The 57,671-nt window shown below is 35.6% G+C and carries 55 protein-coding genes (1 of these 55 only partly in view); 43 read left to right on the top strand and 12 right to left on the bottom strand.

Translation table 11 applies throughout. From position 1 onward, the window contains the following. The first annotated feature begins 137 nt into the window (after nt 1–137). From GX311_05680 to GX311_05735, 12 genes are all read left to right on the top strand, one after another. Nucleotides 138–1,022, top strand: a complete 885-nt coding sequence (locus tag GX311_05680) for a DUF4249 domain-containing protein (protein NLK15871.1) — start codon at nt 138–140, stop codon at nt 1,020–1,022. 3 nt (nt 1,023–1,025) lie between these two features. Next, the gene (locus GX311_05685) at nt 1,026–3,446 is read left to right on the top strand and encodes a TonB-dependent receptor (protein NLK15872.1); all 2,421 of its coding nucleotides are present in this window, start codon (nt 1,026–1,028) and stop codon (nt 3,444–3,446) included. A gap of 32 nt (nt 3,447–3,478) precedes the next feature. Then, nucleotides 3,479–4,108 carry a hypothetical protein gene (locus tag GX311_05690; GenBank protein NLK15873.1) on the top strand — a complete coding sequence of 210 codons (630 nt, stop codon included), beginning with the start codon at nt 3,479–3,481 and terminating at the stop codon, nt 4,106–4,108. Between the two features lie 221 nt (nt 4,109–4,329). Next, nucleotides 4,330–4,599, top strand: a complete 270-nt coding sequence (locus GX311_05695; protein NLK15874.1) for a DUF2089 domain-containing protein — start codon at nt 4,330–4,332, stop codon at nt 4,597–4,599. Next, nucleotides 4,583–5,158 (top strand): hypothetical protein, encoded by a 576-nt coding sequence (locus tag GX311_05700; protein NLK15875.1) that lies wholly within the window; start codon nt 4,583–4,585, stop codon nt 5,156–5,158. Before GX311_05695 ends, GX311_05700 begins: the two co-directional genes overlap by 17 nt. Nucleotides 5,159–5,163: 5 nt before the next feature. Next, a complete protein-coding gene (locus GX311_05705) occupies nt 5,164–6,567 on the top strand; it encodes an alpha/beta hydrolase (protein NLK15876.1) in 1,404 nt (467 codons plus the stop codon). A 183-nt stretch (nt 6,568–6,750) separates the two neighbouring features. After that, nucleotides 6,751–8,709, top strand: coding sequence for a DNA topoisomerase (ATP-hydrolyzing) subunit B (gyrB, locus tag GX311_05710; GenBank protein ID NLK15877.1), 1,959 nt, complete (start codon nt 6,751–6,753; stop codon nt 8,707–8,709). Nucleotides 8,710–8,832: 123 nt separating this feature from the next. Then, the gene (locus GX311_05715; GenBank protein ID NLK15878.1) at nt 8,833–9,846 is read left to right on the top strand and encodes a DUF1848 domain-containing protein; all 1,014 of its coding nucleotides are present in this window, start codon (nt 8,833–8,835) and stop codon (nt 9,844–9,846) included. Between the two features lie 179 nt (nt 9,847–10,025). Beyond that, the gene (locus GX311_05720; protein NLK15879.1) at nt 10,026–10,859 is read left to right on the top strand and encodes an ABC transporter ATP-binding protein; all 834 of its coding nucleotides are present in this window, start codon (nt 10,026–10,028) and stop codon (nt 10,857–10,859) included. A 63-nt stretch (nt 10,860–10,922) separates the two neighbouring features. Continuing rightward, complete coding sequence (locus GX311_05725; GenBank protein NLK15880.1) at nt 10,923–11,654, top strand: hypothetical protein; 732 nt, start codon at nt 10,923–10,925, stop codon at nt 11,652–11,654. Between the two features lie 3 nt (nt 11,655–11,657). Then, entirely contained in the window at nt 11,658–12,020 is a 363-nt protein-coding gene (locus GX311_05730) for a GntR family transcriptional regulator (GenBank protein NLK15881.1), read from the top strand. Nucleotides 12,021–12,066: 46 nt separating this feature from the next. Next, complete coding sequence (locus tag GX311_05735; protein ID NLK15882.1) at nt 12,067–12,798, top strand: DUF2807 domain-containing protein; 732 nt, start codon at nt 12,067–12,069, stop codon at nt 12,796–12,798. A gap of 99 nt (nt 12,799–12,897) precedes the next feature. Here the strand turns inward: GX311_05735 and GX311_05740 are convergent, their stop codons facing one another. Next, nucleotides 12,898–13,275, bottom strand: coding sequence for a DUF1987 domain-containing protein (locus tag GX311_05740; GenBank protein ID NLK15883.1), 378 nt, complete (start codon nt 13,273–13,275; stop codon nt 12,898–12,900). A gap of 16 nt (nt 13,276–13,291) precedes the next feature. After that, nucleotides 13,292–13,888, bottom strand: coding sequence for a hypothetical protein (locus GX311_05745; GenBank protein NLK15884.1), 597 nt, complete (start codon nt 13,886–13,888; stop codon nt 13,292–13,294). A gap of 323 nt (nt 13,889–14,211) precedes the next feature. Here GX311_05745 and GX311_05750 point away from each other — a divergent pair, with 323 nt between their 5' ends. The 4 genes from GX311_05750 to miaA are packed head-to-tail and all read left to right on the top strand — an operon-like array spanning nt 14,212 to nt 18,101. Continuing rightward, nucleotides 14,212–15,309, top strand: coding sequence for an AhpC/TSA family protein (locus GX311_05750; protein ID NLK15885.1), 1,098 nt, complete (start codon nt 14,212–14,214; stop codon nt 15,307–15,309). A gap of 52 nt (nt 15,310–15,361) precedes the next feature. Next, complete coding sequence (locus GX311_05755; protein NLK15886.1) at nt 15,362–16,066, top strand: SAM-dependent methyltransferase; 705 nt, start codon at nt 15,362–15,364, stop codon at nt 16,064–16,066. Nucleotides 16,067–16,080: 14 nt separating this feature from the next. Next, the gene (gene add, locus GX311_05760) at nt 16,081–17,142 is read left to right on the top strand and encodes an adenosine deaminase (GenBank protein ID NLK15887.1); all 1,062 of its coding nucleotides are present in this window, start codon (nt 16,081–16,083) and stop codon (nt 17,140–17,142) included. A gap of 50 nt (nt 17,143–17,192) precedes the next feature. Next, entirely contained in the window at nt 17,193–18,101 is a 909-nt protein-coding gene (gene miaA, locus GX311_05765; protein NLK15888.1) for a tRNA (adenosine(37)-N6)-dimethylallyltransferase MiaA, read from the top strand. A 68-nt stretch (nt 18,102–18,169) separates the two neighbouring features. Here the strand turns inward: miaA and GX311_05770 are convergent, their stop codons facing one another. From GX311_05770 to GX311_05785, 4 genes are all read right to left on the bottom strand, one after another. Beyond that, nucleotides 18,170–18,391: a hypothetical protein gene (locus tag GX311_05770; GenBank protein ID NLK15889.1), complete on the bottom strand. Its 222-nt coding sequence runs from the start codon at nt 18,389–18,391 to the stop codon at nt 18,170–18,172. Nucleotides 18,392–18,596: 205 nt separating this feature from the next. Then, entirely contained in the window at nt 18,597–20,294 is a 1,698-nt protein-coding gene (locus GX311_05775; GenBank protein ID NLK15890.1) for an FAD-dependent oxidoreductase, read from the bottom strand. Nucleotides 20,295–20,505: 211 nt separating this feature from the next. Further along, on the bottom strand, nt 20,506–21,435 hold the full coding sequence (locus GX311_05780) for a DUF4249 family protein (GenBank protein NLK15891.1): 930 nt from the start codon (nt 21,433–21,435) through the stop codon (nt 20,506–20,508). Nucleotides 21,436–21,618: 183 nt separating this feature from the next. Continuing rightward, a complete protein-coding gene (locus GX311_05785) occupies nt 21,619–24,018 on the bottom strand; it encodes a TonB-dependent receptor (GenBank protein NLK15892.1) in 2,400 nt (799 codons plus the stop codon). Nucleotides 24,019–24,493: 475 nt separating this feature from the next. On the opposite strand from GX311_05785, the gene GX311_05790 reads away from it, so the two are divergent. The 7 genes from GX311_05790 to GX311_05820 all read left to right on the top strand — a co-directional run bounded on the left by GX311_05790 (nt 24,494) and on the right by GX311_05820 (nt 30,867). Continuing rightward, entirely contained in the window at nt 24,494–25,465 is a 972-nt protein-coding gene (locus GX311_05790; protein NLK15893.1) for a transcription antitermination protein NusB, read from the top strand. A gap of 62 nt (nt 25,466–25,527) precedes the next feature. Continuing rightward, nucleotides 25,528–25,992, top strand: coding sequence for a DUF1573 domain-containing protein (locus GX311_05795; GenBank protein NLK15894.1), 465 nt, complete (start codon nt 25,528–25,530; stop codon nt 25,990–25,992). A gap of 13 nt (nt 25,993–26,005) precedes the next feature. After that, complete coding sequence (gene yajC / locus GX311_05800) at nt 26,006–26,320, top strand: preprotein translocase subunit YajC (protein NLK15895.1); 315 nt, start codon at nt 26,006–26,008, stop codon at nt 26,318–26,320. 102 nt (nt 26,321–26,422) lie between these two features. Next, entirely contained in the window at nt 26,423–27,436 is a 1,014-nt protein-coding gene (locus GX311_05805; GenBank protein ID NLK15896.1) for a hypothetical protein, read from the top strand. Continuing rightward, a complete protein-coding gene (locus tag GX311_05810) occupies nt 27,433–28,029 on the top strand; it encodes a dephospho-CoA kinase (protein NLK15897.1) in 597 nt (198 codons plus the stop codon). The genes GX311_05805 and GX311_05810 overlap by 4 nt, the downstream gene beginning before the upstream one ends. After that, entirely contained in the window at nt 28,005–28,730 is a 726-nt protein-coding gene (locus GX311_05815) for a DnaJ domain-containing protein (GenBank protein ID NLK15898.1), read from the top strand. The genes GX311_05810 and GX311_05815 overlap by 25 nt, the downstream gene beginning before the upstream one ends. 328 nt (nt 28,731–29,058) lie before the next feature. After that, entirely contained in the window at nt 29,059–30,867 is a 1,809-nt protein-coding gene (locus GX311_05820) for an Omp28-related outer membrane protein (protein NLK15899.1), read from the top strand. A gap of 209 nt (nt 30,868–31,076) precedes the next feature. On the opposite strand, the gene GX311_05825 is transcribed toward GX311_05820, so the two are convergent. Beyond that, nucleotides 31,077–31,730, bottom strand: a complete 654-nt coding sequence (locus GX311_05825) for a LysE family transporter (protein ID NLK15900.1) — start codon at nt 31,728–31,730, stop codon at nt 31,077–31,079. Nucleotides 31,731–31,800: 70 nt separating this feature from the next. Here GX311_05825 and GX311_05830 point away from each other — a divergent pair, with 70 nt between their 5' ends. From GX311_05830 to GX311_05880, 11 genes are all read left to right on the top strand, one after another. Next, the gene (locus GX311_05830) at nt 31,801–32,574 is read left to right on the top strand and encodes a TIGR02757 family protein (protein NLK15901.1); all 774 of its coding nucleotides are present in this window, start codon (nt 31,801–31,803) and stop codon (nt 32,572–32,574) included. 86 nt (nt 32,575–32,660) lie between these two features. After that, complete coding sequence (locus GX311_05835) at nt 32,661–33,233, top strand: manganese efflux pump (protein ID NLK15902.1); 573 nt, start codon at nt 32,661–32,663, stop codon at nt 33,231–33,233. 226 nt (nt 33,234–33,459) lie between these two features. Beyond that, nucleotides 33,460–35,238: a transcription termination factor Rho gene (locus tag GX311_05840; protein ID NLK15903.1), complete on the top strand. Its 1,779-nt coding sequence runs from the start codon at nt 33,460–33,462 to the stop codon at nt 35,236–35,238. A 220-nt stretch (nt 35,239–35,458) separates the two neighbouring features. After that, nucleotides 35,459–38,986: a pyruvate:ferredoxin (flavodoxin) oxidoreductase gene (nifJ, locus tag GX311_05845; GenBank protein ID NLK15904.1), complete on the top strand. Its 3,528-nt coding sequence runs from the start codon at nt 35,459–35,461 to the stop codon at nt 38,984–38,986. Nucleotides 38,987–39,101: 115 nt separating this feature from the next. Further along, nucleotides 39,102–39,554, top strand: coding sequence for a DUF5606 domain-containing protein (locus GX311_05850; GenBank protein NLK15905.1), 453 nt, complete (start codon nt 39,102–39,104; stop codon nt 39,552–39,554). A 312-nt stretch (nt 39,555–39,866) separates the two neighbouring features. Then, the gene (locus tag GX311_05855) at nt 39,867–40,295 is read left to right on the top strand and encodes a DUF2141 domain-containing protein (GenBank protein ID NLK15906.1); all 429 of its coding nucleotides are present in this window, start codon (nt 39,867–39,869) and stop codon (nt 40,293–40,295) included. Between the two features lie 183 nt (nt 40,296–40,478). After that, entirely contained in the window at nt 40,479–41,504 is a 1,026-nt protein-coding gene (gene aroB, locus GX311_05860) for a 3-dehydroquinate synthase (GenBank protein ID NLK15907.1), read from the top strand. A 14-nt stretch (nt 41,505–41,518) separates the two neighbouring features. Then, the gene (locus GX311_05865) at nt 41,519–42,166 is read left to right on the top strand and encodes a type I 3-dehydroquinate dehydratase (protein ID NLK15908.1); all 648 of its coding nucleotides are present in this window, start codon (nt 41,519–41,521) and stop codon (nt 42,164–42,166) included. Nucleotides 42,167–42,172: 6 nt separating this feature from the next. Continuing rightward, nucleotides 42,173–43,111 (top strand): NAD(P)-binding domain-containing protein, encoded by a 939-nt coding sequence (locus GX311_05870; protein NLK15909.1) that lies wholly within the window; start codon nt 42,173–42,175, stop codon nt 43,109–43,111. Next, entirely contained in the window at nt 43,080–44,318 is a 1,239-nt protein-coding gene (aroA, locus tag GX311_05875) for a 3-phosphoshikimate 1-carboxyvinyltransferase (protein ID NLK15910.1), read from the top strand. The genes GX311_05870 and aroA overlap by 32 nt, the downstream gene beginning before the upstream one ends. A gap of 10 nt (nt 44,319–44,328) precedes the next feature. After that, nucleotides 44,329–45,300: a chorismate synthase gene (locus tag GX311_05880; GenBank protein NLK15911.1), complete on the top strand. Its 972-nt coding sequence runs from the start codon at nt 44,329–44,331 to the stop codon at nt 45,298–45,300. A gap of 98 nt (nt 45,301–45,398) precedes the next feature. Here GX311_05880 and GX311_05885 read toward each other — a convergent pair whose 3' ends face one another. Continuing rightward, nucleotides 45,399–46,334 carry a DUF58 domain-containing protein gene (locus GX311_05885; protein NLK15912.1) on the bottom strand — a complete coding sequence of 312 codons (936 nt, stop codon included), beginning with the start codon at nt 46,332–46,334 and terminating at the stop codon, nt 45,399–45,401. 165 nt (nt 46,335–46,499) lie between these two features. Between GX311_05885 and GX311_05890 the strand changes: the two genes are divergently transcribed. From GX311_05890 to GX311_05925, 8 genes are all read left to right on the top strand, one after another. After that, the gene (locus GX311_05890) at nt 46,500–46,844 is read left to right on the top strand and encodes a PUR family DNA/RNA-binding protein (GenBank protein NLK15913.1); all 345 of its coding nucleotides are present in this window, start codon (nt 46,500–46,502) and stop codon (nt 46,842–46,844) included. A gap of 17 nt (nt 46,845–46,861) precedes the next feature. Then, nucleotides 46,862–47,710: a deoxyribonuclease IV gene (gene nfo, locus GX311_05895; GenBank protein ID NLK15914.1), complete on the top strand. Its 849-nt coding sequence runs from the start codon at nt 46,862–46,864 to the stop codon at nt 47,708–47,710. Between the two features lie 123 nt (nt 47,711–47,833). Next, nucleotides 47,834–48,637, top strand: a complete 804-nt coding sequence (locus GX311_05900; protein ID NLK15915.1) for an SDR family NAD(P)-dependent oxidoreductase — start codon at nt 47,834–47,836, stop codon at nt 48,635–48,637. A 37-nt stretch (nt 48,638–48,674) separates the two neighbouring features. Next, nucleotides 48,675–50,363: a sugar MFS transporter gene (locus GX311_05905; protein NLK15916.1), complete on the top strand. Its 1,689-nt coding sequence runs from the start codon at nt 48,675–48,677 to the stop codon at nt 50,361–50,363. Between the two features lie 178 nt (nt 50,364–50,541). After that, nucleotides 50,542–51,498: a DUF3078 domain-containing protein gene (locus GX311_05910; GenBank protein ID NLK15917.1), complete on the top strand. Its 957-nt coding sequence runs from the start codon at nt 50,542–50,544 to the stop codon at nt 51,496–51,498. 32 nt (nt 51,499–51,530) lie between these two features. After that, the gene (mscL, locus tag GX311_05915) at nt 51,531–51,944 is read left to right on the top strand and encodes a large-conductance mechanosensitive channel protein MscL (protein NLK15918.1); all 414 of its coding nucleotides are present in this window, start codon (nt 51,531–51,533) and stop codon (nt 51,942–51,944) included. Nucleotides 51,945–52,040: 96 nt separating this feature from the next. Then, the gene (locus GX311_05920; protein ID NLK15919.1) at nt 52,041–52,595 is read left to right on the top strand and encodes a hypothetical protein; all 555 of its coding nucleotides are present in this window, start codon (nt 52,041–52,043) and stop codon (nt 52,593–52,595) included. 30 nt (nt 52,596–52,625) lie between these two features. Next, on the top strand, nt 52,626–53,327 hold the full coding sequence (locus GX311_05925; protein ID NLK15920.1) for an HAD family hydrolase: 702 nt from the start codon (nt 52,626–52,628) through the stop codon (nt 53,325–53,327). A 152-nt stretch (nt 53,328–53,479) separates the two neighbouring features. On the opposite strand, the gene GX311_05930 is transcribed toward GX311_05925, so the two are convergent. From GX311_05930 to GX311_05940, 3 genes are all read right to left on the bottom strand, one after another. Then, nucleotides 53,480–54,181 (bottom strand): peroxiredoxin, encoded by a 702-nt coding sequence (locus GX311_05930; GenBank protein ID NLK15921.1) that lies wholly within the window; start codon nt 54,179–54,181, stop codon nt 53,480–53,482. Between the two features lie 43 nt (nt 54,182–54,224). After that, nucleotides 54,225–54,644, bottom strand: a complete 420-nt coding sequence (locus tag GX311_05935; GenBank protein NLK15922.1) for a transcriptional repressor — start codon at nt 54,642–54,644, stop codon at nt 54,225–54,227. A gap of 185 nt (nt 54,645–54,829) precedes the next feature. Next, nucleotides 54,830–55,363 carry a hypothetical protein gene (locus tag GX311_05940; protein ID NLK15923.1) on the bottom strand — a complete coding sequence of 178 codons (534 nt, stop codon included), beginning with the start codon at nt 55,361–55,363 and terminating at the stop codon, nt 54,830–54,832. A 266-nt stretch (nt 55,364–55,629) separates the two neighbouring features. On the opposite strand from GX311_05940, the gene GX311_05945 reads away from it, so the two are divergent. Next, on the top strand, nt 55,630–57,411 hold the full coding sequence (locus GX311_05945) for a hypothetical protein (GenBank protein ID NLK15924.1): 1,782 nt from the start codon (nt 55,630–55,632) through the stop codon (nt 57,409–57,411). 60 nt (nt 57,412–57,471) lie between these two features. Here GX311_05945 and GX311_05950 read toward each other — a convergent pair whose 3' ends face one another. Further along, nucleotides 57,472–57,671, bottom strand: partial view of a glycosyltransferase family 2 protein gene (locus GX311_05950; protein ID NLK15925.1) — the final stretch only. Its footprint extends 574 nt past the window's final position; only the last 200 of its 774 coding nucleotides appear in the window; its start codon lies beyond the right edge, outside the window; its stop codon occupies nt 57,472–57,474.

A 57,671-nucleotide genomic window follows, 5' to 3' on the forward strand; every position in this document is an offset into this window, starting at 1 on the left:
GCAATGCTTGCACTCGGTCGCTGGCTTGTCGAAGTGAACAATTAACAATAACGAATTGAGAATAGAATAAGCTTCACAAAACACTAATGGCACACGCAATATACGTCGTATAGTGCCGTTAAAATCAAAAATTTTATATGCAAAAATTATATTCTATTTCCCTGTTTCTAATTTGCATTGCATTTTTTTCGTGTCGCGAATTAGTTACAGACCAATTTCCTCACTACGACCAGAAGCCAGTTGTAAACGCTGTAATAGTTGCAAATGATACCATGCTTGTACACTTATCATATGCAAGTAGTATTGGAATCGAGCCTTTGGCTGTAATTGAAAATGCAATAGTCGAAATATCAGATAGTTCGGGATATGCAGAGGTGTTGGATTATAGAGGTGACGGCATTTACAAGTCGCAAACAACGGCAGTGGCTGGAGCGACATACTATATTACTGTTAAAGTAGATGGCTTTGAGACCGTTACAGCTCAATGCACTGTTCCCAACGCAGAACAAATTGTGGACATTGTACACGTTGATATTGCAGGGGTGAATGACGAGGGAGCAACCTACCCCTCGGTTTCAGTTACATTTACTAACAATCCCACCGAGACACAATATTTCGAGATTGTTCTAAGGTTGTTAGAGTACGACAGCGAAAGACATGCCGAGCTTATAAACGTAACCGACCCTATAATAATGAACGAGGGAATTAATTTGGCAATGTTTAGTAATAGTATGTGTGTCGATTCTGTACATACGGTTACTCTTAACTATACGACTAACCATTTTAATATGAGCACTATGGAGCTATTTCCGCTTATCGTTGAGTTCAGAACCATTGATTTGTCGTACTATCAATATTGCAGACAGCTATACTTGTATCAATTGGGTCGATACCCTGAAGCTTTCTCAGGGAATGTAAGTCCCACCGGGCTTTATAGCAACGTGAAAAATGGTCTTGGAATATTTGGGGCTTATTCGGCAGTTGTTGCAGATACTATATTTCCAACCCACGATATAAGATAGAGTATGAAGCGTTTAGCAATACTATTAACTGTTATTTTACTCAAAACGCTTTCAGTGCAAGCGCAGAGCTCTGTACGATTATCGGGGATTGTGAAAGATGCATCCACAGGCGAAACTATTATAGGTGCTTATGTATCAGATACTGTGTTTAAAAAAATTACTGTTACCGACAATAACGGATATTTTAATTTAAGTGTAAAAACATCGTCAGTTGTAAGGATATCGTTTATTGGTTTTGCTGACAGTTTTTTGTTACCGCCATTTTTGACAGATACCATTGTATCAATAGAGTTGACGCCGGGACAGGAGCTTGCCGAGGTTGTAGTTGTAGAGTCACGGTATACGCAGTCTAATGTTGCGTCTTTGGGTAGGAGGGAGCTAACACTAATTCCTGCAATTGGCGGAAAACCTGATATTGCCAAAGGATTGCAACTTTTGCCTGGCATAGCAAGTCAAAATGAGGGGTCGAGCCTTTTGCTTGTGCGTGGTGGAGATCCCGGACAGAACCTTTATCATTTCGACAATGTACCGGTATTGTATGTGAACCATTTAGGAGGATTTATGTCGGTCTTTAACCCCGAAATAATCAATAATATAGATGTTTACAAAGGCGGTTTTCCTGCGCGATACGGTGGCAGGCTCTCTTCGGTTGTTGATATAATTCAGCGCGAGGGCAGTAATGTCGGACATAAGGGATCGTTTGGGATAGGGATTACAGATTTAAACTTTTCAGTCGAGGGACCAGGATTTACAAAACGGACAAGCTATATTATCACAGGGCGAAAAACTATGATTGACCCGTTGATGTATGCGGCAAGTAGATTTTTTGAAAACGAATATCGAGTTATGTACGGATTTCACGATTTGAATGCCAAATATACGTGGAAGCCGACCGAAAAGACATCACTAAGTTTTAATTTTTATCAGGGTGATGACTATATCGTGTACTGGAGGAACAACGATTATTCCAGATACAAGGAAAAACACAACAACGTTAATGTTTGGGGAAATATTCTCACTTCGGCAAACCTAAAGCATGTTGCAACACCACGACTTTATGTCACTGCGGCAGCGCACTACAGTCGATATCGAATAAAAAATCGTACAAAGTATGAATTTAGTGGAGCAGAGGAGTCGCTGTCGATAGATAAAACGCAACTATCTAATGTACAAGACGTTGGCTTGCGTTTTTCTGCCGACTACAGTCTTACATCTTTTTGGAAAATTGAGGCAGGTAGCAATGTGTCGTATTTTAACCATTTGCCAAGTGCTCTTTATCAAGGAAGTAGAAGAAATTTGGTACAGTCGGGCAGTATAGAGTCGTTCGAAGCCGTATTATTTGCAAACAATAAGCTCTTTATACTTGAGAAAACTGAGCTAAATCTAGGACTCCGCCAGACAAACTATTTTGCTAAACGTTATAGCGATAATCAGTTTGAACCACGTCTTACAATTTCGTCCGAACTGTTTAAGAATAACAGACTTAACGCCAGCTATATGTGGGTTCATCAAAATGCACATTTAATGTTAACGTCTGGTAGCATAGCTAATAGCGAGATATGGATTCCTGGCACGTCCGCTACCCCGGGAGCTGAATCACAGCAATATACGGTTGGTTGGAACAGCATATTTTTGAAAAACAGATACAGTTTTGATATAACGCTGTATTACAAGACATTAAGCAATTTAGCAACCTACAAAGAGGGATACAGTAACTTTTGGGGCGATACGGATTGGCAATCGAAAATAGAATCTGGTGGCGTGGGAGAATCCAAAGGGGTTGAGGTACTTCTAAGAAAAAACAGCGGTACGCTGACAGGATTTTTATCCTACACCTATTCGCTGACAAATCGTAAATATCCTAACATAAACAACGGAAAACCATATATTTACGATTACGACCGTCCGCACTCGTTGTCAATTTCAGCAATCTATAAGTTTAACGAAAAATTGTCACTGTCGGCCACATGGGTCTATCAAACCGGATTGCCATATACGCCGGCAATTGGGCGACAAATTGTTATCGCGCCAAATGCGAATGGAGAAGGCGAACACCTATATTACGAAGCCCTGATTTTTGGAGAGCGAAACAGCGCACGAATGAGTGATTATCATCGTTTGGACGTAGCTCTAAACCTCAAAAAACAGTCAAAAAAGGGTCGTTTAGTTGAGTGGACATTCTCTGTTTACAATCTTTACAACAGACGAAACGCATTCTATTATTACTATAACGATAATGCAACAGGTGAAATTCATCGCCCCGATTTAGGAAACGAATTTAAGCCAATGGCTCTGTATAAAATGTCGCTTTTCCCGATAATGCCATCTTTTTCGTACAAAATTTATTTCGATGGTCAAAATAGAGATAAGCGAAAAACGCAACCATTTAAACAGAGATTTAAAAACTGGTTGGAGCACAAATAAAACGTAATACATAAACCTAAATAATTAAATTCATGAGAACAAAACTAACCCTCCTTCTTATTTGTTTTACGATATTGGGTATAGAAAAGGCTTCATCGCAAAATTCCTATATCAAGGATAGGTTAAACTTAAAAATCGGTTATTCGCGATATAATGAGGGATATTCTTCAACTTTAGACGGTCCTGGAAAAAGGACTTCTCATATCAGATTTGAGGGCAATTACGGATTTCATAATTTGTTGGAAGGTGGTATTTATGCAGGGCTTTCAAGGTTTAAAGTTTTTCATTTCGTACCGCCTGATACCATACACATCAATGATTCTGTCTTTATTGATTACTCAAATTCCGTTGTTAAAGATTGCATAGTACTTTTTTATGGAGTGGGTCTTAATTTTCATATCCTTCCTCTTTTCGTTAAAAGTGAGCAATTTAGGATAGATACGTATGCAACTGTAAAATTTGGAGATATGTTTTTCCCAACCGTGAGAGCAAGCGGTTTCAAAAGACATCAAATCGAATACGGCGCAGGTCTTGGGCTTGCGCTCTACACCTGGCAACGAGTAGGTTTCTTTGCCGAATATACGGCCGGGAAATATTATAATAATTCGAATACTAATTTACGTTTTGGCTTGAGTTTCAAGATTTACAAAGATAAAGAATAGTTATTAGGTTGAAAATCATAACACTGTAGAGACGTCACATCGTGGCGTCTCTTTTTCCCTTCTTAATCTCTCTTAATTCGTTAATGGTTTAAAACCAGTAACGCTCTAATTTATTACTTTGTTAATTTTATTCATAAATAGCTTAACAAAATTAAACAATAATTTAATTTTATTAAAAAATGTATTATCTTTGTAGCATTATTAATAAAAAAAATAAAATTATGTTACCTACATCTTGTCCGAGTTGTCAAGCACAGCTAAAAGTAATGGCTTTGAAATGCGAGAGTTGTCAGACAGAAGTTTCTGGACTGTACGAACTTCCGGTACTACTCCGTCTTTCAGAAGAGGAGTTGCAGTTTATTCTCCGCTTTGTGAAGAACAGCGGAAGTCTAAAAGATATGTCGGCGGAGCTCAAACTGAGTTATCCTACCGTGCGAAATATGTTAAATGAAATCATTCAAAAAATTCAAAATTATGAAGAAAAGAACTAACAATTGGAGCTTAATTTGGAACCCATTTACACGCATTGCTGGTTGGCAGGCTTTTGGCGTGGGAATAGTTATTGTAGTTATATCGGCGGTGCTGGCAAGCTACGGCAATCTGGTTTTTGATGGTGCTGTTGACGCTCATTTCGGAAGCAATGTCGGAGTTGCTAAATCGCTTATAATTACAGGCATAAGTCTGTTTTCTGTTGTGCTCACAATGTACGTTGTTGGGATAATTATTTCAAAAAACTTTAGGTTTGTTGATATTTTAGGCACAATGACGCTTGCTCGAGCACCATATCTATTGTTAGCGGTTTTAGCACCGTTTGCTACTTTACCTGATGTGGAGCAAATGCTTCAAAATCCAATGATTGTACTTGAATATCCCTCCATTATAATAATTGTAATAATTTCCGTACCGATTATTGTTTGGAGCATTGCGTTAATGTACAACGGGTTAAAAGTTTCTACAGGAACAAAAGGCATGAAGCTAACGGTTGGCTTTATTATTGGAGTCCTTGTGGCTGAAATTATTTCTAAACTATTTATTCACTTAATCTTATAATAATTATGACACGTTTAATATCAATATTCACACTTTTATTAATCGCACTTTCATCTTGTAGTAAATCTACTCAAGAAATTACCGGAAAATGGAGTGGTGCGTTAAATGTTCAGGGAATGCAATTAAGACTTGTTTTAAATATCGAAAAATCGGAAGCAGGCTACAAATCTACCATGGATAGTCCTAACCAAGGGGCTTATGGCATAGAGTGCAACGAAACAAGCTTTGCAAGTAATGTGCTGAAAGTTAAGATTAGTTCCATTGGAGCGAGTTATGAAGGCACACTAAAAAAAGATAGCATTATCGGTACTTTCACTCAAATGGGAATGAAATTTCCACTCAATTTGAGTCGCGATGAGATTGAAAAAGTGGAACAAAAACGCCCGCAAGAGCCAAAACCGCCATTTCCTTACTACATCGAAGATGTAAAGTTTGAAAACAAAAAAGATGGAAACACACTTGCAGGCACGCTGACCTTGCCAAGTGAGAATGGGGAATACCCTGTAGTAGTGCTTATCTCGGGTAGCGGACCGCAAAATCGCGATGAGGAGTTAATGGGACATAAACCCTTTTTGGTAATTGCCGACTATTTGACTCGAAACGGAATAGGAGTACTTCGCTACGACGACCGTGGAACAGCACAATCGACTGGAGATTTCAACAAAGCAACAACGCTCGATTTGGCAAACGATGCCGAAAGTGCTGTAAGCTATCTGCTTGGTAGAAAAGAGGTTGACAAAACGAAAATTGGTTTAATGGGACACAGTGAGGGAGGAATTATTGCCCCTATAGTAGCAGCGAGAAACGAAAATGTTTCATTCATAGTCCTGCTTGCAGGAACAGGCGTGCGTGGTGACCAACTGCTTTTAATGCAGCAACGAGCTATTTCTAAGGCTTCGGGCTTACCTGAAACGATGTTTTTAGAAAACGAAAAAATGAATATATCTCTGTATGAGCATATTATTAACACTTCTGACACAATAAACTTGCGAGCCGAGCTAACTGAAATAATGGAAAATAGTTTCAGTAATAGTACAGTATTAACGGCACAAATGACTACTGAGCAAAAGGACGGACTGGTAAAAGTAACTGTTAATCAACTTGTTTCGCCTTGGATGTACTATTTTATCAAGTATGACCCTTATCCTATGTTGAAAAAGGTTAAATGTTCTACATTGGCTCTCAATGGTACAAATGACTTGCAAGTTCCTGCAAACGAAAACCTTACTGCAATTAAAAAAGCATTTGCAGAGAGCGGAAATAACAATCTTACAGTCATAGAGTTAGAGGGATTAAACCATCTTTTTCAAGAGAGTAAAACAGGACTTCCTACCGAGTATGGCGAAATTGAGCAAACGTTCTCGCCTAAAGCGTTGGAGGAGATTTTGAAATGGATAAAAGAGAGATAACACGTATATTTAATACTCTTTTATATTGATATTAAGCACTATACATTGCAATTAAATTGTTTATAAAATGTGAACAAAACTCCCGTTTTTGTTGTGATTTTCTTCTGTAAAGTGGCTCTTTTTTTGTATCTTTGTTAGTTGCTAAAAAGCAGCTATAACAACATTTTTTTCAAATATATTTCTATGACAGATCAAGAAAAATTTAACAAATCAAAAGAGTATTCAGCTGACAGTATTCAGGTTTTAGAAGGATTAGAAGCAGTAAGAAAGCGCCCAGCAATGTATATTGGCGATACAGGAGTAAAAGGGCTACACCACTTAGTATATGAAGTAGTTGATAACTCCATTGACGAAGCACTCGCCGGATTTTGTACAAATATTGATGTTACTATAAATGAAGACAATAGCATAACTGTTGTAGATAACGGTCGAGGCATTCCAGTTGCTACGCTTGCCAAAGAAAACAGGTCGGCACTTGAAGTAGTTATGACTGTTTTACACGCAGGAGGAAAGTTTGATAAACAATCTTATAAAGTATCTGGAGGTCTTCACGGGGTGGGTGTTTCTTGCGTTAATGCACTCTCTTCATGGATGAAAGTTGAAGTGCATCGAGAAGGAAAATTATGGGTACAGGAGTATGAAAAAGGAAAACCAATGTACTCAGTAAAGCCCGTAGCAGATTCCAATAAAACAGGCACAATAGTAACTTTTATTCCCGATAACACAATTTTTGTTGTGAGTGAATATAATTACGAGATACTTCAGTCACGTTTACGCGAATTGTCATTCCTCAATGCAGGAATCAAACTCACTTTAACTGATAGACGCGAAAAAGACGATGATGGTAAATTTATTTCAGAAATCTTTTATTCAGAAAATGGTTTAGAAGAATTTGTCCGTTTTCTCGATGGAAATCGAGAATCATTAATAGAAAATGTGATTAATATTTCAACTGAAAAATCTTCTGTACCCGTAGAAATCGCACTGCTTTACAATAATACTTATACTGAGAACGTACACTCATACGTTAATAATATCAACACAATTGAGGGTGGAACCCACTTAACAGGTTTCAGACGCGGATTAACAAGAACCCTAAAAGCTTATGCCGAAAAATCCGGTCTGTTAGATAAAGTTAAGTTTGATATATCTGGTGATGATTTTCGTGAAGGTTTAACAGCCGTACTCTCTGTTAAAGTCGCAGAGCCACAGTTCGAGGGACAAACAAAAACAAAATTAGGAAATGGTGAAATTAGTACTCCAGTAGATCAGGCAGTTAGTGAAATGTTGACCTACTATTTAGAGGAACACCCCAGAGACGCTAAAAATATTGTAAACAAAGTTATATTGGCTGCATCGGCACGACACGCTGCACGGAAAGCTCGCGAGTTGGTTTTGCGCAAATCTCCACTTACAGGAGGAGGATTGCCCGGTAAATTAGCTGACTGTTCTGACCGCGATCCTGAAAAATGCGAATTATTTCTTGTCGAAGGTGATTCCGCAGGAGGAACAGCAAAACAAGGTCGCAACAGACAATTTCAGGCTATTCTTCCACTGCGCGGAAAAATTCTGAATGTCGAAAAAGCAATGCAGCATAAGATTTTCGATAGCGAAGAGATTAAAAATATTTTTACTGCACTTGGTGTACAATTAGGAACAGCCGAGGATTCTAAAGCTTTGGATCTTGAAAAACTGCGCTACCATAAAGTAATTATAATGTGTGATGCCGATGTTGATGGTTCGCATATTTCAACTTTAATTATGACTTTCTTTTTCCGTTACATGAACGAATTGATAAATCGAGGACACCTCTATATTGCTACACCTCCTTTATATCTGATGAAAAAAGGAAAAGTTGAACAGTATTGTTGGACTGAGGAGCAACGCGCTCGTTTTGTTCTTGAATATGGTGGAGGCAATGAAGGTTCAGTCTCTATCCAGCGTTACAAAGGTTTGGGAGAAATGAACGCCGATCAACTGTGGGAAACAACTATGAATCCTGAAAAACGCACATTGAGACAAGTTACTATCGAAAATGCAGCCGAAGCCGACCGTATTTTCAGCATGCTTATGGGTGATGATGTGCCTTTGCGCCGGGAATTTATTGAAAGACACGCTAAATATGCAAAAATAGACGCGTAATTGCAATTAGCAATTAGCAATGTGCAATTAATAATTAAAAAATTGGTAGTCAATATATTGTAGAGACGTCATATTATGACGTCTCTTTTTTGAAAGTCTTAAAAATTCGTGTAAATTCCGTTAATGCAAGTCAAACACCAAAAAGTAAGCATAATAACCGATGACGGCAAAAGCGTTGAAGCAACCGCACCAATAGTTATATCGGCAAGCAGACGAACGGATATTCCCGCCTTCTACTCAAAATGGTTTATAAACAGGCTTAGAAAAGGGTATTGTGTTTTGTACAATCCTTTCAATCAGAAGCCTTCGTATGTTTCGTTCAAGAAAACAAGAGTAGTCGTGTTTTGGACAAAAAATCCAAAACCGTTAATACCCTTTTTGTGTGAACTAGAAGATCGTAGTATTCATTATTATTTTCAGTTTACGCTGAATGACTACGAAAAAGAGAATTTTGAGCCCAATATTCCCAAAATTCAAGAACGAATAGAAACATTTAAACAGTTGTCAGAAAAGATTGGAAAAGAGAAAGTTATTTGGCGATTTGATCCACTTATACAAACCAAAGATGTTGGAATTGAAGAATTACTAAGAAGAGTAGAATACGTTGGGAATCAATTAAAAGGCTATACAGAAAAACTCGTGTTCAGCTTTGCTGATATTGAAAACTACAGAAAAGTAGCAGACAATTTAAGAAGGGAGAAGATTGACTATATAGATTTTAATGATCGTTCCATGTTTCAATTTGCTAAAGCACTTTTTGTTCTGAACAAAAACTGGAAACTTAAACTTGCTACTTGCGCAGAGAGTATAGATTTAGAACAACTTGAAATAGAACACAATAGCTGCATAGATGGTGAACTAATAAAACGCATTTTTTATGACGATAAAGATTTGCTTCACTTTCTTACTTTTGGCAAAACGACCACAAATGACACTCTATTTCCCTCAGATACTCCTGAAAAATCAATAAATTTAAAAGACCCAAACCAGCGCAAATACTGTGGCTGCACAATAAGTAAAGATATTGGTATATATAATACTTGTCTACATTTTTGCAAATATTGTTATGCCAATAGCTCTAAAGAGTTAGTTAGACAAAATTACAAATCACACTCTCAAAACAACGAAAGAATGTAGAGACGCCATATTATGACGTCTCTACTACAACACGTTAATTTTCAATATGTTAATTGCTTTCGTTAAATAAATAAGTAAAAAATATTTAATTTTTTTCACAAAAAATTTGGAAAGTCCAAACATAATGTATTATATTTGCAGTGTATTAGATAAGTAATACACTAAAACAACAAAATAGTATGATAGAAATTAAAAACATTACATTCGGTTATCGTAAAAAGTCAAAACTTTTTAACGATATGAGTTTAAGCTTTGAAGCCGGCAAAATTCACGGGCTTTTTGGCGTAAACGGAGCAGGAAAAACAACACTCCTACAGTTAATGTCAGGTTTGTTGAAACCATCTGAAGGGGAAATAGATATTTTAGGTAGAGATGTCGATAGTCTTAGTGCCGACGCATTATCCCAAATATTTTTAGTTCCTGAAGATTTTGTGCTTCCTTCAATCAGGATAAAAAAGTTTGTTGCTTTAAACAAACCATTCTATCCCAAGTTTGACAAGGATTTGTTCGCATCAATTATGCGTGAGTTTGAAATGCATGAAAATGAAAACCTATCGGAGATCTCTTATGGTCAAAAGAAAAAGTTTTTAATATCATTTGCTATGTCAACCCAAACTCCCATAATCCTTTTCGATGAGCCAACTAATGGGCTTGATATCATTTCAAAAAGTCAGTTTCGTCGTATCATGGCTCGCTTTGCATCAGACGACAGATGCTTCGTAATATCAACCCATCAGGTTCGTGACCTTTCATCAATTATTGATAATGTGTTAATAATTGATAATGGGAAAATAGCTTTTAATCAAAGTATATACGATATTTCTAAAACACTTGTTTTCAGGTATATAACAGAAGATGTTCCAGAAGACACTTTGTTTTCAGAAGATGCAGGTATGGGTAAAAATATTATTGTTAAAGCAATGGAAGACGAATCAGAAGTTGATTTGGAAACATTGTTCAACGCTGTTATAAAAGACAAAGAGATTATTAATAGTGCTTTTAAATCGAATTAATACTTGATGTATAAAGATATGATTATAAGCCATATATTATTTTAAACTAAAAAAATAAAAACAATGAAACAAATATCTTTAAATCGAATATCACTCCTAATTAAACGATATGTTTTTATGAATTTAAAAACCCATCTGATATATCTTGCTGGCGCGGCTGCAATATTACTGATGTTGTCTTTGCTAACAACCTGGGTGGCTAAGGGAGAATATGATTATTTATTATTTCAGAATCAAATGAAAGCTATAGCTATTTTTGGAGGATTTATTATCACTTCAAAAGTCTTTAAAGAGATAAGCTCGAAACACCGCGGTTGGTTTTATATGATGTTACCAGCAAATCCTATAGAAAAAGTTCTTGCTTATTGGCTTACAACTTCAATAGGTTATATAGTTATTGCATCAATTGCAATGGTTGTACTTTCAATTATTACATCACTCATAACATCAATATTCTTTAAAACAGCATTATATGTTTACAATCCGGTTGATAAAACTGGTTTGATGTTTATGGTACACTATTGCATATTACAAAGTGTCTTCTTTCTCGGTGCAATAAGTTTCAGAAAAAACAATTTTCTTAAAACAATTTTGGCAATGTTTGTTGTTATTGTTGTAGTTGCCATAATTTTAGGAATAATAAGCTATCTGTTGTATAATGATGCGAGTATTGATTCTACAGGTATGAATATTATAAATCCCAAAATTTACTATAGCTTAAATATTGTTTATTATGCACTTGTGATACCGTTTTTCCTTACAGTGAGTTATTTTAAATTTAAAGAGAGGAGGTAAACAATGCAATTTGAAGAACAACAACCCATCTATATTCAAATTGCCGACGAGTTTTGTAAGAATATTATTTTGGACAAATGGCAACCAAATGAGAGAATCCCTTCGGTGCGCGATGTTGCTGTAGCTTTGGAGGTTAACCCTAATACGGTTGCCCGAACGTTCGAGTTTATGCAAAGCAAAGATATAATATTTAACAAACGTGGTATCGGCTATTTTGTTAGTGAAGATGGTAAAGAAAAAGCCTTAGAATATCGGCGTGAGGAGTTTATGAGCAAGATTGCCCCAAACTTTTTCGACACTATGTATCTTCTTGGGATACCATACTCAGATTTGGAGAAGCGTTATAACGAAAAGGTAAGTAAATGATAAACAATTATAAAACAGTATTATAAATAATTAAAAAATAAATCCAATGAAAACAAGTAATAAAATTTTATTGATAGCATTTGTAGTAGTTATTGCTATTATAACCACAGTGCTTATTGTAGCGAAAAAAAATACAATAATAGGAGATCAGGAGCGGGGTCCAAAGTTTACGGAAGAAACATCGTTAGATCCTTTTAATAAAATTGAGGTTTTAGGAGGTTTTGAAATTGAATTTATAAAATCTTCTGATTCAAAAATTGAAGTTAATGCCGATTCTGTTGTACACCAGCATATTACAATTGATGTAAAGGATAGTATTTTAACCATAAAATCTGACGCATTTAGTTTCAGTCAAGTCAAATGTAAGTTATACTCTCCATCATTCAAGGGTATAGTGGCAGCAGGTGGCAGTATGTTTTATACTAATGATAGTCTGTTGTCCGATCCTGTTTCATTAAAAGCAACCTCTGGAAGTACAATCAAATTTAAAGGTTCGTGCGGTGATTTAGAATTAGAAGCAAAATCGGGAAGTTCAATTGAAATATTTGGTTTAGCAAATTCTGTTGTAATGTCAGCGTCGGCTGGAAGTGAAATAAATGCAAAAGAGTTCAAAACTGTTAATGCTGTTGTTAAGGCAAGCTCAGGTTCTGACATTTACCTAAACAGTGAAAATATTAGCGCAGAAGTATCCTCGGGAGCAACAATTTTTTATAATAAAGACGCCAATCTTAAAGCTCCAACTATTTCATCAGGAGGAGAGATTAGACCTTTCAATTAAAATTGTAAATTACTCTGGCATAGATACAAAAAACCGAGTTAAATTTATTTTTTAATAAGTTTAACTCGGTTGTGTTAACTAAAGATATGATTTTATTTGCTAATATTCAATTTCGCACATTTTGAAAGGTACCTTAATTATCGACTGATAATCTTCACCTGCTTCTAACATATCCTCGTCATCCTCTTCGTAGTGCCAATTAATAACTACTTCATTTCCTGCTTTGTAAATAGCTTCCAATTTCTTTAATACATCAAGAATACATTTTGAAGAACTTGTATTAAAGTACTCTAACTGAACATTAACGTTTGTTAACTTGGCAGGACTGGTTAAATATTGATCAAGCCAATCAATTAATGGTTTATAAAACTCAATTGAATTTTCCGGTATTGAACGACCTTTGATCTCAATTTTACCTGACGCCTCGAAATTAACAGTTGGAGTTTTTGGAGATCCTTCAATTTTAATTGGTTCCATATTGTAGTTTTTAAATTTAATTAATATTTATATATACTTGTAATTGAAAAAATACCATGTTGTTTTTGTGCGACTCAAAAACATACTTAAATTTTCCGTCCGTTTTCCTTGCCACATCTATCATTCCAAGACCCCCACCTCCCTTATCAGAAAAAACTTGATTTGTAAGTATGCGTTTATAATGATCTTTTAATTCTTCCTTGGTACAATTGTTTATAGTGTCAATACGGCGTGCAATTTCGCTAATTTTTTTCTCATTCACAAAATTTCCTGTTGTAATCGATAAAGAACTACCGTTTATTGCAACAACAAATGACGATAAACGTATTTCCTCATTTTTATTTCCGTTTAGATATACCGGGCATGAATGATGAAAAAGATTTTGAATAAGCTCAACAACAACGTAAAACACCCTTTTTTTAGTTTTAGCGTCTAAATTTATGATATTAAGCTTAATCTCTAACGAGTCTAATATATTGGTAATATTGTTTGAATTCATTTCTCCTTGAAATGAAAAAACAATTTCCCCCTCAATATCTTTAATGAACTGTGTATTAAGCTGCAGCTCCACATCTAAACAAAAATTTCGGCTAAGATATGAAAAATATTTCATGGAACAGCCATTTATTAAAAATTGTTGATAAAATTAAAATGTGATACACAAGAAAAATACTTTCAAATCCCGCGACAGGCAATATAGTATTTAATTTTTGAATCTACAATTTTTCAGAAAAATAATTTATCTTTGGTCGAAATAAATACATGTCACTAGGTTGTGTTGATCAATTACTTTAATAATTGCGTATTACCCAAGATTACTGCAAAAAAAAATATCACAACATATGCAAAGATTACAGTATTGTCATTAATATTACGAATTAAATATTTGACATTTTTAGATATATATTAATATAAATATAAGTAAATCAGATAATTATGAGAAGATGTGTTTTGGCACTTATAACTGTAGTCACAGTTTTTTCTTGTCAGCAACAGCCTAGCTACAAGGTTGAAATTAATTTTTCAGATAAACCTACAGGCATGTTATATCTAATGAAAGAAATTGACAAAAAGCCCACGGCTGTAGATTCAATTGATTTATCGAATGAAAATATTGTTTTCACAGGACAGGTAGAAACGCCAGAACTATATTATCTGAAACTTAACGATCAGAAAAAAATGTTAAGACTATTTTTAGAAAACTCTAAAATAGATATTCTTATGAATCCAGACTCAGTTGATAAAGCTGAAGTAACAGGATCAGTAACACACTATTTATACAAACAATTTGTTACAGAAGCAAACAAGTTTGATGTAAAGCATAGAGCTTTGTATAGTGATTACCAAAAAATGATAACCGCCAATGATGAAGCAGGTGTAAAGTTGTTGGAGGAAAAAATGGAAGAGGTTTATAATCAGCAACAAACATACATTAAATCTTTTGTCGATTCAAATCCCGAATCTGTTGTAAGCCTTTACATTGTAAGGTGGTATTTAATTTATGAGCTCGATTATCAAGGATTAAATGATATTTTAGCTAAAATTCCAACCCCTGTTGCTACCACAACAATATATAATGTTTTAAAAGAAAGATTGGCAATACTCGAAAAAGTTCAAGTAGGAAAGCAAGCAATAGATTTCTCAATGGAAGACCCCGACGGTAAGCAAGTTTCGCTGAATGATTTCAGAGGCAAATATCTACTAATTGACTTTTGGGCTTCTTGGTGTGCACCTTGTCGTATAGCAAATCACGATTTAGTAGAGACTTACAAGAAGTATAATGAGCTTGGATTTGAAATACTTGGAGTCTCTTTAGATAAAAACAGAGAGTACTGGTTAGAAGCAATACAAGCCGACAATCTTACATGGAAACATGTTTCCGATCTAAAAGGTTGGGAAAATGCTGTTGGTCAGCTATATGGCGTTAACTCAATACCTCATACTTTTCTTGTTGACAAAGAGGGAGTAATCATTGGAAATCGCTTGTCTCATGAAGAGTTAGAGGCAAAACTAAGCGAGATTTTTAACCAATAATAAATTGTAGAGACGGAGCATGCTCCGTCTCTACTTTCAACTTGTACCCACCATGACAGGAACTCTCTATTTAATTCCTACACCAATAAGCGAAGAGGCAGTAATCGACTCATTGACAGGAGATATTGTTCGAGTTTTGCACAAAACTCAACATTACGCAGTGGAAAATATAAGATCAGCGCGTCGATTTATAAAATCAGTTGACAGAAATATCAATATTGATGAACTTACCTTTTATGAAATTGGCAAAAACAGTTCTGACACTGAAAAGTCTAGCATTATTGATATATTAATATCGGGTAAAAATGTGGGAATAATGTCAGAAGCTGGAGCTCCTGGTGTAGCCGATCCTGGTTCTGATATAGTTTTGGCTGCACATAAAGCTAATATAAATGTTATGCCGTTAGTTGGAGCCTCTTCAATATTGTTAGCCTTGATGGGAAGTGGCTTAAACGGTCAAAAATTTGTTTTCCACGGGTATTTACCAATAAAACAGAATGAGAGACAAAAAGCAATCAGACAACTTGAAAAAGAATCACACAATTTTTCTCAATCTCAACTGTTTATAGAGACACCATATCGAAATAAAGCAATTTTTGACGACTTGATTAAAACGTGTTTACCTCAAACGCTGCTGACAGTTGCAGTAGATTTGACAGGTGAAGAACAATTTTTAGAAACAAAATCTATTCAAGCATGGAAAAGTAGTCAGGTAGTTTTTCCAAAAAAGCCTGCTATATTTGTCCTCTTAGCATAAAAACATTAATTTAGATGTCAGTAAAATTAACCTATGATTTTATAAAAAGCCTTCCCAAAGCTGAACTTCATTGTCATTTGGACGGTTCCCTGCGAGTTGACACAATCATCGAAATTGCAAAAAAATACGATGTTAAACTTCCTGTAGAAGGAAAGGAAAAGCTTACTAAGTACCTACAAGCAGGTGAAAATTGTAATTCACTAACAGATTACCTCAAAGTGTTCGAAGTTACTTGTTCTGTACTCCAGTGGGAAGATACATTAGAGAGAGCAACATACGAGCTTGCAGAAGATTGTGTTGAAGAGAACATCAGATACCTCGAAATACGATTTTCTCCCATACTGCATATAGAAAAAGGATTGAAAATGACTCAAGTTGTTGATGCAGTATTAGAAGGGAAAAAAAGAGCAGAAAAAGATTTTGATATAAAAATAGGGATTATTATTTGTGGACTTCGTCATATGAGCCCTGAAGTATCGTTGATACTCGCAGAGCTTTGCGTAGCGTATAAAAACAGAGGTGTTGTTGGATATGATTTGGCTGGCGATGAATATAATCATCCGGCTAAAAATCATAAAGAAGCTTTTTATCTGATTATAAATAATAATATTAACACTACAGTGCATGCCGGAGAAGCATCGGGACCCGAGAGTATTCACCAGGCTTTGCATTGGGTAAGAGCAAATAGGATTGGGCACGGAACGAGGCTAAGGGAAGATGGAGACCTGTTTAATTATGTTAATGACCATCGCATTCCTTTGGAAATGTGCATTACATCAAATGTTCAGACAAAGGCAGTGGAGTCGTTTGGAAAGCACCCGTTAAAGTTTTATTTTGATTATGGACTGAGGGTTACAATAAATACAGATAACCGCTTGGTTTCCAACACAACTCTTACCAAAGAGTATATGATAGCTGTTGAAAAATTTGGATTTTCACCAGACGAACTTAAGTATCTGATTATAAATGGATTTAAGTCTGCTTTTTTGCCCAATAACGAAAAAGTAAGGATTTTAAAAAGGGTAACTGCAGAATTGGAGCAACACGGATTGAAAATACGTAGAGATTATAACTAAATTTTAATTTTATTTATCGTTCGAGTTATTTGAGCAATCTGATTTTCTCCATGTCAAATAATTTATTAATCACAATTACAGGACCTACCGCTATCGGAAAAACAGATATAGCCGTTGAAATAGCCCAACAGCTTGATACAGAGATAATCTCTTGTGATTCGCGCCAAGTTTATAAAGAGATGCGGATTGGAACTGCAGTTCCTGAACAGAGTCAATTAGAGCAAGTTAAGCACAATTTTATTCAATACACTTCGGTTCAAAATCCGTTAAATGCAAATGACTTTGGTATTGCTGCAAACAGAAAACTATCTGAGCTTTTTAAAGTTAACAGAACAGTAGTTATGGTAGGAGGAAGCGGGCTATATATTGATGCTGTGCTAGGCGGAATTGATGATATCCCATCTCCAAAAAAAGAGATCAGAGAAGAGTTACAAAGAAAAATAGACAATGGAGAGCTGTTTCAGCTGCAAAAAGAGTTGCAAGAGGCTGATCCACAGTTTTATAGCACTATTGATATTAACAATCCCAGAAGGATATTGCGTGGGCTAGAGGTTTACAAAACAACAGGGAAGCCACTTTCTTCGTTTGTAGGGAAACAGGAGGGGCGATTGTATAAATCGGCAATAATTGTTCTTGAAATGGAGCGCGATACCCTGTACGACAGAGTAAATAGGAGGGTCGATATTATGATTGAGCATGGACTTGTAGACGAAGCAAAAAAGTTAATCCCATATAAAAGCTTAAGTTCACTGCAAACAGTTGGTTATCAAGAACTTTTTGAACATTTCGACGGCTCGGTATCACTTGAAAAAGCAATTGAAAAAATTAAAAGCAACACTCGTCAGTATGTTAGAAAACAAGAGAACTGGTTCAGGAGATATGATGGTGCTTTTAGGATTTGCGCAGAACAAAAAGTTTCAATTTGTAAATTAGTAGGCGAGCTAACAGCAAATTTATAAGCAACACTAACAATAAAAGATTAATCGTTCATGAGTTTAATCTTGTATGCTGCATAGAGCGAAGTTTCTTAAAATTGCTCAAGAGCAGCCAATTCGCGCGCACTCCACAATGTTGGATAATCAGTTTGAAACTTGTCAAAAACTTCTTTAAAAATTGTTTCACGCATCATGGCTGTTTGGTTTTTTATACCATATTTTGTGCAATAACGTTCTAAAGCAGCTAATTCACTATCATTTAATGAGATTGTTTTTCTGTGTCTTCTTTTATGAACGGTTCGCGTCACTCTCATGCCGGTTAATTAAAATGTTAATAACTTTATGTTGCTTTAGCACCACTAAAAATCAAATGTAGCCAAATACTACGGATTTTATGAACAATAAAGTAACAAGTAATAAACATGTTTTTAACAAAAAGTCATAAGTTGTTGACATCCAGATGTAAAAAAGCCCTGCGAAAATTGTATGGCAGGGCTTTTGTTTGCTTAGGGATCAGTTTTATTTCTCTCTTGAGAAGGGCCAGGAAACAATACCGCCCTCCATTACTTTTACGTTAGTATATCCGTTTGCCTTCAGTATTATAGAAGCCTCGTAACCGCGAAGAGAAATTTTACACCATGTTATAATTTCGGTGTTTTTATCTTCGGGCAGTTCATTAATTCTCTTTCTTAACTGACCAAGAGGAATAAGACGTTCGCCAATGCCGAGGCGCATTTGCTCGAACTCCACGGGATTCCTTACATCTAAGAAAACTGCTTTACCGTCATTGTTTTTTGCCTTTTCTTTTACCTCTTCTGCCGTTATAGTTTTGAATAATCCTCTGAGTTTGTTTTGCATAACGTGAGCGGTAGCAATACTATGATCTATGGCAAGTGAGAATGGAGGAGCGTATGGCAAATCGGCATTAGCCATATCGTTAACCGTAAGCTTTCCTTGAATTGCCATTGCCCATATTGCAAGTTGCTTGCTAACATCGCCCGGACCAACTACTTGGGCACCCAAAATTCTTTCGGTCGATTTGTCAACTATCAGTTTAGTAATTAAAAGATTACCATTCATAAATCCGGGTTTATCAAGGCTTGCGCTTATTACGGTTTCGATATTTGTAATTCCATTTTTCTTGGCATTTTGCTCCGATAATCCTGTCGTACCCGCTGCATAGTCAAAAATCTTACATACTCCTGTTTGAATAGTGCCATTAAATTTTGTAACGTTGCCTTTAATCAAATTATCGCCAACAACCCGACCTTGAAGATTAGCCAAGTCACCAAACGGAGCATGAACTTTATTATTTGTAATTAAATTTGGTATTTCAACGCAGTCGCCGATGGCGTATATATCAGGGTCTGACGTCTGCATATACTCATCGACAACGATCCCACCTGTTTGGCTTACGCTCAAACCCGCATCACGTGCCAATTTTGAATTTGGCATAACACCAATAGCTAAAACAGCTAAATCGCATGGTAATTCAGTGCCATCGTTAAGTTTAACGGCTTTAAGTTTACCGTTTTCGCCTAAAAATGCCGAAACTCCGTTTTGAAGAATTACATTAGCTTTTGTTTTTACATAGCGTTCAACCAATTGTGCTAAATGCAAGTCTAAAAATGTCAACAACTGTGGCAGAAGTTCAATTAATGTAACCTCGATTCCTGCAAGATGCAGTGCTTCGACAGTTTCTATACCTATAAGCCCGCCACCAATAACTACAGCCTTTTTTATTTTCCCCTCGTCTCTGACTTTTCGTAGGTAATCAGCATCAGGCATTGATAATAGTGTCGTAATTCCTTCAAGATCAATTCCGGAGATTGGAGGTTTACGAGGAACGGCTCCAGTTGCAATAACCAATTTATCGTACTCTAAGCTACCTGTCTCGCCTGATATTAGGTTTTTAAATTCAACTTTTTTGGCTTTTTTGTCAATAGAGGTAACCTCAGTATTGACTTTTGCAATAATGTTTTTACCATTTAGAAAAAAGTTTGGATCTCTGACTACACCTGCAGGTGAACATAACAACTGATTCCTGTCGTCAAAAAATCCGCCAACGTAGTAAGGATATCCACATGAAGCCATAGATAAATCTGCCGATTTTTGTATCATAACTATTTCGACATCTTCATCGAGACGCCTGGCTCTTGAAGCTGCTTTTGGACCTGCGGCTGAGCCTCCAATAACGATTATTCTTTTCTTCTTCATTTTTTTATTTTTGTTTAGTGGTTAATTATGTGATTAATAAAAATTTGAATAAACTCAGCTTAACTTTTGAAATGTTAAAAATACTTTATTATCTAGTTACATAGTTAGATAATTGAATATATGTATTTACACAAAGTTAATTATTTATTCTAAATATACGTCAGAAAATTATGAATTAATTAAAAATTGTGGTACTGTAACCGCAAAAAGTCTATTGTTGATGGTAATAATATACGGGTATAATAACCGATGTACCGATAAATCCCAATCCCCCTTCAATATTCATATATGTTTGAACGGGTTGGCTAAACAAAGGAAAATCATAATAGTCATCTAACATATAAAGTGAATGCTCGTACATAAACAGATCTTCTGATATCTTTTCAATTACAAATAATAAAGTTCTATTTCTTTGTTCGATCGAATTGCGGATTGGAAAATCAATAATACCCTCATTCTCCTGTGATGTTATTTTATCGGTTAAAAAATATTTTTCATAACCAGTCTCACCATCATAATGGTATCTAGAAAATTCTATTCCACGAGCGTAATCCATGTCAGCTAACATGTGAAAATATTGAAAAGTTGAGTCTATTATTTCGTGAGTTTCTTCATCGTAGATATGTATCAACAATTTTTCGTAAATTGTCATAGCGTAATAGTTAGTGGCACTCTCTTTGGGCATTTTTAATCTAAACATTATCATACCTTGGTTATCTTGATAGGATGTAACGACTCCAATAGAGTCAATTTTAATCCACTCAGGTTTATAAACTATTTGGGAAGTTCCAATAGCGTCATCGTAATTGTTTAACGAAACATGAATTTTATATATTTTCCCTTCTAAGGCGGTCGTATTACTTAAATATTTTCCATTTGAAACGTGAGTCATGGTCTCAACAACAACACCATTTTCTGACAAAACGACTGTAGCGTTCGTTAGAGGCTGTACTGTAAAAATGCCAGATGCTACCGAGTTTGATTTATGGACATAACACTCTATAATGCTATCTGTATATATGATAGAATTTAATACAATTTTGGGTTTCATGTTTTTACCTTTAAATTCTACCTCTTTCTTGCATTGGACAAATAAAAGTAGTGTTGATATTGCAATTATGATTGTTAAATATGGTTTCATATGTTTATAATTTTTTCAGTTTATCGTCACATGGAACTCACATGTAATACAGTTAATAGTTAAAAGTAGAAAGTTAAAAAACACTTTCTCCTTGCTCCTTTCACCTTGTACCTTCATAGAAGTTTGGCATGTTCGTTTCATATTTCTATAATTTTTTAGTTAATGAATAGGTATAAAATCTATTTAAAACTCAAATTTCCATGAAAATGATGGTATAATTGGGAATATGCTATAGTAATAAAGTTTTTTACTACCTTCATAATCAACTGTTTCCCAATCCATGAAAAATGGATTTTTTCTATTATATACATTATATACAGAGATATTCCATGTGCTAATACCACGTTTTTTCTCTTTATGGAAATTTACTCCAACGTCAAGTCTGTGATACGCGGGCATTCGGTAGTTGTTTCGCGTTTCATAGTAGGGTATTTCTGAATTGGATGTATTATTTGGATCTTGCCATGTTGTGAGTTGATCTACAGAGGGATATCGTTCATATTCAAGAGTAGTTGCATTGCCAGTCCCGAAAACCCATGTTGCTCCTATATCTAAGCGGTCGTTAAATTTGTGGGTTACTACCACGCTTATATCGTGTCGTCTGTCATATTTATATGGAAATATTTTTCCGTAGCTAATCTCTTCCCCTGGTCTGTCAAACTTCCTTTCCGATTTTGACCAAGTATAACCAATCCAGCCAGTTGTATTTCCATATTTTTTCATTATAAGTATTTCGGCACCGTATGACCAACCTTTTCCAAGCACTATTTTTTCTTGCCAATCATTATTGATTGAAAAAAACGATGCACCCTCCTTATACTCAATTATATTATCCATAGTTTTGTAAAAAATCTCTGTACTAATTTCAATATCGCGACTATGTTCGTAAACAGCCCCTACTGAATATTGATACGAATTGTTTGGAGCAATGTTTTTTGTTACAGGAACCCATAAATCAGTAGGTAACCCAATGGTCGAATTTGCTAAGAGGTTGATATATTGTTGCATAATAGCAAACGAGGCTTTTGTCGATACCTTTTCATTAATTAAATATAGTGCAGAAACTCTCGGTTGCAGACGATTATAAAATTTGCCATGTGTTAGATATCCTGACCAATGTAGTCCCGCATTTAGCTTGAAACCGTAATCTAAATCAATATCATCTTCTATATATGTCGATATTTCATGAGAATAAAGCTGGTCGTTTTTTGCCTCAAAATTGGAACTTTGTTCACCTTCATTTGAAATCTTTGCTGAAGATACACCGGGATTAAATATGTGATATGTTTCGGCAATTCCGAACTTAATTTTGTGATTTACAGTAGGATAGTAATCAAAATCAATTTTCAATCCATAGTCTTTTATTCCAGACAAGTAGTCAGCAATAAATGTTTCGTTGTTGTACTCCATTTTAGTTCCTACAAACATTTTGTAACGACTAAATGTTGCTGTGGTATTGGAAAAAAGCTTATCGTTAAACAGATAGTTCCAACGCAATGCAGTAGTTATGTTTCCCCACCAAAGTTGGGATTTGTCTTTTTCTTTATATTCATGTACTATATCTTCACCCGATAGGCTGTCGTAATAAGTCTGTGAATATTTATTTTCCATATTCATATAAAATTTATCCTTGCCAATATAAGTACTTAAATATAAGTGACTTTTATTAGATAGCTTATGATTTATTTTAGCATTCAAATCATGAAAAAAGTAGCCTGTCATCATTTTGTTTATGCCTTTTGAAGCCTGATACATTTTTACAAATGGAATTGCTAGTATATCAAGATAAGTCCGTCTTCCTGAAACGATAAAAGTTGTTTTTTCACTAATAGGCCCATCTATAGATAGTTTCGATGATATTAATCCTATACTTCCTACTCCTCTGATTTTCTTTTTGTTTCCTTCTTTCATAGAAATGTCAAGCACAGATGACAGTCGTCCCCCATAACGTGCAGGGAATCCGCCTTTTATAAGTTTCACATTTTGAATGGCATCGGAGTTGAACACAGAGAAAAATCCAAACAAGTGGTTTGCATTATAAACCGGAACACCATCTAAAAGTATAAGATTTTGATCGGGACCTCCGCCACGAACATACATCCCACTCATGCCTTCCGAACCCGACTGCACACCTGGTAGAAGCTGAATGGATTTTATTATATCAACCTCTCCCATTAGTGCTGGCAAGTTTGCAACAACTTTTACGGGGACATCTATTAAACCCATTTGGGTGTTTCTAACGTTACTTTCAACCACGTTGCCAACAACAGTAACCTCGCTAAGTTCGATTGAGGGTTTTAGCTCAATATCAATTTGTAAGTTTTTTTCAAGAGTTATAGTCTCTTGGTAGGTGGCGTAACCAATCATCGAGAAAGTGAGTTTTATTGTTTTCTCTTCGGTTGTAAAGGAGTAAAATCCGTAATTATTGGCTACTGTGCCTTTATAGGTATTAGCGTCGTATACATTTGCTCCGATAAGCTTTTCTCCTGTTTCCTTGTCACTAACAAATCCACTGATTGTGAATTTTTGAGAATAAATTGTACTAAATGTAAAAACAAAGAGTGCGACAAAGGTTATTCGCATTTTAGCTTGGTTAAAGGAATAAGTATGTGTCATAATTAAACATATTTGCATTTTAAAAAATGAACTTGGGACGTCTATTTCGTTTAAAAGTTACAAAACAGATAATTTTGTAACAATATTGTTGTTAATCTATTGTAAGATTTGAGTTAAAATATTTGTAACAGCGACAAGAAAAACTAAGTTAGTGAAAAAACTCTTTTATGTGTTACATAACGTTTTGTCTTGTTAAGCGCCGCGAAGTTCATAATTGATTGTTACAAAACTGTTACAAGTACGTTATTTTTTTGTTGGTAAGTACTTTGCTGTTTTAGAGTGCTCAACAATATATAATATGTGGTAGTTATTGTCGTATGTTTTCTCATAAAGTTTATCTGTGCTAATAGTGCGAAATAACATAATTTTTGATACTTTTGCACCTTGAATTTCTACCTGTAGTGTTTTACTGCAGTGGAAGTACAAAATATAACTTGCAAAAATGATTAGCAGACGATTACTAAGAATAAAAGCAATGCATATCGCTTATGCGTATTTTAATTCTGAAGGTGGTGATATCAAGTTTTTTGAAAATGAATTGAATAATAGTATTCAAAAGTTTTATGATCTTTATTTAGCATTTTTCTCTCTGATAGTTGAAGTTAGAGACTATGCAAATCACATAATAGAGTTACGTAAAGGCAAGCTGTTGGCTTCTGAGGAGGATCTCAATCCAAATTTGCGTTTTGTTAATAACAAAGTAATTGCAGATTTAGAAAATATCGAAGAGATTAAACGGTTTATTGAAACCAATAATACGATTTGGAAAGAGCACTCCAATATAATTAAAGTAGTTTATAATACTTTAGTTGAGTCAGACGTTTATGAAGATTATATGAAACATCTTGTCAACTCGTACAGTCACGACAAACAGATAGTTTACTATATTTTAGAGCAGATTTTTCCAGATAACGAAGATTTGTATCAACTATTGGAGGAGATGTCGATATATTGGAACGATGATATTGAGCTTGTTCTGAGTATGAACATAAGAACTGTTCAGCGAATGAAAGAGACTAAAAGTCATAATAACAAGTTATTTCCACTGTACAAAACCAAAGATGACCATGAGTTTGTGAAAACATTGTTCCGTAAAACAATTGCAAACCACGAGCATAGCCAACAGGTAATAGCAGAATTATCAGAAAGTTGGGAGAATGAAAGAATTGCATTGATTGATAGAACAATTATTGAGCTTGCAATGACAGAGTTGGTTAGTTTCCCTCTTATGCCTGTTCCTGTTACTTTAAATGAATATATTGATATGGCAAAATTTTACAGTACAGAAAAAAGCCATATTTTTGTAAACGGCATATTAGAGAAATCAGTTAGTTTTTTAACCGAAAAAGGTCTGATAAAAAAGAGAGGTACAGGGTTACTAAATGCTTCTCCAGAAGAAAGAGACAATGAGTAAACAATAAAAGCACTTTGAAAGATTACTATTCACTGTATCAAGCAAATAAAAATTATTAATATATGAGAACAATTCTTTTTATTATTTCAATTATCGTTACAGCACTTCTTACAGCATGCGGTGGTGGTAGCGATAAAAAAGTTGATGCTACTATGGTGCAAAACCCTATATCTGCAGATGGAGTAGATAATAGTGTTAAAATGCCAGCAATTGAAGTAATATCGAAAGGTGGCACTACTTTTGATTTTGGTGTTATAATTCAAGGAGAAAACGTGATTCATGAATTTGAACTAAAAAACACAGGAAATGCTGATTTAGTAATAGGGGCGGCAAACGCAGCGTGTGGATGTACTGTTCCAAAGTTTTCTAAAGAGCCGATAGCTCCTGGAAAAACCGGTAAGGTTGAAGTTGCTTTTGCAAGCTCTGGTCGTGAAGGCAAACAAATGAAAACTGTTACATTGCTGACAAATGCGCAACCAGGTTCTTTAACATTAACTGTTATAGCAAATATTATTGTACCAAATTAATACACAAAGCTTTATGATGAATATTTTATTAATGGCATCTCCAAATGGAGAAGGAGGCGGTTTCGGAGCTTTAATTCCGTTACTTTTGGTTATCGTGATTTTCTATTTTTTCATGATACGCCCACAAATGAAACGACAAAAAGAGGTTCGTAATTTTAGAGACTCTCTTAAAAAAGGCGATAGAGTTTTAACTATCGGCGGAGTTTACGGTAAAATAGTTGAAGTTAGCGAAACAACTGTTATGCTCGAAATAGCAGATAATGTACGCATTAAGGTTGAAAAGGCGGGTATTGTGAAAGATAACTCGGATATTGCACAACAAAAGTAAGATTTTGATTTAAAAGATAGAAAGGCTTCCCTTTCTATCTTTTTTATTTTTTATTGCATCTACTATTTTAATTTTAGTGGTGAAACAACAATCTAACAAGAAATGGATAAGAAAGAGAAAGAGAGTTTAAAACGTCGTTATTACAAACTTAGAATACGAATAAGGCATGCCGATAATCGTATTTTTATTTTCATATTCTTTCTTATTATAAGTGGAACACTTTGGTTTTTAAATGCACTCTCTAAAGATTATGTTACAGAATTAGATATTCCAGTCAATTTTGTTGGTATTCCACGCGAATTTAAAAGTAATCAGCAACTACCTCAAAATTTAACCATACAAGCTTCTGGACAAGGCTTTTCTCTCATGCGTCATAAGATTACATCACGTGGTGTACCCTTTAAATTTGATATTAAACAATATTTTTCAAATCAAAAAGCAGGTAAGGAGGTTTCGTTCCAAATAATTACGCAACTTGCTCAAAAACAGATGGAACAGTATTACGGAGGAGAATTTTCGATACTCGATATTTACCCACGAACCATAAGTGCATCGTTTTCAACAATTGTTTTCAAAAAGTTGCCTGTAAGTTTCAAGGGTGACTTATCGTTCCAACCGCAATTTTGGCAAAAAGGAGATATAAAAATAACTCCTGATAGTGTGGATGTCGGTGGTCCTCAAAATGTTATGGATACAGTTAAAAAAATTAGGACTCAGTATATTAAAATTGAAAGAATCAACTCCTTAACTGAGTTTACTGCTAACCTTGACGACAATGGAGTGTTTATTTGCGAGCAGCCAGAGGTTAAAATCAGCGTAGATGCAGAAAAGTTCACTGAAGCCACAATAAAATTACCCATAAAAGTGCTTAATGCTCCCGATAGATTTAACATAATGCTTTTCCCCGACCAAACAACTGTTACATACAGGATTGGGATTGATAAGTATGAGAGTATTACAGCAAATAGTTTTACAGCTATTGTCGATTACAACCAAATGAGTGCAAGAGATATAAATGAGAAAATAAGGGTTGAATTGATTGAGTTGCCTGAATATATAAGGAACGTTACATATCATCCAAGAGAAGTAAAATATTTAATTGGCGAAAAAAAATGATTCGCGTTGGATTGACAGGTGGAATCGGGAGTGGAAAAACAACCGTAGCCAAGGTATTTCAAACAGTTGGTATTCCTGTCTATTTCTCAGACACGAAAGGAAAGTATTTAATGTCTCATAGTGCAGAAATAAAAACAAAATTAATTAAGATTTTTGGGCAACAAGCAATATTGAGCGACAATTCGATTAATAGGCAATTTCTTGCTAATGAGGTTTTTACAAATCAAGATAAGTTAAAGATATTAAATTCGATAGTTCATCCGGTTGTTATGGATGATTTTGAAAAATGGGCTAGTGAGCAACAGAGTCCGTACGTTATAAACGAGTCGGCAATCCTTTTTGAAAGTGGAATTTATAAGCAGTTGGATAAAAATATTGTTGTTATGGCTGATAAGCAAATCAGAATAGAAAGAACCATAAGGCGCGATAAAATTAGCAAACAGCAGGTTTTAGAGAGAATCCACAATCAAACCGACGATGAAACAAGAAAAAAACTTGCTGATTTTTTTATCAGCAATAATAATAACGATATGATAATCAATCAAGTATTAAAAATTCACTATAAGCTATGGGAAAATTCTCGAAATGGATAGGTGGCGGACTTGGCTGGGTTTTAGGCGGTCCCTTAGGAGCTATTGCAGGATTTATTATAGGTTCTGTAATAGATTCACGAAGCGAGGTTTATAAAAGTCAAGCCAAAACGACAAAAACAACTCCCGGTGGCTTTATTGTTTCCTTGTTGGTTTTAACATCAGCAGTAATGAAAGCTGATGGCAAAGCTACTAAAGGGGAACTTAATTATGTTAAAAGGTTCTTTGTAAAAGCCTTTGGAGCCGAGGAAGCACAAGAGGCTATTTTAATGTTGCGTGATCTGTTGAAACAAAATATCCCGGTAGATGATGTTTGCAGACAGATCAGAGCAAATATGGATAAATATTCAAGGTTGCAACTTTTTAATTATCTGTTTGGTGTATCTCAAGCTGACGGAGCTATTACGCAAGCAGAGTTAGAGTTCTTAAAACATATTGCGCAATTATTAGGGCTGTCAAATGAGGAGTTTAAGTCAGCGAAATCAACATTTATTCCAGATAACAACTGGGCTTATGAAATGCTGGAAATAACGCCATCAGCAAGTGAAGAAGAGATTAAAAAAGCATATAGGAAAATGGCTGTAAAATATCATCCCGATAAGGTTGAATATTTGGGTAATGATTTTAAAAAGGCGGCAAATGAAAAGTTCGTTAAAATAAATCAGGCATACGATATTATAAAAAAAGAGAGAAATATTGCATAGACCCTGTTAATTAACGATTATCCAAACTATATTTAGTGGGCTGAAAAATAAACCAACAGTCCAGTTTTTAACATGCAGACCCCATTGAGTGCCACATAGGTGTGAATTGTGAGTTACCGTTCCCAAGAAAAGTTTACGATTTATCAAGAACATTTATTTATAGCCGAATATGTGAATGTTTTGGTTTTGTAGTGTTATAAAAAAAAGTGTTTAAAAGAACATGTAGTACATTTGTATGCTCTTAATTAAAAAACGTAAACACTTAATAACTAATATTTATAGACTTATGAAAAAAAATGTACTATTCTTAACATTGGTTACCATCTTTATGTGCAACTCTACATTCGCACAAATGTTGCTTTCAGACGAAGATGCCATATCTAACAACACAGCTCAAATTGAAGAGGTTTCATTAGGTGGAAATCAAGAGACAAACTCTGTTGTAGATGTTCCTGTTACTGCAAACGTTTCGGCTTTAGTTGTCGAACGTAAAGTACTATTAGAACAATTTACTACAGAATTATGTGGTTATTGCCCCGGTGGAGCTGCACGCATAAAATCTGTAATCGAGCAACCAGAGTTTGCAGGTAAAGTTCATTGGGTGGCTCACCATGCAGGTTTCTACACTGACAGTTATACTATTCCTGAATCTCAAAGTTATCTAAGACTGTTCGGGGGTAATACTTATGCCCCTGCCATGATGCTTGACCGGACTATTCTAACAGGTAGCGCTCCTGTTATGGGAGTTCCTTCAAGCACAACAGATATTGCAAACTATTTTAGACAAGCTTTAAATACACCTACATCTATTTCAGTAAATATAACTCAAGCAAATACTATTGCAACAGACCGCAAAGTAAAAATCACAGCTTATGGTGAAGATATTAGCGGTACTCATCCGACAGAAGATTTATATGTAGTTGTTTTTTTATTAGAGAATGATATTAAATCTACCAGCCAATCTGGAGCAGGTGGCACTTATATACACAACAACTTGATTAGAAAGGTTATGAATGAAGTAACTGGTACTAAAATTGTATGGCAAGGAAATTCTTATTGTGTAACTGCTGAAGCGACCCTGCCAACAGGATGGAATGCAGATAATATGGATGTTGTGGCTTTTGTTGCTAAAAATTATTTGAATCCGTTAAGCAATGTGCAAGTGCTAAATGCAGAAAAAACAGAACTGGTAATGGAGGAATCAGGTACATATGAAATAACTTTCCATGCTGCATATAATGGAACACCTTTGGAAGGAGTAACAATTAATGTTGCAGATGCAGTAACAACAACTAATGCACAGGGTAATGCAACTTTACAATTAACTAATGGAGGCTATACTTATACCGCTACAAAAGAAGGATACGCTGGTAAAGGCTTTTTTGTTGTTGATAATGCAGACTTAACAGTAGAAGTGACAATGTCTACCGCATATGAAGTAACTTTCCATGTTATACATGAGGGTTCACCTTTGGAAGGAGTAACGATTAATGTAGCTGAGTATGTAGCAACAACCAATGAGGATGGTAACGCTATATTACAATTACCTAATGGAAGTTATGCTTATACCGCTACAAAAGAAGGATATGATGATTATATAGGTAATATTGTTGTCGAAAATGCTGCTCAAACAGTTGAATTAGAAATGGTACATAGTTTGTATAAAATAACTTTCCGTGCTGTAGATAATGGTACACCTATAGAAGGAGTAACAATTAATATTGCTGATACTATTCTAACAACCAATGCACAGGGTAGGGCTTTTATAAATTTAATTAATGGAAGTTATACTTATACCGCTATAAAAGAAGGATATAGTGATTATGAAGGCAGTGTAGTTGTTAATAATTCCGCTAGAGTAGTTAATATAAATATGATTACAGGAATAGAGGGATTTTCAATAGAAAATATTGTTCTATTGTATCCTAATCCAATTGAGAGTACATTAACAATAGAGCGCAATAGTGGCGATGTAGTTGTTATGGAAATATACAACATTTACGGAGCATTAGTTGGTAGAACAAAAACCGATAATGTGACAACTACTATTGATGTTGGAATGTTAAGCTCGGGATCTTATTTTGTAAGAATAACTGGAGCTAACGAAACCACAGTACATAGATTTATTAAGAGATAACCAATGTGTTAAGGATAAATAAAAAGAGTTGGCTCGGAAAAGAAGTCAACTCTTTTTTGTAATTAGCAATTGAGCTAAAGGATAAAAGTTGAAAAGGGAATCGGGTGTTGAGTGGAATCGAAACTCTGTTCTCTCTCGGGAGCGGGAGACAAGTCTGTTCTTTGTTGAAGACACTGTCCTGAAAATTATTAACTGTCAATTGTACATCGTTAATTGCCAGATAAGTACATCCCGACAGCAGCAATAAGTGTTAGAATAATTATTATCCCTCCTGAAATTTTGTTCATCCACCAAAGTTGTTTCAAGCGAAACTTATGTCTGAAAAGGTTGACGAAGCCTGTTAACAAAAACCACCAAAATGAAGCACCAAGAAATACTCCTAAAACAATAATAACTTGAGTTAAAAAAGTATGCTTGTACTCAAATATACCTAATGCAGCGATACTGGCTCCAAAGAAAATGATTGTCAAGGGATTGGAAAGTGTTAGAAAAAAAACGGAAATAAAATCTTCAAGCACTCCTGAGTGTTTTTTTCTTGCTCGTTTGCGAATTTGCTTAGTTTGGTTGGTAGTAAATATTTTAATTCCAAGAAAAAGCAATACACATATTCCAACTATTTGAAGAATAAACTGATTATCAGTAAAAAACTTTTGCAAGAAACCTAAACTGAAAACAGCTATAATAGCATAAACAGAGTCGGCTGAAGCAGCTCCCAAGCCCGACACAAATCCTACAAACCTCCCCTTATTGATGGTTTTTTGCACACACAACACACCAATTGGTCCCATGGGTGCTGACACAGCAAAACCTATAAGTATCCCTTTTACAAGAATAATAACTGCATTTACTGTCTCTGTAATCATTATTTTTTGTTTCAAGCCTACAAAGAAATAAAATGTTTGTTAATTTGGCAACATCAAAATTTGAATGTTTATGTTTCAATCCGACAAAGAAATAAAGGAATTTTTAGATTTTAAATATAAACTATTTAATAATCAGTCATATATCGAAACAGACCCGATACAGATACCTCACAAGTACAATAGTATTAATGATATTGAAATAAGTGCTTTTATAGCATCTCAACTTGCGTGGGGAAATAGAAAGGCGATTATAAAATCTGCAACAAAACTATTAAACAAAATGGGGGATAGCCCATGTGAATGGCTATTAGATGCTAAAGATGAAGATTATGATGTTTTTGATGATTTTGTTTACAGGACATTTAATTCGTCTGACATTAAGTATTTTATATTTCAATTATCGGATATTGTGCAAAATCACTCTTCACTTGGCAATTACTTTAAACTGCTTTATGAAAAGTCGAATAGTGACGTAAAGTCAATGTTGCAACTATTTCGTGACTCCTTTATGAATAATGCCTCCGAAAAAACTGCACGACATATGGGAAGTATTTCCAAAGGTTCGGCTGCTAAACGTCTTAATATGTTTTTACGCTGGATGGTTAGGAATGATAATTTGGGTGTCGACTTTGGAATTTGGGATTTTATTTCACCCAAAGAACTGTTCATTCCGTTAGATGTTCATAGTGGCAGAGTTGCACGCAAACTTGGACTCTTAAAAAGAAATGCAAATGATTGGAAATCTGTCGATCTGCTGACAAGCAAGTTAAAAACTTTCGATCCTGACGACCCCGTTAAATACGATTTTGCACTTTTTGGATTAGGTGTTTTTGAACGATTTTAGATATATGATACAGATTTCAATATTATATTTGTAAGCTAAAACCTGCAGTTTGTAGCTTATACATAATATATACACCTAAATTATATATGAGTTTTCTATCAGTATTATTTGTAGCAATAGCTTTATCCATGGATAGTTTTGCAGTTTCAATTGCTTTAGGATTAGGTTGTTGTAGTACAGAATTAAAACATATTTTAAGGGTAGTACTTTTTTTATCTGTTGCTCAAGCTACTTTTGCTTTGCTTGGCTGGCTTGTAGGAGACTCGTGTTTAGAGTATATAAAAAATTACGATCACTGGTTAGCATTCATTCTCTTGTCAGTAATAGGTGGGCAAATGGTGTATGAAGGGATAAAAGGTAAAAACAAAGATAGTAATGACAATAATAATGCTGTACCGACAGTAAAATCATTGTTACTATTGTCGATAGCAACATCAATTGATGCATTAATTACAGGTGTTAGTTTTGCCTTTTTAGATGTAGATATTTTCATGGTTATAGTCGTGATATTGAGCGTAACAGCCTTTTTTACATTTATTGGATTTACTTTTAGTGGTAAAATAGGGAAAAAATGTGGCAACTATTCTGAGATTTTTGGAGGTATCGTGTTAATTCTAATTGGTTTAAAAGTGTTAATTGAACATACTTTACATGCATAAATATATGTATTACTGTAACATATCAATAATGAATATTGAAATTATCATAAAGTCAAACCATTTAAAATGTAATCCAACAAAATTTTTATTCTAATTATTGCTTATTAAACTTATTTATTGTATCATTGCAAAGTAATTCCCGTAAGAGGGGGCTTTAAATTCCAAACTTACCCCCGAATCAATCCAAATTAAAAAAATATAATTTACATTTTCAAACATTTCCCACATGTATGATATTTTAGAACTGAACAAGAAACTTGTATCAGAATTGAAGGAGATCGCTACAGATCTTGGACTTAAAAAATTTGATGGACTAAAAAAACAAGATCTCATATACAAAATTCTTGATCAACAGGCGATTTTAGCATCAGAAAAAGCAACAAAGAAGGCTGCGACGAGCGGAGAAAAAAGACAAGAAAAACGTCCTCGTATATCCACAAATATTGCAAACAAGGCAAAAGAGACTAAACTACTGTCAGAGGTCAAAGCAACTTCTAGTACTACAGGTCAAAAAAGTACTGGCACTCAGCTGGTAGAAGACAAAAAAAACAGCAATACAGCAAAAAAGATTGACGATAAAAGTCGTAATAAAACTCAAGGCTCAGCTGAGAAGGACAGAAGTAGTTTGCAAGATAAAGGCAAAAGAGTGCCACTTCCAGATATAGTTGTAGATCAGGACGATACAGAGATTATTTATTCCGATGATGCTGAGACAAAAGCTCCTCAAAGCAAAGAGGTTTTAGAGAGCAATGCACGCGAAACCGATGTCTTAGATGCTAAACAAGAAAGTGGTTCTAAGAGAGGAACTGAGTTGAGAGAATCGGTAAAAGAGCAAAGTCTGGAGAAATCTAAGAACAATCAAAAAAACGATAAACGATACGAATTTGATGCAATAATTACCGCCGTTGGAGTACTGGAAATAATGCAGGAAGGATATGGCTTCCTTAGATCATCGGACTACAATTACTTTAACAGTCCTGACGATATTTACGTAAGCCAATCTCAAATAAAGCTTTTCGGATTAAAAACAGGCGATACGATCGAAGGTCCTATACGACCACCTAAAGATGGCGAAAAGTTTTTCCCTTTAATTAAAGTTGAAAAAATAAACGGCCGTTCAACAGAGTATATTCGTGATCGTATACCATTCGATTTTTTAACCCCTCTGTTCCCTTTTGAGAAATTTGATATAACATCACATGCGGAGTCCTCGTTATCAACTCGTATAGTTGATATGTTCTCGCCAATAGGTAAAGGTCAAAGAGGTTTGATAGTTGCACAACCAAAAACAGGGAAAACAGTTCTGTTAAAAGAGATTGCGAATGCAATAGCAGCAAATCACCCCGAAGTATATTTAATAATTCTGTTAATTGACGAAAGACCTGAAGAGGTTACTGATATGGCGCGCAACGTAAGAGGTGAAGTAATCAGCTCCACATTCGACGAGCCTGCAGAAAGACACGTAAGAGTTGCAAACATAGTACTCGAGAAAGCTAAACGAATGGTAGAATGTGGGCACGATGTGGTTATTTTGTTAGACTCGATAACACGTCTTGCACGCGCTTATAATACAGTATCTCCAGCGTCGGGCAGAGTACTTTCGGGAGGTGTTGATGCCAACGCACTACACAAACCAAAACGTTTCTTTGGCGCGGCTCGTAAAATCGAGAACGGTGGTTCGTTAACTATCTTAGCTACAGCACTTACAGAAACAGGTTCAAAAATGGACGAAGTTATTTTCGAAGAGTTTAAAGGAACCGGAAACATGGAGTTACAGTTAGATCGCAAACTGTCGAACAGAAGAATATATCCGTCAGTCGATATTTTGGCATCAAGCACGCGTCGTGAAGATCTATTGTTGCCTAAAGATACTCTTAACAAAACCTATATTTTGAGAAACTTCCTTGCCGATATGAATAGCATTGAAGCTATGGAGTTTATGCGTCAGCGACTTCCTCAAACACGTTCAAATGAAGAGTTCCTTTTAACAATGGACAAGGGATAATAGTTAAAAGGTACAAGGTAAAAGTGGATACAGTCATGCGCTGTATACATTAAATATTTTTCTTTTACCATGTACCTTTTTCTTGCACCTTGCATCGTTCTTATTTAAAATGATTCTGAATTATTAACAGCTATCGGAGTCATACAAAATCAACATTATTTTTTGTTAATTTTGTGCAAAAATCAATAAAAAGTATATAAATTTCAATAAAAGCATAATTATGAGTCAGAAAAAGAAATTCATTACATGTGACGGTAACTATGCAGCATCGTACATATCTTATATGTTTAGCGAAGTTGCAGCTATTTACCCAATTACCCCATCGTCAACCATGGCAGAATATATTGATGAGTGGGCAGCAGGTGGTCAAAAAAATATTTTTGGTCGTCCAGTAAAAGTTGTTGAAATGCAATCGGAAGCCGGCGCAGCTGGAGCTGTACATGGTTCGTTACAAGCAGGTGCATTAACATCAACATATACAGCATCGCAAGGATTGTTGCTTATGATTCCGAATATGTACAAAATTGCCGGAGAACTTCTTCCTGCAACTTTCCACGTGTCGGCACGCAGCTTGGCTGCACAGGCACTCTCTATTTTTGGAGATCATAGCGACGTTATGAGCACTCGCCAAACAGGATTTGCAATGTTAGCCACAGGTAGCGTTCAAGAGATTATGGATATCGCTGCCGTAGCACACCTTGCAGCAATAAAATCAAGAGTTCCTTTCATGCACTTCTTTGATGGATTCCGAACATCACACGAAATTCAAAAAGTTGAAGCACCTGTAATGGAACAATTGGCAGGTTTAATTGACCAAAAAGCACTTAAGGCTTTCCGCGACAATGCTTTAAATCCAGAACATCCCGTAACAAGAGGAACAGCACAAAATCCTGATATATATTTCCAAACTCGCGAAGCCGCTAACAAATTCTATGATGCAGTTCCCGATATCGTAGAGCATTATATGCAGGAGCTTAAAAAGATAACAGGTCGTGAATATCACCCATTTACATATTATGGCGCAGCAGATGCTACTGACATTATTATTGCAATGGGCTCAATTACCGATACTATCAAGGAAGTAATTGATTATAAGATTGCTAAAGGTAAAAAAGTTGGTTTAATCAGCGTACATTTATATCGCCCATTCTCAGCTAAATACTTCTTTAAAGTATTTCCAAAATCAGTTAAACGTATAACTGTACTCGACCGTACAAAAGAACCGGGAGCAAACGGTGATCCATTATACTTAGATATAGTAGAACTATTTAAAGATAAAGCCAACGCTCCAGTTATTGTTGGTGGACGCTACGGATTATCATCAAAAGATACCACACCAGCTCAAATGATTGCTGTTTTTGATAACATGGCAGCGAAAGAGCCAAGAAATCAATTTACAGTGGGTATTAATGATGATGTGACTCACCGCTCACTTCCATTAACGACAGAGGTAAACGTTTCTCCATCAGGTACATATCAAGCTAAATTCTACGGGATTGGCTCAGACGGTACTGTTGGTGCAAACAAAAACTCAATTAAGATTATTGGCGACACAACCGACAAATATTGTCAGGCATATTTTGCTTACGACTCTAAAAAATCGGGTGGTATTACTGTATCGCATTTGCGTTTTGGCGACACTCCAATCCGTTCTCCATATTTGGTAACAACTCCTAACTTCGTTGCATGTCACGTGCCCTCATACTTAGATAAATACGATATGCTTAAAGGTTTGACAAAGGGAGGTACTTTCTTACTAAACAGCGTTTGGGATGTTGAGGAGACAAAAGAGAAATTGCCAAATGAAGTGAAAAAGTATATGGCTGATAATCAGATAAACTTCTACATTATCAACGCAACTGCTATTGCAGAGGAGATTGGATTAGGCCACCGTACAAATACTATTATGCAATCAGCATTCTTTAAAATCTCTAACGTAATACCTTACGATAAAGCTGTTGACGAAATGAAAGATTTTGTTCGTAAGAGTTTTTCACGTAGAGGCGAAGAGGTTGTTGCAATGAACAATAAAGCTATTGACCGAGGTGGCAACGTCACCAAAGTTGAGGTTCCAGCCGAGTGGTCAAAACTACCTCCTACAAAGGTTGAAGCTAAAGCCGATGTTCCAAAATTTGTGAAAGATGTTGTATTGCCGATTATTGCACAAAAAGGTGATGATCTTCCAGTTAGCGCATTCACAGGTCGTGAAGATGGAACTTTCGATTCAGGTACCACGCAATACGAAAAACGAGGTATTGCAGTAGATGTACCCGAGTGGCTACCGGAAAACTGTATCCAATGTAACCAATGTTCATTCGTATGTCCGCATGCAGCTATTCGTCCATTTTTGTTAGACGAAAAAGAGTTGGCTAAAGCACCAAAAGATACCAAAACAATTAAAGCTAACGGTAAAGGATATGAAGGTTTGCAGTTTAGAATGCAAGTTAGCCCATTAGATTGTACAGGTTGTGGTAACTGCGTTGATGTTTGTCCGTCTAAGACAAAAGCATTGATTATGAAGCCACTAGAAACTCAAGATGCAGAAATCGAACGTTGGGACTATGCAGCTAAAAATGTAACTTATAAAGATAATATCACTCCAAAAGATACAAACGTAAAATCTACACAGTTTGCACGTCCATTGTTTGAATTCTCAGGCGCATGTGCAGGTTGTGGCGAAACACCATACATTAAGTTAATCACTCAACTATTCGGAGATCGTATGATGGTTGCTAACGCTACAGGTTGCTCGTCAATCTACGGTGGTTCAGCTCCAGCAATGCCATATTGTGTCAACTCTGAAGGACGTGGTCCAGCTTGGGCAAACTCGCTGTTTGAAGATAATGCCGAATTTGGCTTAGGTATGGCAACAGGAGTGCGCAATTTGCGTGAGCGTATTGCAAGCCTAATGCAAGATAATATGAATAAAGTTGTACCGGCAACTAAAACAGCTTTTGAAAACTGGATTGCAAATTACAGCAATGCAGAAAAAACTATAGAAACTTCAAAGGCAGTTGTAAGTGCATTACAAAACGAGAAACACGCTGTTGCAAAAGAGATTTTGGATTTAAAACAGTATTTAGAGAAAAAATCACAGTGGATTTTTGGTGGTGACGGTTGGGCTTATGATATAGGTTATGGCGGTTTAGACCACGTATTAGCTTCAGGCGAAGATGTAAACGTTCTTGTACTTGATACGGAGGTTTACTCTAATACTGGAGGTCAAGCTTCAAAATCAACTCCTATTGGTGCAGTTGCTAAATTTGCTGCTGCTGGTATGCGTATGCGCAAAAAAGACCTTGGTATGATGGCAATGAGCTACGGTTATGTTTATGTTGCACAAGTTGCAATGGGAGCAAGTCAAGCTCAGTATCTAAGAGTTTTAAGAGAGGCTGAAGCATATCCAGGTCCATCACTTATAATTGCTTACGCACCATGTATCGCTCATGGAATTAGAAGCGGAATGGGAACAACCCAACGTCAACAAATTCACGCTGTTGAAAGTGGATATTGGCACCTATATCGTTACAATCCACTATTGGAAAAAGAAGGGAAAAATCCTTTCCAATTAGACTCAAAAGAACCTAACTGGTCAAAATTCCAGGATTTCTTACATAGCGAAGTTCGTTATACATCATTAAAACAATCATTCCCAGAAGATGCAGCTGAATTATTTAAAGCTGCAGAGGAATCTGCAAAATGGCGCTATAACAGCTACAAACGCTTAGCAGAGCAGAAATATGAATAATTAACAATAAATATTTAAAAGGGGTCATCATGAAAATGACGACTCCTTTTAATTTATACAAACAACTTGTTTTCAAAATAATATATTTCAAACGCTCAAAAAATTATTTTTAATTATGACTTTAAAAGAAATTTTAGCAATCTCAGGACAACAAGGTCTATTCAAATTAGTAGCATCATCGAAAAGTGGTATAATCGTTGAAAGCTTGGATAGTGGTAAACGCATGTCGGTACCGACTACTACTAAAGCAAGCTCTTTGGAGGATATAGCTATATTTACTCTATCGGAAGATAAGCCTTTATACGAGATACTAATTGCCATTAAGGAAAAGCAACAATCTCAACAAGCCATAAGCCACAAATCGGAACCCGAAGCTATTAAACAATTCTTTGCAGAGGTAGTTCCCGAATTTGATCCTGCAAGAGTTTATTTTTCCGATATGAAGAAAATTATTAACTGGTACAATATTTTGCAAGCTAAGGATATGCTTGATATAGTTAAACCAAGTGAGGAGATAAAAGCGGAAACAGAAGAATCAAGCGAGGGGGCAGAAGAGAAGGCTGAGTAACAAAGTTTCGTGAATTTTATAACATTGGAAGGGAGAGGTATTAATAACTCTCCCTTTCGTTTTATATCGGGTTGTGTTCTGGAAATTAGAAATTGAAAATTGATACTACCTAAAAACCAGCAGTTCATTCTTTGTAATCTGCATTAGAAGCTAATTTTTTTACCTTTTGTAAAAATAGATGAGTGAAATATTAAGAAGAAGTGATAGATTTGAACTAACACCAAAAAATGGTTTAACAAAATATTTTATTTAGAGTAATCGTTGATTATATATAATACTTGCTAACTGTTTAACACTATAATTCTGTACTAAATGCGCTTGCTTTTATCATTAATCATAACTTTAAACTTATCAACACTGTTTTCTCAAAGTATTGATGTTCATGTTACTAACATTAGAAATAACAAAGGCAGTCTAGTTTTTGGAATTTTTAAAAATGAAGAGAATTATAAGAAAGAGGCACACGACATTGAGAAATCTGTAAAAAAAGAAGATATTAAGGATGGTGCAATAACCGTCACAATCCCGCTTAAACCCGGTACATACGGAGTAACCCTTCTTGATGATGAAAATGATGATGGAAAAATGAGCTACAATTTGGTAGGATTGCCCACTGAAGGATTTGGATTCTCTAACTACTACACAAGAGGATTCTCAAGACCAAAATATGATCAGTTTAAGATCGAAGTTATGGAGACAGACAACGATACCGTTTTTATAAAATTGAGATATATATTTTAATTCCAAACCCTTTCACGTAGAGACGCCATATTATGACGTCTCTACAACACATTTACTTTCAGCTATATAATACATCTATTTTTAACTTTAAAAACTTTTGACTATCATTGTTAATTGTTTTGGACGACCACAAATGGCGCCTTTATTTTCAACTTTATAAACTTTTAACTTTTAACTTCATCAATGGAGAAGGTTTTAATTAAAGGAAAAAACAGCGAATCAACTATATTAATCGGTGAAAGCATTAATAATTTAATAAACTATATTCCCAATAAACAAGTTTACATAATTACAGACCAAAATGTAAACAGACTGTACGAACAAAGCTTTCCATATTTTCCTAAATACGTTATTGAGACAGGCGAAGAGTCAAAAAACTTAGCTTCACTTGTAAAAATATATCAATGGTTATTAGATTCAGGAGCTGATAGAAACTCTTTTGTAGTTGGTATAGGAGGAGGCGTAGTTAGTGATATAGCCGGATTTATAGCCTCAACCTTTATGCGTGGTATCTCTTTTGGATTTGTAGCCACAACTCTGTTAGCGCAAGTTGATGCGAGTATTGGAGGGAAAAATGGAGTTAATTTAGACAACTACAAAAATATTATCGGGACATTCAATCTACCAAAGTTTGTAATTTGCGATATTTCGATGCTCAAAACTCTGTCAGGAGTGGAGTTGTCGAATGGTTTTGCAGAAATGATAAAACATTGTCTGATAGCAAGTTATTCAGATTTTGAATTTATGGAACAAAATGCTGATAAGTTAGTTAAGTGTGATATTGAGGTAATTACACCGCTATTGGCACGTTCAATTCAAATCAAAGCCGATATTGTAAACAACGACGAAAAAGAGACTGGATTGCGGAAAATATTAAACTTAGGACATACGTGGGGTCATGCAATAGAAAAAACAACTAATTTGCCTCATGGTCAAAGCGTTAGCTTAGGGTTAGAGTTTGCTGCCCGCTTTTCACGTAAACGCGAATTAGTCACAAACAGAGATTATATGAGGCTGATTGGTTTGTTGCGCTCATTCAGTTTGCCTGTTTGCTATAACATACATATGCCCGAAGTTTTTAATGCACTAACAAAAGATAAGAAGAAAAACGGCAGCGTAATAGATTTTATTTTTTTAAAGGGACTTGGGGATGTAATCATAGAAAAAATTAGTTTTGATGAAATAAAAGAGTTTGTTTTTGAAAAATAGCCTAACAGTATAAAATGCGCACAAACAGTAAAATTTGTATAGTTATAGGTAACCTAACCTACGAAAAAGCAATACAAGAAATTGAAAATATTTCATTTGCCGAGATACGAATGGACCTACTCAATTATACCGACCAGCAGTACCAAAATATATTTGCCAAACTAACAAACTCAATTGCAACCTATAGAGATAACGTTGATATACAAGATGTTGAAAAAAACTACACAACAGCAATTAAGAGTGGCTGTACTTATATAGATTTAGATGTAGAACTATCTGAAAATCTGCGTTTAAAGCTAATTGAAAAGGCTCGTAACAGTGGTTGCAAAGTAATTTTATCTTACCATAATTATACAAATACTCCAACTCTGCAGGAGTTAACTAAAATCGTAAACAATTTGTTTACAAAAGGTGCAGATGTTGTTAAAATTGCTTGTATGGCTAACGATCAGGCCGATTGTGCAAGAGTTTTAGGTTTATACGAAAATCATAAAAACTTGGTGGCTTTCTGTATGGGGAAACTTGGGCTAATTACACGTTTGACAGCCCCAATCATTGGTGCACCATATACTTACGCCTCAGTTTCGGATACAGAGATTGCACCCGGATTGCCAAGTTATAATCTGGTTAATGATTTTTTAGAAAAGTATAACGTCGATTGAACAAATATGCAGGCTTCCGCAAAAAAAATATTTGCCGTTTTTGGAAATCCGATTTTGCATAGTCGTAGTCCTCAGTTGTTTAATGCGGTTTTTGTACATGAGAATATCAACGCGCTTTATACTCGCATTCAGGCAACTAACGGCAAAGAGGTTGTTGATATTATTAAGAAACATAAAATCAGCGGAGCAAATATCACGACACCATTTAAAGAGACTGTTTTAGAATACGTTGATAGCATATCAGATGAAGCCAGGCAAATAGGCGGAATAAACGTTATTATCAATTCCAACGGAGCACTTTCAGGGCATAACACCGACCATATAGGAGTTACAACGTCATTAGAAAATATTACGGACTTAAAAACAGCGAATTGTCTCGTACTAGGCGCAGGCGCAGCAGCAAGAGCAGCTGTTTTTGGGCTGATACTGAAAGGCGCAAATGTTACAGTCGCCAACAGAACATTTGAAAAAGCGAAACAGATAGCTAAAACATTTAATTGTAAGGCTATTAGCTTAGACAAGTTGGAGCAATCTATTAGTAAAACCGATATAATTGTTTCATCACTTTTGCCACATGCAAATCCATTGCAGGGGATAATTTTACCCAAAAATCTAATTATATTAGATGCAAATTATCGTCGCTCAGGAGTAGCGGATTATGCCCTAAAACAAGAATGTAGGCTGATTTCAGGAAAAGAGTGGCTATTGTATCAGGCAATAGAAACATATAAGTTGTTTTTTGGCAAAGAGCCCGATAAATCAATTATGGAAAAGAAATTTAGTAGCAACTTAAATTCAGAAAATATTAATGCTTTAGCGTTAAATCCTAATGTAAAACATGTTGATTTTCAAGATGTTGATATTGCAATATATACGAGTTCAAACAACGAAGCTGAATTTAAAAAACGCTTAAATGAAGAAAAAAATCTGCTCATCAACGGTTAGGGGAACAGTTCAAGCACCTGCATCTAAAAGCGTTGCACAACGTGCGATTGCTTTGGCTGCGTTGGCTGAAGGCATATCAACAATAAAAAACGTTGGCAATAGCGAAGATGTTTTGGCAGCAATAAACGTTTGTAAACGTCTTGGAGCAGAAATTTCAGGCAATCACAAATTGCTAACTGTTAAAGGTGGATTGAAATTACCTACAGAAGTACTGAACTGTGGCGAATCGGGCTTATGTATCAGAATGTTTTCTCCTATTGTTGCTACGCTCAATAGCTCGGTTGCGATGACGGGAGAGGGAACTCTGAAAAAGCGTCCAATGCAGATGATTGCAGACTCGTTAACACAATTAGGTGCAATCTGCTTAACAAACGACGGTTTTTTGCCTCTCAAAATAAAAGGACCTATCAAAGGCGGAGAAATTAGCATTGACGGTTCCATTAGTTCTCAGGTACTTACAGGGCTTTTAATGGCTGCGCCTTTTGCAGAAACAGATACCATTATAAAAGTTGATAACCTAAAAAGCACTCCATATATTGACTTGACTATAAGCATAATGCAAGATTTTAGGGTGGATGTTACGAACATTAATTACGAAAAGTTCGTAATAAAAGCATCTCAAAAGTACCGTTCTGTTGACTATGAGGTTGAGGGAGACTGGAGCGGTGCTGCTTTCCTGTTGGTTGCAGGAGCAATTGCGGGCAAAATTGAAGTTACAAACCTTTCCTCAAATTCTTATCAAGCCGACCGCGCAATTATTGAGGCTTTAAAATTAGCAGGAGCTGATGTTGTTGTAAAACAAAACTCTGTTAAAGTTTTGAAAAACAGCCTTGTGGGATTTAACTTTGATGCTACCGATTGCCCAGACCTTTTTCCGCCTTTAGTAGCGTTAGCTGCTCATTGTCAAGGGGAAACAACAATCGTAGGCATCGACAGATTAAAAAACAAAGAGAGCGACAGAGCCACAACACTCAAACAGGAGTTCGAGAAACTTGGAATAAAAATCGAATTTGCCGACAACACAATGACAATATATGGCGCAAAACCTAAAAGCGGAAGCCTCTTTTCTCACGATGACCACAGAGTAGCAATGGCTTGTGCCACAGTTGCTATAAGCGGTAACTGTACGGTTGAAATTGAAAACGCAGAAGCCGTAAACAAAAGTTACCCCAATTTTTTCGATGACCTAAAAACCATTACTCAATAAATAATTGAAGATGAATACTTTCGGACAACTATTTAGAATTAGCATATTTGGCGAGTCGCACGGCGATGTCGTTGGAGTAACCATTGACGGAGTAAAACCCGGCATGCAGCTCGCTCTCAACGATTTTGAAGCTGATATTTTGCGCAGAAAATCGGGAGCAAAAGGCACTACGCCACGCATAGAAGATGACAAGCCTCAAATAATTTCAGGCTTATTTAACGGATTTACAACAGGTGCGCCACTAACCATAGTTTTTGAAAATAAAAATGCACAATCAGCTGACTATGAATATATTCGCAACACCCCACGCCCCAGTCATGCCGATTTTGTTGCACTTAAAAAATTTCAAGGCTTTAACGATTACCGTGGAGGAGGACACTTTTCCGGAAGACTTACATTAGCTTTGGTAGCAGCAGGAGTTATCGCCAAAAAACAGATTGGCGATATAAATATCGAAGCAAAACTGCTATCAGTTGGCGGAAGCACAGATATCGAAGCAACAATAGAGCAAGCTATAGCTGCTAACGACTCCATTGGCGGAATAGTCGAATGTAATGCAACCAATATCCCAATAGGTTTAGGCGAACCCTTTTTCAATTCGGTCGAGTCGGTAATCAGTCATCTCGTTTTTTCAATACCCGCAGTAAAGGGAATCGAGTTTGGAGCAGGATTTGCAGCTGCAGCAATGAAAGGCTCGCAACACAACGACCCACTTATAGATATATCCGGAAAAACAGAAACAAACCATTCAGGCGGAATTTCAGGCGGAATTACCAACGGCAACGACCTGATTTTCAGAGTAGCAGTAAAACCAACTCCAAGTATTGGCAAAGAGCAGTTAACCATAAATATGAAAACAGGAAAACGCGAAAGCCTTAAAATAGGCGGTCGTTATGATGCCTGTATCGCTTTGCGTATGCCTGTAATAATTGAGGCTATTACGGCAATTGCGCTTTGTGATTTAATAACGATAAATGATTAGAACACAGAAGACACAGATTAAACAGAATTTCACAGATAAGAATCCGTGCAAATCCGTTTAATCCGTGTTATCTGTGTTCTACCAAGAAAGCCGATAGGCTAAAACAGTTTACTTCGCTTCACAAGCCACGGAGAAAGTACACTGCTAAAAGGATTATCTATATCAGCCTCAACAAGTTCAATTTTATATTGTAAACATCGTTTTTTCAACTCATCGAACTTATCTTTAATCTGTTGCAAATAGTATTCGCGGTACTCGGCAGGGTTCAACTTAAAGCTTTCGCCCGTTTCCATATCAATAAGTTTATATGGGCGATTATCAAGCTCGAACATCTGTTCAGTTTTTTTGTGAGTTACGTGAAAGATTATCACTTCGTTTTTATTATACCTAAGATGTTCTAACGATTCATATATCTTATTAACAGGCGTTTGAGTAAACATATCGGTAAACAATACAACTAATGAACGTTTGTTAATAACCTCGGCTATTTGATGTAGTGTGTCGGCTGTTGCCGTTCCGGTTTTGGTTTCTGTGTTGTATTTGCTCCGCAGAATATCATCTAATTTGCTGAATATCAGTTTTTGATGACTGTTTGAAAGGTGTGGCGAAAAGTGCTCATCAACTTTATCTGAAAAAAGAGTTAACCCCACAGCATCGCGCTGACGATTAAGCATATGCGAAATAGCAGCCGCACAAAGAGCTGAATATCCAGCCTTGTGAATGGTTTTATCCGTGGGGTAAAACATTGAGCTGCTGCAATCTATCACAATCTGGCAACGCAAATTGGTTTCAGCCTCGTAGTTTTTGACAAAAAGCTTATCGGTTCTGCCAAAAAGTTTCCAGTCAATATGTCGTACAGATTCCCCCTGATTGTACACCCTATGTTCGGCAAACTCAACCGAAAAGCCGTGATACGGACTTTTGTGGATACCCGAAATAAAGCCGTCAACTATCTGGCGCGCAAAAAAATCGATACTATTCAGGTACGATAAAGATTCTATCTGTTCGGCAGTTGTTAAAAACTTATTGCTCATTTAATAAAGTATTTGTGCAAAAATAGATATTTTTTTAATGATGCATTTAATACTTGAAACTACAAATCCCATTTTCACTACATCAAAATATTGATATTGAAAAATAATTTTTATTTTTGTCAATGATATATAAAGTACAAACCATTAATAACAGATACAATGGAAATGGAAGAGAATAAGGAGTACGGGCGAGAAAGGGACGAGATTTTCTCAAAAGCTGTTAGAGCAGGGAAAAGAACATACTTTTTTGATGTTAAATCGACACGCAAAAACGATTATTACTTAACTATCACAGAGAGTAAGAAACGATTTGATCCAGATGGCGGACACTCTTTCGAAAAGCACAAGCTTTTTCTTTACAAAGAAGATTTTGAAAAGTTCAGAGAGGGATTAGATGAAGTATTTAATTATATCCAAGAAAACCTTAGTGACGAGACTTCTGAAAAACCATCAGCAGAAAATAGCGACGATAATTTTTTAAACGTCGATTTTGAAGATCTCGACAAATAGTTAATCAGCATTTAGGTATGTCTGAATATTATATTGGGGCTCATGTTAGCGCATCGGGAGGCGTTGAAAATGCACCACTTAATGCACACAGTATAGGAGCTAACGCTTTTGCTCTATTTACTAAAAATCAAAGACAGTGGGTTGCTAAACCCTTAGAACAAAGCAGTATTTCTAGGTTTAAAGAGTATTGCAAGCAATATAACTTCGACAAAAATCAGATTTTACCCCACGACAGTTATTTAATAAACCTGGGACATCCTAAAGCAGAAAATCTTAACAAGTCGCGTGAAGCATTTATTGATGAGATGGTTAGGTGCGAACAACTTGGGCTAAAAAAACTTAATTTCCACCCCGGCAGTCATTTGAACGAAATATCAGAGGAAGAGTCGTTAAAACTCGTAGCAGAGAGCATTAATATTGCTTTAAAGCAAACGAAAGGGGTAACGGCTGTTATAGAAAATACTGCGGGACAAGGAACAAACTTAGGCTATACGTTTGAACATCTTGCACTTATTATCCAAAACGTTGAGGATAAGGATAGGGTAGGAGTTTGCATTGATACGTGTCATGCCTTTACTGCCGGTTATGACCTGCTTAGTCCTGAGGGTTGGGATAATACGTGGAGTGATTTTGAGCGTATTATCGGGTTTGATAAGCTATGTGGAATGCACCTTAACGACACGAAAAAGGAGCTTGGCAGTCGCGTTGATAGACATGCCCCGTTAGGCGAAGGCTTTCTCGGTCTCGAACCGTTTAAACGAATTATGAGAGATAGTAGATTTAAAGATATACCTTTGATACTTGAAACCCCCGAAGATGACCGTTGGGAGAGCGAAATAAAACTGTTAAGGTCGTTTATTAAATAGTTATAAAAATCTTTTATTTATACATACAAACTGTTTTGTATAAATAAAAATTAATAATCAGTTAGTTTTTAAACGCTGTAATTTGTGAATCACCGTTTAATAGTTCTGAAAAAGTCTTTTATTATGGCAAAAAATCTATTTAAAGATAAACTGTGTTGGATATCTGGAGCTTCGTCTGGAATAGGAGAGGCATTGGCTATTGAGCTTTCAAAGCAAGGAGCCAAGTTAGTTTTGTCGTCAAGCAGACCCGAAAAATTGGAGAGAGTCGCTAACGAGTGTTTAAATCACACTGACTATTGTAAAATGCTCGCTTTTGACCTATCACAACCTGCTGAAGTTGAAAAATCGGCAAAAGAGTTTTTACACCTATACGGAACCCCGTTTCTTTTGATACATAACGGTGGGATAAGTCAACGTTCGATGATTTCAGAGACATCAATGGAGTTACACCGAAAAATAATGGAGATAGACTTTTTCTCTTATGTTGCGATAACTAAAATCGTACTCCCCAAAATGATTGAAGCAAAAGAGGGATATATTGCTGCAACAAGCAGTATATCAGGTAAATTCGGTTTCCCGATGCGTTCGGCGTATGCTTCGGCAAAACACGCAATACAAGGTTTTTTCGAAACATTGCGTATAGAGATGTCGGAGCATAATATCTCTGTTACAGTTGCTTATCCCGGTAGAGTTAGAACAAATATCTCTTTTAATGCACTAAAAGCCGACGGTACTCCTCACGGAGTTTTAGATCCGGGGCAGGCTGGAGGAATATCTTCCGAAAAATGTGCAAAAAAATATATCAAGGCAATATCAAAAAAGAGAGCTGAAGTGTTAATCGGTGGAAAAGAGCTACTTATGGTACATATAAAACGTTTTTTTCCTTGTCTCTTTTTCAGAATCGTTAAAAAAATCAAGCCAACGTAGAAACAAAAGAATAGGTTAAACATATAATCGTAACATAATGAATAAAACACTCAAACCAACCAATTACCCAGCTTTATATACACTTGTTGGTGTGTTCTTTTTTTGGGGATTTATTGCAGCGTCAAATGGCGTACTTATACCATTTTGTAAATCACGGTTCGAACTGTCTCAGTTTCAAAGCCAGTTGATTGATTCGGCGTTTTATTTTGCCTATTACATAGGAGCGTTTTTGCTGTTCCTCTTTTCAGTTGCAGGCAAGAAAGACTTTTTGAACTCATGGGGTTTCAAGAACGGAATAGTTTATGGTTTGATGATATCGGTTGTTGGAGCGTTTATGATGTTCCCGGCATTAGCAACAAGTAGCTTTGCCTTTATTCTTGCATCACTATTTATAATAGGACTTGGATTTTCGTTGCAACAAACAGCTGGGAATCCCTTAGCCATCGCTCTTGGAGATGAATCTACAGGTGCAACAAGGTTAAATCTTGCAGGAGGAGTTAATTCATTTGGAACAACTATCGGTCCCGTTATTTTTGCTCTGGCACTACTTGGCACAACACATTTAGATGAAAGTAAAATCCCGGGGTTAAGTTTGTCGTCAGTGCAGTGGTTATATGTTGCTGTTGGTTTTGCATTTTTGATAGCAGGATTACTATTCAAATTCTCGAAAAAAATTCCCAATGAAAAAAACAATGAACCAATTGAGAATGAGGTGAAAGCAACATGGCTATTGAGTATTATTACCGTAATCTTAATTGCTGTTCTTGGATTTATTTTCGCGCAATATACAGGAAGCGATACGCAACAAGATACAAAAACAGCACTTTATCTAACATTAATAGGTATAGCAGCACTTGTAATTGGTCTTGGGATAGCAACTGTTAATTCAAGGAAAAACCCGAATGGGTGGGGAGCTTTAAAATATCCACAATTGGTTTTTGGAATGTTTGCAATTTTCACATATGTAGGAGTTGAAGTTACGATACAAAGCAACTTGGGAGAGTATTTGAAACATGTTGATTTCGCAAGATTTTTACCCAGTAGTCCAAATACAAGTTTTGAGGAGTTTAAATCGTTACTTGCTGGCAATCAGGTCGAAGGTTTTTGGACATCAATGACCCCAATGCTTATATCACTCTACTGGGGCAGCTTGATGATTGGGCGATGGGCAGGGGCTGTTTCAGCGTTTAACCTTTCATCTAAAACTAAAAAATTTGCCATGATAATTGTTCCTTATATCGCATTTTTGGTGATTTTGGGTTCAAACTGGGTAGCAGGAGTTTCTGCAGATAGTTTAAGGTTAATTTTACCCTATGCAGCAGTTATTTTAATCCAAATCTTTGGATTTTATTTAGGACAAGATAAGCCTGCTAAAACGCTTTTTATCTTCGGTATCCTAGGTGTATTGGCAATGATTGTAGGAATGTACACCACGGGCATCGTTTCTGTTTTTGCTTTCGTTAGTGGCGGATTGTTCTGTTCGGTAATGTGGCCCGTAATATTCTCACTATCGCTGTATGGGTTGGGTAAGTTTACATCGCAAGGCTCAGCTTTCTTAGTAATGATGATACTTGGAGGAGCATTTTTACCTCCATTACAAGGAAAGATTGCAGACCTTTCAAATATTTCGCTTTCGTATTGGGTACCGGCAATAGGCTTTGTTTATTTGCTTCTGTTTGCAGTTTTGGTAAAAAGGTTCTTGCGTAAACAAAATATCACTGTATAAAATTAATTTTATAATACTGTATATCTATTGCAATATCAAACACATACAACTACTTGTGTTTAAAAAATGATCTAATGCCAAGAACAATTTATTCAAATAGTTATTCCTTTGGACTAAAATTTGATAATGTGTTTTTTTAAAATAAAACAATAAAGATTAGTTTAATAAAAATAGAATTATGAGAAGATTTTTAGTTTTATCATTCATTTTGTCATTCGGATTGACGAATGCACTTACAGCTCAGGTTACTGAAGCAGAAGCTGAGTTAAAAGCTCAAAGCAAAGATACAGTCGAAGGTTGGAAAACCGGAGGAGTTCTTGGAGTTAACTTTTCACAAACAGCACTTGTGAATTGGGCGGCAGGAGGACAAAGTTCAATGTCTCTTAACGGCATTTTTAGTGTTTTTGCAAACTATAAAAGAGGTAAAAACGTATGGGACAACTCACTTGACTTGGGTTATGGAGTTTTACAACAAGAGGATGTGAAATATGCGAAAAAAACTGATGACAAGGTTGACCTCCTTTCTAAATATGGACGTAGAGCATATAAAAATTTTTACTATTCGTCACTTTTGAACTTTAAAACACAAATGGCTACAGGGTACAACTATCCTACAGATAGTACCAGAGACAAAGTATCAGACTTTTTTGCTCCTGCCTATTTAATAGGTGCAATTGGTATGGATTATAAACCAGATAATCATTTGAGTATTTTTGCAGCACCCATTACCACTAAATTCGTTTTTGTAAATGATACAGTCCTTTCAAATGCTGGCGCTTTTGGTGTTGAGAAAGGTAAAGCATATAGGGGAGAATTTGGTGGATATATCAGAGCTATATACTCTAAAAATGATTTCGAGCATGTGCTTTTGAAAAACATTTCGTTTACAACAAAACTTGACCTCTTTTCAAATTATTTAGAAAATCCTGAAAATATTGTTGTAAACTGGGAAACATTAATTGCCCTAAAAATCAACAAGTATATAAACGTTAATATCAATACCCTTCTAATTTACGACGACAAAATCAACATCGGTAAAGACGAAAACAGTGATGGTATAATAGAGCCCAGTGAAATGAAACCAAGAGTACAATTCAAAGAGCTTTTGGGTGTAGGATTGTCAATTAAGTTTTAAAACTATATAAGCATTAAATTAATAGTAAGACAATGAAATTTTTAAAAGATTTTAAAGCATTTGCCCTAAAAGGCAATGTTATAGATATGGCAGTGGGTATTATAATAGGAGCTGCCTTTGGTAAAATAGTTACATCTCTTGTAAACGATATTATCATGCCACCCCTGGGGTTACTTATTGGTGGCGTTAATTTCTCTGACCTTAAGGTGGTTATGAAAGAAGCAACAGAAGTTGCACCTGCAGTTACTTTAAATTATGGGCAGTTTATACAGGTTGTGTTTGATTTTTTGATTGTTGCAGTAGCAATATTTATGCTTATTAGAGTAATTAGTGTAGCAAAACGCAAACATGAAGAGAAAGCTGAAGCAACACCAGCACCAGCTCCTGAACCATCAAATGAAGAAAAACTACTTGAAGAGATTAGAGATATTTTGAAAAACAGATAGAGATGAGTTTTTAAAGTTAAAAGAGATGGAATACGTTCCCTCTCTTTTTTCTTATTGCTTTCAAGCAATAATCCAAATCAGGGAAAATATAAACGTATGAATACAAAAATTTCAATCTTACTTTCAGCTATTTTATTTAGCTTACATGTAATTGGACAAGAGAATACCAATAAATTCGATTTTAGGTTAGGAGCTGGAATCTCATTGCAGGGAACTGGCGATATGATAACGTTCAACTATGAAAACGAGGTAAACTATCAGCTAAATCGATACCTTGCAAGTTCGATATCAATAAATTTAGGGCGAAGCAATTATGGGGTTTTTGAGACATCCTCTTTTGTTCAAGGTAATTTGAATATTTTTATTTCCCCATTTAAAAACAACAAACAATTTGACTTCAGGCTAGGAATAGGAATAACATATTACAATGTTAATGATGCCTACATTTTTTCAGAACTTTGGGTCAATGGGGTATTGATAGATGCGGACTACGAGTTTGACAATCGTAACTCATTGGGATTTAACCTAATAATTGAAAACACCTATTTACTTACAGATAAGTTTATGGTTGGTTTAAAACTATTCACTCAACCATATCTAAATGGCGATATTAATTCAGGGGCTATGCTAAAACTTGGATTGAAAATATAATAACAGTCATAAACTACTTTGTTTGCAAATATGTATAGCAACTCAAAGATAATTTGTTTCGATGCAGACGATACTCTTTGGATTAATGAACCTATTTTCCGAGAATCAGAAAAACGGTTACATGAGGTTGTAAGGGAATATATATCAGAGTCTGAGCTGAACAAAGTGCTGTTTCAAATAGAGACGCAAAACATGGAGCTATACGGATACGGAGCAAAAGCGTTTATTCTTTCACTTATAGAAACAGCTTTAAAAGTATCGAATAACAGAGTAGCAGCTGTACAAATTCAGCAAATTATAGATATTGGCAAGCTACATCTTAATAGCCCTGTTACTCTTATTGACGGTGTGGAAAAAGTGCTAAGCGCCTTATATTCAAACTACAGACTTATATTAGCAACTAAAGGTGATTTGTTGGAACAGGAGCGCAAACTTGAAAAATCGGGTTTGGCAAAATATTTCCACCATATTGAAATAATGACAGAAAAAAATCCGGAAAACTATATCAAGCTATTGAAAAATTTAGATGTTAAAGCCAGTGAATTTGTTATGATAGGTAACTCATTAAGGTCTGATATTCTGCCAGTCGTTGAAATAGGAGGAATGGCGATATATGTCCCTTACGAGATTACGTGGCAACACGAAAAGGTTACCGGTGAAATTGATTCTACGTTGTTTGTTCAAGTTGAGAAAATAAGCGATATCCTTCCATATTTTTCAATTAGCAATTAATCTGTGTCAATCCGTTTAATCTATGTGTTCTGTGTTCCAAAAATCCGAAATCCCCACTAAGTTTTATCATCAAACGCAAACTGGTACAAAGAAAGGGTGCCACCAAAACCATTCAGTAGCACCCTCCCATATTTAACCTAACCTAATAAAAACTACTTAATTAACTTCTTCATTATTGCATCCTTGTCAAGCTTTTTAGTACAGAAGAACCAGTCTTTGCAGTCAAGGTTTTTATCTTCTATCCTTGCTTTTGCAACGCCGCACGAACCGGCTGTAGGAACAATAACATCGTCTCCCGGTCGCCAATCTGCCGGAGTAGCAATTTCAAACTCATCAGCTGTTTGTAGTGCAACTACTATGCGGTAAATCTCATCGAAATTACGTCCCGTGCTAATTGGATAATAAAGAATAGTTCTTATTATACCCTTTGGGTCGATAATGAAAACAGCACGAACTGCCTTGGTGTCGCTTTGACCCGGCATTATCATACCGTATTTTTTCGACACATCCATTGTAATGTCTTCAATAAGAGGGAATTTAACCTCGATGTTTTTCATACCGTTGAATTCAATTTTTTCTTGAATTGTGCGTAGCCAAGCGATATGGCTATATAGTCCGTCAACTGAAAGACCTAATAGTTTAGTATTCAACTTGTTAAACTTCTCTTCCATCGAAGCAAAAGTAATAAACTCAGATGTACAAACAGGTGTAAAGTCAGCCGGATGGCTAAACAGTATTACCCAGTTCCCATGATAATCTTTCGGGAAGTTAATCTCTCCTTGAGTTGTTATTGCTTTAAACTCTGGTGCTTTATCGCCAATACGTGGCATCGAAAATACTTGATTGTTTTCCATAATAATCTGTTTTTTAATTGTTTATATTTATTTATTTTTATTGCTAAAGTTTTTCTTTAAAGGTACCTGATATCTGAAGGTTTATCTCTTTTATATCCCAACCTTCGATAGGTTTTTTGAAAAAATACTCTTTCAGTAAATTGTCCAACTCTATGTCGAAATAGTTATCTATCCTCTCGCTTTTATCACAATATATGTGATGGTGGCACTCTGTTATGACATCGTATCGAACAAAATCCTTTTCGGTTTTGATTTTTTTAACTATGCCTTTTTCGGCAAAAGTTTCGAGTGTGTTGTATATCGTGCCCAATGCAATGTTTGGATAATTTTTATGAACATGTTCTTTAATTGTTTCTACTGTTGGATGATTTTTTAACTCAATCAACGATTCCAAAATTTTTAGTCGTTGAGGCGTTATCTTCAATCCACTATTATGTAATATTTCATTTAAATTAGAACTCATATTAAATAGGAATTATTCTTATATAATAACAATTATTGTGCCAAATCGTTTAAAAAACGAAAAATAATTTCAGCCACCAAAAGCGGTAACTGAATGAGGTAGAAGTGTGTTTAGTCTAAATTTACAACCAGGAAGTTTGTAATAACTAACTGATAATTAGTAAATTGACTGATAATTATTAATTGCTAAATGTCAACGCAATTGAGTATGTTTTGAATAACATATCTGAACCGTTCGCGGATGTCAATATCAATACTTTCGCCTTTTTCCGTTTTAACAGCTATTGATTTAATGGGTAATTGCCTGATAATGCTGTGTTGTTCAGGACTAATATCATAAATCAACATTGATGAAACCGAGATGATTGTTGATGAACCTTGTTCGTTTTCTGGTAGCGGTCGTGGCATTATTTGAAGAGTAGAATTATCGCTAAAAGTGAAAGTTATGGGTAGTTTGTCACTTACTATAAAGTTACCGTATCGGGAATAACGCATTTTAAGATATTTTTTCTCTCCAATGCACTGAGCTTTAAAATAAAGAGGTTGTCCATTTAGTCTGCCTACCATTAAATCTTCAGTTCGCTTCACAAAAACTCCTGTTATAGGGTCCACTTGGTTTACCTCTAAGGCACAGTTTTGAGCATTTGCAGATGTTATAGCTAGAAGGAGTCCAATAGTTATTAAAGTATGTAGATTGAAAAAAGTTTTCTTAATTTGCATGGTATTATCAATTAATGTTTGCTGTGCAATTAGTAGTAATTTATTCTGCAAATATTTTAATATGAGCTACTGAAACAATGTTTTTACAAAATATCGGACTAAAATACACTATTTTTGCGAATTGTATGGTAGTTTTTTTGTATAATTTTTTAATAACAATACAATGGATGTTGTAATATAAATGAAAGATGCTACATCTACTCTGTCAATCATGAAACGAACATGACGGTCAAAATCTGATAAACATTAAACATAACTATAAACGTATGAATTTAAAAAACTTAGTTTTAGTAGTCATTATCTTATTTGCTTGTGGATGTGGAACATCGCTCGATCCAACAAATATCCCCACACAATTTGAACTGTCGGGAGGAACAAGAACGTCAAATTATGAACAAACAATAGAATTTTGCGAAAAAGTTGCACAAATTTCCCCTAAGATACGTTTTATCTCTATTGGTAAAACACCTCAAGGGCGACAAATACCAATGTTGATAATTGACCAAAAAGAAAACTTTACTCCCACAAAAGTCCATAATTCTGGCAATGCCGTACTGATGATTCAGGCAAATATACACGCCGGAGAGCCTGACGGAAACGATGCCGGAATGTTGTTAATTAAACGTATGATAGCTGAAAAATCATATCCACACAATATAACTATACTATTTTTGCCCGTGGTAAATCCCGATGGTCTTGCTCGTTTCGGAGCATATAATCGCATAAATCAGAATGGACCGAAGGAGGTGGGGTGGCGTACAACAGCACAAAATCTAAACTTAAATAGAGATTTTGTCAAAGCAGATGCTCCCGAAATGCAATATTGGCTTAAAATGTACAACACTTGGATGCCCGATTTTTTTATAGATTGTCATGTGACTGACGGTGCAGATTATCAATACGTTATAACATATGTAATGGAAATATTAGGCAACATGAATCCTGAGCAAACCAAATGGCAAAAAAATTATCTTAACCATATCACACCAATAATGGAAGAAGCAGGATTTCCGATATTTCCGTACGTATCGTTTAGGAATTGGCATGACCCACGAAGCGGTTTATATTCACGACCCGCGCCACCAATTATGTCCAACGGCTATTCTGCAATACAAAATCGTGTGGGACTGTTGGCTGAAGCGCATTCATTAAAGCCTTATGCTACAAGAGTTTATGCTATGTTAAAACTATTCGAGGAGACTATTGCTTATATCGAAGCAGACAGCAAAAACCTGATTAAACTCGGAAAAGAAGCCGACAAACAGATTGAAATGCTTGCAATAAATGGTGACAGCATACCACTTACATACAAGTTTACAGAAACTTATGATTTTGTTGATTTTCATGGGGTTAAATACGATAAGGTAGAAAGCGATCTAACAGGAGGTGATTGGTTTATTTATCACTCCGATAAGCCCACTACTTTTCGTTTGCCCTATCTAAAAAGAGTTGAAGCAGATATGTGGGCAAAAATACCTTCTGCATTTATTTTAGGTCCCGAATGGGGTTTTATCAAACAACGATTAGATTGCCACAAAATAAATTATTACAGGTTAACCCAAGATGTTGAGTTAGAGACTCAAACGTGGTGTTGTGCAAATCCTAAATGGGCAAAAATGCCTACAGAAGGTAGAATTATGTTAGACTCGGTCGATATAGAGAAAATAAATGTAAAAGGGAAATGGATTGCCGGAAGTATTGTTATACCAATGAATCAACGTAGAGCGCGTTTGATTATGAGTATGTTCTATCCAAATTCCTCCGACTCTTTTCTGCGAAACGGAAGCCTGAACGTAATTTTTGAACAAAAGGAGTATTTCGAAACATATGTAATGGAGGTCAAAGCTCGTGAAATGCTAGATACAGTTCCGGGATTAAGGAAGCAGTTTGAACAGTGGAAGAGCGAACAAAACAGAGAGCTAACAAATTACGAGCAATTAGAATGGTTTTATAATCAAACACCGTATAGCGACAGCAAAAGATTTATTTATCCAATTAGCGAAATAAGTGAAGAGCAATTACAACAGTTGAGAAAAATATGGAAATAAAAGTATAACAACAAAAAACTATATTTGCCTTAAAATCATTGATATACAGTTCCTGTAAGTTTACTTGTCCACTTTGCCTTTACTGTCAATGCGCATTTGTCTTATTTTTACATATTTTTGAAATGTGGTACTGGCGTTAACCTTGCAAATAAGGTAACCGTAAAAGCCATCTAAAAACCCAAGTTTGATAATGTAATCGCGGAAAAATCTCCATTTCGGATAAAGCCATATTTTGAATATTGTACTCCGCTTTCCTCGTT

The organism is Bacteroidales bacterium (assembly GCA_012519055.1).
Classification (GTDB): Bacteria; Bacteroidota; Bacteroidia; order Bacteroidales; family Salinivirgaceae; genus JAAYQU01.

Coding starts and splice junctions, on each gene's coding strand:
- GX311_05920 (NLK15919.1), top strand. CDS start 52,041: ATGAATACAAAAATTTCAATCTTACTTTCAGCTATTTTATTTAGCTTA.
- miaA (NLK15888.1), top strand. CDS start 17,193: ATGTCAAATAATTTATTAATCACAATTACAGGACCTACCGCTATCGGA.
- aroA (NLK15910.1), top strand. CDS start 43,080: ATGAAGAAAAAAATCTGCTCATCAACGGTTAGGGGAACAGTTCAAGCA.
- aroB (NLK15907.1), top strand. CDS start 40,479: ATGGAGAAGGTTTTAATTAAAGGAAAAAACAGCGAATCAACTATATTA.
- GX311_05690 (NLK15873.1), top strand. CDS start 3,479: ATGAGAACAAAACTAACCCTCCTTCTTATTTGTTTTACGATATTGGGT.
- yajC (NLK15895.1), top strand. CDS start 26,006: ATGATGAATATTTTATTAATGGCATCTCCAAATGGAGAAGGAGGCGGT.
- GX311_05865 (NLK15908.1), top strand. CDS start 41,519: ATGCGCACAAACAGTAAAATTTGTATAGTTATAGGTAACCTAACCTAC.
- GX311_05785 (NLK15892.1), bottom strand. CDS start 24,018: ATGCGAATAACCTTTGTCGCACTCTTTGTTTTTACATTTAGTACAATT.
- gyrB (NLK15877.1), top strand. CDS start 6,751: ATGACAGATCAAGAAAAATTTAACAAATCAAAAGAGTATTCAGCTGAC.
- GX311_05935 (NLK15922.1), bottom strand. CDS start 54,644: ATGAGTTCTAATTTAAATGAAATATTACATAATAGTGGATTGAAGATA.
- GX311_05825 (NLK15900.1), bottom strand. CDS start 31,730: ATGATTACAGAGACAGTAAATGCAGTTATTATTCTTGTAAAAGGGATA.
- GX311_05805 (NLK15896.1), top strand. CDS start 26,423: ATGGATAAGAAAGAGAAAGAGAGTTTAAAACGTCGTTATTACAAACTT.
- GX311_05695 (NLK15874.1), top strand. CDS start 4,330: ATGTTACCTACATCTTGTCCGAGTTGTCAAGCACAGCTAAAAGTAATG.
- GX311_05815 (NLK15898.1), top strand. CDS start 28,005: ATGGGAAAATTCTCGAAATGGATAGGTGGCGGACTTGGCTGGGTTTTA.
- GX311_05930 (NLK15921.1), bottom strand. CDS start 54,181: ATGGAAAACAATCAAGTATTTTCGATGCCACGTATTGGCGATAAAGCA.
- GX311_05745 (NLK15884.1), bottom strand. CDS start 13,888: ATGAAATATTTTTCATATCTTAGCCGAAATTTTTGTTTAGATGTGGAG.
- GX311_05925 (NLK15920.1), top strand. CDS start 52,626: ATGTATAGCAACTCAAAGATAATTTGTTTCGATGCAGACGATACTCTT.
- GX311_05720 (NLK15879.1), top strand. CDS start 10,026: ATGATAGAAATTAAAAACATTACATTCGGTTATCGTAAAAAGTCAAAA.
- GX311_05700 (NLK15875.1), top strand. CDS start 4,583: ATGAAGAAAAGAACTAACAATTGGAGCTTAATTTGGAACCCATTTACA.
- GX311_05945 (NLK15924.1), top strand. CDS start 55,630: ATGAATTTAAAAAACTTAGTTTTAGTAGTCATTATCTTATTTGCTTGT.
- GX311_05775 (NLK15890.1), bottom strand. CDS start 20,294: ATGAAGAAGAAAAGAATAATCGTTATTGGAGGCTCAGCCGCAGGTCCA.
- GX311_05770 (NLK15889.1), bottom strand. CDS start 18,391: ATGAGAGTGACGCGAACCGTTCATAAAAGAAGACACAGAAAAACAATC.
- add (NLK15887.1), top strand. CDS start 16,081: ATGTCAGTAAAATTAACCTATGATTTTATAAAAAGCCTTCCCAAAGCT.
- GX311_05730 (NLK15881.1), top strand. CDS start 11,658: ATGCAATTTGAAGAACAACAACCCATCTATATTCAAATTGCCGACGAG.
- GX311_05905 (NLK15916.1), top strand. CDS start 48,675: ATGAATAAAACACTCAAACCAACCAATTACCCAGCTTTATATACACTT.
- GX311_05870 (NLK15909.1), top strand. CDS start 42,173: ATGCAGGCTTCCGCAAAAAAAATATTTGCCGTTTTTGGAAATCCGATT.
- mscL (NLK15918.1), top strand. CDS start 51,531: ATGAAATTTTTAAAAGATTTTAAAGCATTTGCCCTAAAAGGCAATGTT.
- GX311_05790 (NLK15893.1), top strand. CDS start 24,494: ATGATTAGCAGACGATTACTAAGAATAAAAGCAATGCATATCGCTTAT.
- GX311_05900 (NLK15915.1), top strand. CDS start 47,834: ATGGCAAAAAATCTATTTAAAGATAAACTGTGTTGGATATCTGGAGCT.
- GX311_05740 (NLK15883.1), bottom strand. CDS start 13,275: ATGGAACCAATTAAAATTGAAGGATCTCCAAAAACTCCAACTGTTAAT.
- GX311_05835 (NLK15902.1), top strand. CDS start 32,661: ATGAGTTTTCTATCAGTATTATTTGTAGCAATAGCTTTATCCATGGAT.
- GX311_05810 (NLK15897.1), top strand. CDS start 27,433: ATGATTCGCGTTGGATTGACAGGTGGAATCGGGAGTGGAAAAACAACC.
- GX311_05705 (NLK15876.1), top strand. CDS start 5,164: ATGACACGTTTAATATCAATATTCACACTTTTATTAATCGCACTTTCA.
- GX311_05820 (NLK15899.1), top strand. CDS start 29,059: ATGTGCAACTCTACATTCGCACAAATGTTGCTTTCAGACGAAGATGCC.
- GX311_05780 (NLK15891.1), bottom strand. CDS start 21,435: ATGAAACCATATTTAACAATCATAATTGCAATATCAACACTACTTTTA.
- GX311_05725 (NLK15880.1), top strand. CDS start 10,923: ATGAAACAAATATCTTTAAATCGAATATCACTCCTAATTAAACGATAT.
- GX311_05795 (NLK15894.1), top strand. CDS start 25,528: ATGAGAACAATTCTTTTTATTATTTCAATTATCGTTACAGCACTTCTT.
- nfo (NLK15914.1), top strand. CDS start 46,862: ATGTCTGAATATTATATTGGGGCTCATGTTAGCGCATCGGGAGGCGTT.
- GX311_05940 (NLK15923.1), bottom strand. CDS start 55,363: ATGCAAATTAAGAAAACTTTTTTCAATCTACATACTTTAATAACTATT.
- GX311_05910 (NLK15917.1), top strand. CDS start 50,542: ATGAGAAGATTTTTAGTTTTATCATTCATTTTGTCATTCGGATTGACG.
- GX311_05830 (NLK15901.1), top strand. CDS start 31,801: ATGTTTCAATCCGACAAAGAAATAAAGGAATTTTTAGATTTTAAATAT.
- GX311_05880 (NLK15911.1), top strand. CDS start 44,329: ATGAATACTTTCGGACAACTATTTAGAATTAGCATATTTGGCGAGTCG.
- GX311_05715 (NLK15878.1), top strand. CDS start 8,833: ATGCAAGTCAAACACCAAAAAGTAAGCATAATAACCGATGACGGCAAA.
- GX311_05750 (NLK15885.1), top strand. CDS start 14,212: ATGAGAAGATGTGTTTTGGCACTTATAACTGTAGTCACAGTTTTTTCT.
- GX311_05735 (NLK15882.1), top strand. CDS start 12,067: ATGAAAACAAGTAATAAAATTTTATTGATAGCATTTGTAGTAGTTATT.
- GX311_05850 (NLK15905.1), top strand. CDS start 39,102: ATGACTTTAAAAGAAATTTTAGCAATCTCAGGACAACAAGGTCTATTC.
- GX311_05885 (NLK15912.1), bottom strand. CDS start 46,334: ATGAGCAATAAGTTTTTAACAACTGCCGAACAGATAGAATCTTTATCG.
- GX311_05680 (NLK15871.1), top strand. CDS start 138: ATGCAAAAATTATATTCTATTTCCCTGTTTCTAATTTGCATTGCATTT.
- GX311_05890 (NLK15913.1), top strand. CDS start 46,500: ATGGAAGAGAATAAGGAGTACGGGCGAGAAAGGGACGAGATTTTCTCA.
- GX311_05755 (NLK15886.1), top strand. CDS start 15,362: ATGACAGGAACTCTCTATTTAATTCCTACACCAATAAGCGAAGAGGCA.
- nifJ (NLK15904.1), top strand. CDS start 35,459: ATGAGTCAGAAAAAGAAATTCATTACATGTGACGGTAACTATGCAGCA.
- GX311_05855 (NLK15906.1), top strand. CDS start 39,867: ATGCGCTTGCTTTTATCATTAATCATAACTTTAAACTTATCAACACTG.
- GX311_05685 (NLK15872.1), top strand. CDS start 1,026: ATGAAGCGTTTAGCAATACTATTAACTGTTATTTTACTCAAAACGCTT.
- GX311_05840 (NLK15903.1), top strand. CDS start 33,460: ATGTATGATATTTTAGAACTGAACAAGAAACTTGTATCAGAATTGAAG.